This is a genomic window from Halopiger djelfimassiliensis, assembly GCF_000455365.1.
In the GTDB taxonomy this organism is placed as follows: Archaea; Halobacteriota; Halobacteria; order Halobacteriales; family Natrialbaceae; genus Halopiger_B; species Halopiger_B djelfimassiliensis.
Genome location: NZ_HG315684.1, coordinates 148,588 through 197,762, shown reverse-complemented (window position 1 = coordinate 197,762; position 49,175 = coordinate 148,588). Strand labels below are relative to the sequence as shown.

48 protein-coding genes and 1 pseudogene are annotated in these 49,175 nt (G+C 65.8%); 24 read left to right on the top strand and 25 right to left on the bottom strand.

Annotation, left to right across the window (positions count from 1 at the left end; genetic code table 11):
- Nucleotides 1-331 precede the first annotated feature (331 nt).
- The 3 genes from TX80_RS01040 to TX80_RS01030 all read left to right on the top strand — a co-directional run bounded on the left by TX80_RS01040 (nucleotide 332) and on the right by TX80_RS01030 (nucleotide 2,870).
- Nucleotides 332-709: a helix-turn-helix domain-containing protein gene (locus TX80_RS01040; protein WP_049922142.1), complete on the top strand. Its 378-nt coding sequence runs from the start codon at nucleotides 332-334 to the stop codon at nucleotides 707-709.
- A 352-nt stretch (nucleotides 710-1,061) separates the two neighbouring features.
- Nucleotides 1,062-2,141, top strand: coding sequence for a nitroreductase family protein (locus tag TX80_RS01035; protein WP_049921002.1), 1,080 nt, complete (start codon nucleotides 1,062-1,064; stop codon nucleotides 2,139-2,141).
- 30 nt (nucleotides 2,142-2,171) lie between these two features.
- Complete coding sequence (locus TX80_RS01030) at nucleotides 2,172-2,870, top strand: SDR family NAD(P)-dependent oxidoreductase (protein ID WP_049921001.1); 699 nt, start codon at nucleotides 2,172-2,174, stop codon at nucleotides 2,868-2,870.
- A gap of 25 nt (nucleotides 2,871-2,895) precedes the next feature.
- Here the strand turns inward: TX80_RS01030 and TX80_RS01025 are convergent, their stop codons facing one another.
- The 3 genes from TX80_RS01025 to TX80_RS01015 all read right to left on the bottom strand — a co-directional run bounded on the left by TX80_RS01025 (nucleotide 2,896) and on the right by TX80_RS01015 (nucleotide 6,684).
- Nucleotides 2,896-4,155 carry an MFS transporter gene (locus tag TX80_RS01025; RefSeq protein WP_049920999.1) on the bottom strand — a complete coding sequence of 420 codons (1,260 nt, stop codon included), beginning with the start codon at nucleotides 4,153-4,155 and terminating at the stop codon, nucleotides 2,896-2,898.
- Nucleotides 4,156-4,158: 3 nt separating this feature from the next.
- A complete protein-coding gene (locus TX80_RS01020) occupies nucleotides 4,159-5,262 on the bottom strand; it encodes a SagB/ThcOx family dehydrogenase (RefSeq protein ID WP_049920998.1) in 1,104 nt (367 codons plus the stop codon).
- 78 nt (nucleotides 5,263-5,340) lie between these two features.
- Nucleotides 5,341-6,684 carry a 4Fe-4S binding protein gene (locus tag TX80_RS01015; RefSeq protein WP_049920997.1) on the bottom strand — a complete coding sequence of 448 codons (1,344 nt, stop codon included), beginning with the start codon at nucleotides 6,682-6,684 and terminating at the stop codon, nucleotides 5,341-5,343.
- Nucleotides 6,685-6,791: 107 nt separating this feature from the next.
- Here TX80_RS01015 and TX80_RS01010 point away from each other — a divergent pair, with 107 nt between their 5' ends.
- Both TX80_RS01010 and TX80_RS01005 read left to right on the top strand, forming a co-directional pair.
- Nucleotides 6,792-7,970, top strand: a complete 1,179-nt coding sequence (locus TX80_RS01010; protein ID WP_049920996.1) for a thiolase domain-containing protein — start codon at nucleotides 6,792-6,794, stop codon at nucleotides 7,968-7,970.
- Entirely contained in the window at nucleotides 7,970-9,391 is a 1,422-nt protein-coding gene (locus TX80_RS01005; RefSeq protein WP_049920995.1) for a zinc ribbon domain-containing protein, read from the top strand. Before TX80_RS01010 ends, TX80_RS01005 begins: the two co-directional genes overlap by 1 nt.
- Nucleotides 9,392-9,430: 39 nt before the next feature.
- On the opposite strand, the gene TX80_RS01000 is transcribed toward TX80_RS01005, so the two are convergent.
- The 11 genes from TX80_RS01000 to ligA all read right to left on the bottom strand — a co-directional run bounded on the left by TX80_RS01000 (nucleotide 9,431) and on the right by ligA (nucleotide 18,386).
- A complete protein-coding gene (locus TX80_RS01000; protein ID WP_049920993.1) occupies nucleotides 9,431-10,429 on the bottom strand; it encodes an ornithine cyclodeaminase family protein in 999 nt (332 codons plus the stop codon).
- A gap of 48 nt (nucleotides 10,430-10,477) precedes the next feature.
- Nucleotides 10,478-10,693, bottom strand: a complete 216-nt coding sequence (locus tag TX80_RS00995; RefSeq protein WP_049920992.1) for a hypothetical protein — start codon at nucleotides 10,691-10,693, stop codon at nucleotides 10,478-10,480.
- Nucleotides 10,694-10,971: 278 nt separating this feature from the next.
- Complete coding sequence (locus TX80_RS00990) at nucleotides 10,972-11,388, bottom strand: DUF3054 domain-containing protein (protein ID WP_049920991.1); 417 nt, start codon at nucleotides 11,386-11,388, stop codon at nucleotides 10,972-10,974.
- Between the two features lie 324 nt (nucleotides 11,389-11,712).
- Nucleotides 11,713-12,324, bottom strand: coding sequence for a toll/interleukin-1 receptor domain-containing protein (locus tag TX80_RS00985; RefSeq protein ID WP_049920990.1), 612 nt, complete (start codon nucleotides 12,322-12,324; stop codon nucleotides 11,713-11,715).
- A gap of 73 nt (nucleotides 12,325-12,397) precedes the next feature.
- Entirely contained in the window at nucleotides 12,398-12,811 is a 414-nt protein-coding gene (locus tag TX80_RS00980; protein WP_049920988.1) for a hypothetical protein, read from the bottom strand.
- A 59-nt stretch (nucleotides 12,812-12,870) separates the two neighbouring features.
- On the bottom strand, nucleotides 12,871-13,515 hold the full coding sequence (gene tpiA / locus TX80_RS00975; protein WP_049920987.1) for a triose-phosphate isomerase: 645 nt from the start codon (nucleotides 13,513-13,515) through the stop codon (nucleotides 12,871-12,873).
- A gap of 135 nt (nucleotides 13,516-13,650) precedes the next feature.
- Nucleotides 13,651-14,208, bottom strand: coding sequence for a multiprotein bridging factor aMBF1 (locus TX80_RS18380; protein WP_081661371.1), 558 nt, complete (start codon nucleotides 14,206-14,208; stop codon nucleotides 13,651-13,653).
- Nucleotides 14,209-14,270: 62 nt separating this feature from the next.
- The gene (locus TX80_RS00960; protein ID WP_049920983.1) at nucleotides 14,271-14,882 is read right to left on the bottom strand and encodes a CDP-alcohol phosphatidyltransferase family protein; all 612 of its coding nucleotides are present in this window, start codon (nucleotides 14,880-14,882) and stop codon (nucleotides 14,271-14,273) included.
- Nucleotides 14,879-15,415: an adenylate kinase family protein gene (locus TX80_RS00955; RefSeq protein WP_049920982.1), complete on the bottom strand. Its 537-nt coding sequence runs from the start codon at nucleotides 15,413-15,415 to the stop codon at nucleotides 14,879-14,881. Before TX80_RS00955 ends, TX80_RS00960 begins: the two co-directional genes overlap by 4 nt.
- Nucleotides 15,412-16,563, bottom strand: coding sequence for a histidinol-phosphate transaminase (hisC, locus tag TX80_RS00950; RefSeq protein WP_049920981.1), 1,152 nt, complete (start codon nucleotides 16,561-16,563; stop codon nucleotides 15,412-15,414). Before hisC ends, TX80_RS00955 begins: the two co-directional genes overlap by 4 nt.
- Before the next feature lie 95 nt (nucleotides 16,564-16,658).
- Complete coding sequence (gene ligA / locus TX80_RS00945; protein ID WP_049920980.1) at nucleotides 16,659-18,386, bottom strand: ATP-dependent DNA ligase LigA; 1,728 nt, start codon at nucleotides 18,384-18,386, stop codon at nucleotides 16,659-16,661.
- A gap of 146 nt (nucleotides 18,387-18,532) precedes the next feature.
- Here ligA and TX80_RS00940 point away from each other — a divergent pair, with 146 nt between their 5' ends.
- The 7 genes from TX80_RS00940 to TX80_RS19910 all read left to right on the top strand — a co-directional run bounded on the left by TX80_RS00940 (nucleotide 18,533) and on the right by TX80_RS19910 (nucleotide 24,786).
- Entirely contained in the window at nucleotides 18,533-20,083 is a 1,551-nt protein-coding gene (locus TX80_RS00940) for a hypothetical protein (protein ID WP_049920978.1), read from the top strand.
- 163 nt (nucleotides 20,084-20,246) lie between these two features.
- Nucleotides 20,247-20,822 (top strand): TetR/AcrR family transcriptional regulator, encoded by a 576-nt coding sequence (locus TX80_RS00935; RefSeq protein WP_049922141.1) that lies wholly within the window; start codon nucleotides 20,247-20,249, stop codon nucleotides 20,820-20,822.
- A complete protein-coding gene (locus TX80_RS00930) occupies nucleotides 20,819-22,309 on the top strand; it encodes an MATE family efflux transporter (RefSeq protein WP_049920977.1) in 1,491 nt (496 codons plus the stop codon). Before TX80_RS00935 ends, TX80_RS00930 begins: the two co-directional genes overlap by 4 nt.
- Nucleotides 22,310-22,384: 75 nt before the next feature.
- Complete coding sequence (gene cofD, locus TX80_RS00925; protein ID WP_049920975.1) at nucleotides 22,385-23,377, top strand: 2-phospho-L-lactate transferase; 993 nt, start codon at nucleotides 22,385-22,387, stop codon at nucleotides 23,375-23,377.
- Nucleotides 23,378-23,379: 2 nt separating this feature from the next.
- Nucleotides 23,380-24,126 (top strand): tRNA-dihydrouridine synthase, encoded by a 747-nt coding sequence (locus tag TX80_RS00920; protein WP_049920974.1) that lies wholly within the window; start codon nucleotides 23,380-23,382, stop codon nucleotides 24,124-24,126.
- A 75-nt stretch (nucleotides 24,127-24,201) separates the two neighbouring features.
- Entirely contained in the window at nucleotides 24,202-24,525 is a 324-nt protein-coding gene (locus TX80_RS00915; protein WP_049920973.1) for a hypothetical protein, read from the top strand.
- A 126-nt stretch (nucleotides 24,526-24,651) separates the two neighbouring features.
- A complete protein-coding gene (locus tag TX80_RS19910; protein WP_268258126.1) occupies nucleotides 24,652-24,786 on the top strand; it encodes a hypothetical protein in 135 nt (44 codons plus the stop codon).
- A 202-nt stretch (nucleotides 24,787-24,988) separates the two neighbouring features.
- Here TX80_RS19910 and TX80_RS00910 read toward each other — a convergent pair whose 3' ends face one another.
- On the bottom strand, nucleotides 24,989-26,893 hold the full coding sequence (locus tag TX80_RS00910) for a DHH family phosphoesterase (protein WP_049920972.1): 1,905 nt from the start codon (nucleotides 26,891-26,893) through the stop codon (nucleotides 24,989-24,991).
- Nucleotides 26,894-27,126: 233 nt separating this feature from the next.
- Here TX80_RS00910 and TX80_RS00905 point away from each other — a divergent pair, with 233 nt between their 5' ends.
- Entirely contained in the window at nucleotides 27,127-27,624 is a 498-nt protein-coding gene (locus TX80_RS00905) for a Mov34/MPN/PAD-1 family protein (RefSeq protein ID WP_049920971.1), read from the top strand.
- 139 nt (nucleotides 27,625-27,763) lie between these two features.
- Complete coding sequence (locus TX80_RS00900) at nucleotides 27,764-28,195, top strand: adenylyltransferase/cytidyltransferase family protein (protein ID WP_049920970.1); 432 nt, start codon at nucleotides 27,764-27,766, stop codon at nucleotides 28,193-28,195.
- A 57-nt stretch (nucleotides 28,196-28,252) separates the two neighbouring features.
- Here the strand turns inward: TX80_RS00900 and TX80_RS19225 are convergent, their stop codons facing one another.
- Both TX80_RS19225 and ilvD read right to left on the bottom strand, forming a co-directional pair.
- The gene (locus tag TX80_RS19225) at nucleotides 28,253-28,408 is read right to left on the bottom strand and encodes a hypothetical protein (protein WP_195893008.1); all 156 of its coding nucleotides are present in this window, start codon (nucleotides 28,406-28,408) and stop codon (nucleotides 28,253-28,255) included.
- A 74-nt stretch (nucleotides 28,409-28,482) separates the two neighbouring features.
- Nucleotides 28,483-30,225 (bottom strand): dihydroxy-acid dehydratase, encoded by a 1,743-nt coding sequence (gene ilvD, locus TX80_RS00895; RefSeq protein WP_049920968.1) that lies wholly within the window; start codon nucleotides 30,223-30,225, stop codon nucleotides 28,483-28,485.
- Nucleotides 30,226-30,443: 218 nt separating this feature from the next.
- On the opposite strand from ilvD, the gene TX80_RS00890 reads away from it, so the two are divergent.
- The 4 genes from TX80_RS00890 to TX80_RS00875 all read left to right on the top strand — a co-directional run bounded on the left by TX80_RS00890 (nucleotide 30,444) and on the right by TX80_RS00875 (nucleotide 33,626).
- Entirely contained in the window at nucleotides 30,444-30,770 is a 327-nt protein-coding gene (locus TX80_RS00890; protein WP_049920967.1) for a hypothetical protein, read from the top strand.
- A gap of 160 nt (nucleotides 30,771-30,930) precedes the next feature.
- Nucleotides 30,931-31,917 carry a beta-ribofuranosylaminobenzene 5'-phosphate synthase family protein gene (locus tag TX80_RS00885; protein ID WP_049920965.1) on the top strand — a complete coding sequence of 329 codons (987 nt, stop codon included), beginning with the start codon at nucleotides 30,931-30,933 and terminating at the stop codon, nucleotides 31,915-31,917.
- Nucleotides 31,918-32,068: 151 nt separating this feature from the next.
- Nucleotides 32,069-33,223, top strand: a complete 1,155-nt coding sequence (locus tag TX80_RS00880) for an ABC transporter substrate-binding protein (RefSeq protein WP_049922140.1) — start codon at nucleotides 32,069-32,071, stop codon at nucleotides 33,221-33,223.
- Between the two features lie 73 nt (nucleotides 33,224-33,296).
- Nucleotides 33,297-33,626 (top strand): transcription factor S, encoded by a 330-nt coding sequence (locus TX80_RS00875; protein WP_049920964.1) that lies wholly within the window; start codon nucleotides 33,297-33,299, stop codon nucleotides 33,624-33,626.
- Nucleotides 33,627-33,699: 73 nt separating this feature from the next.
- Here the strand turns inward: TX80_RS00875 and TX80_RS00870 are convergent, their stop codons facing one another.
- A complete protein-coding gene (locus tag TX80_RS00870) occupies nucleotides 33,700-35,067 on the bottom strand; it encodes a hypothetical protein (RefSeq protein WP_049920962.1) in 1,368 nt (455 codons plus the stop codon).
- A gap of 169 nt (nucleotides 35,068-35,236) precedes the next feature.
- On the opposite strand from TX80_RS00870, the gene TX80_RS00865 reads away from it, so the two are divergent.
- The gene (locus TX80_RS00865) at nucleotides 35,237-36,523 is read left to right on the top strand and encodes a DNA polymerase Y family protein (RefSeq protein WP_049920961.1); all 1,287 of its coding nucleotides are present in this window, start codon (nucleotides 35,237-35,239) and stop codon (nucleotides 36,521-36,523) included.
- A 92-nt stretch (nucleotides 36,524-36,615) separates the two neighbouring features.
- Nucleotides 36,616-37,995: a J domain-containing protein gene (locus tag TX80_RS00860; RefSeq protein ID WP_049922139.1), complete on the top strand. Its 1,380-nt coding sequence runs from the start codon at nucleotides 36,616-36,618 to the stop codon at nucleotides 37,993-37,995.
- Between the two features lie 28 nt (nucleotides 37,996-38,023).
- Here TX80_RS00860 and TX80_RS00855 read toward each other — a convergent pair whose 3' ends face one another.
- From TX80_RS00855 to TX80_RS00845, 3 genes are all read right to left on the bottom strand, one after another.
- Nucleotides 38,024-38,656, bottom strand: a complete 633-nt coding sequence (locus TX80_RS00855) for a uracil-DNA glycosylase family protein (protein ID WP_049920960.1) — start codon at nucleotides 38,654-38,656, stop codon at nucleotides 38,024-38,026.
- A 60-nt stretch (nucleotides 38,657-38,716) separates the two neighbouring features.
- On the bottom strand, nucleotides 38,717-39,442 hold the full coding sequence (locus TX80_RS00850; protein ID WP_049920957.1) for a helix-turn-helix domain-containing protein: 726 nt from the start codon (nucleotides 39,440-39,442) through the stop codon (nucleotides 38,717-38,719).
- 433 nt (nucleotides 39,443-39,875) lie between these two features.
- On the bottom strand, nucleotides 39,876-40,721 hold the full coding sequence (locus TX80_RS00845) for a COX15/CtaA family protein (RefSeq protein ID WP_049922138.1): 846 nt from the start codon (nucleotides 40,719-40,721) through the stop codon (nucleotides 39,876-39,878).
- 156 nt (nucleotides 40,722-40,877) lie between these two features.
- On the opposite strand from TX80_RS00845, the gene TX80_RS00840 reads away from it, so the two are divergent.
- Nucleotides 40,878-41,987: a M24 family metallopeptidase gene (locus TX80_RS00840; protein WP_049920955.1), complete on the top strand. Its 1,110-nt coding sequence runs from the start codon at nucleotides 40,878-40,880 to the stop codon at nucleotides 41,985-41,987.
- A gap of 28 nt (nucleotides 41,988-42,015) precedes the next feature.
- On the opposite strand, the gene TX80_RS00835 is transcribed toward TX80_RS00840, so the two are convergent.
- Nucleotides 42,016-42,660, bottom strand: a complete 645-nt coding sequence (locus tag TX80_RS00835; protein ID WP_049920954.1) for a helix-turn-helix domain-containing protein — start codon at nucleotides 42,658-42,660, stop codon at nucleotides 42,016-42,018.
- A gap of 228 nt (nucleotides 42,661-42,888) precedes the next feature.
- Between TX80_RS00835 and TX80_RS00830 the strand changes: the two genes are divergently transcribed.
- Together TX80_RS00830 and TX80_RS00825 are read left to right on the top strand one after the other, a co-directional pair.
- Nucleotides 42,889-45,345, top strand: coding sequence for a DNA topoisomerase VI subunit B (locus TX80_RS00830; RefSeq protein WP_049920952.1), 2,457 nt, complete (start codon nucleotides 42,889-42,891; stop codon nucleotides 45,343-45,345).
- Nucleotides 45,342-46,433 carry a DNA topoisomerase IV subunit A gene (locus TX80_RS00825; protein WP_049920951.1) on the top strand — a complete coding sequence of 364 codons (1,092 nt, stop codon included), beginning with the start codon at nucleotides 45,342-45,344 and terminating at the stop codon, nucleotides 46,431-46,433. The genes TX80_RS00830 and TX80_RS00825 overlap by 4 nt, the downstream gene beginning before the upstream one ends.
- Nucleotides 46,434-46,503: 70 nt before the next feature.
- On the opposite strand, the pseudogene TX80_RS00820 reads toward TX80_RS00825, so the two are convergent.
- The 3 genes and pseudogenes from TX80_RS00820 to TX80_RS00810 all read right to left on the bottom strand — a co-directional run.
- Nucleotides 46,504-46,932: pseudogene (locus TX80_RS00820) on the bottom strand (zinc ribbon domain-containing protein); the annotation flags it as partial.
- 38 nt (nucleotides 46,933-46,970) lie between these two features.
- Nucleotides 46,971-47,960, bottom strand: coding sequence for a zinc-ribbon domain-containing protein (locus TX80_RS00815; RefSeq protein ID WP_049920949.1), 990 nt, complete (start codon nucleotides 47,958-47,960; stop codon nucleotides 46,971-46,973).
- Nucleotides 47,961-48,033: 73 nt separating this feature from the next.
- Nucleotides 48,034-48,741, bottom strand: coding sequence for an MBL fold metallo-hydrolase (locus tag TX80_RS00810; protein ID WP_049920947.1), 708 nt, complete (start codon nucleotides 48,739-48,741; stop codon nucleotides 48,034-48,036).
- A gap of 264 nt (nucleotides 48,742-49,005) precedes the next feature.
- Here TX80_RS00810 and TX80_RS18370 point away from each other — a divergent pair.
- On the top strand, nucleotides 49,006-49,175 hold a 170-nt coding region (locus tag TX80_RS18370; RefSeq protein WP_326544624.1), incomplete at its 3' end, for a TFIIB-type zinc ribbon-containing protein.

Sequence of the window (49,175 nt, the reverse complement as noted above, 5' to 3'; positions counted from 1 at the left end):
CCCCGTCAAGATCGTCGACCACGCACTCACACGGACGACTCGCCGGGGCGCGCTCGCCGAGATCGACGTCGAGGGAGAACCCACTCGCGACGTCTACGACGCGGACCCGTGAGCGGTTTCGGCTCGAGACCGACCCGCGTTCCGAACCGATCAGAACCATGCAAAAGGGTAAGCCGAAGCGACGAGCAGCTTTCATCGAGCGACCGCAAACTATGCACAATCCGATTCGACTGTCACGGGCGGCTGTTTCCAACCGTAATGTTCCCGGGCGGAACGCGCCAGCGGGAAACCGACCTCCCCACGTATGGCTCCGGCTATCGGGTGTCGGCCGATGACGGGGACCGATACCGATCGAATACGGGTTACGGTCACGGTTACCGACGACGAGTCGATCAGGGAGTTGATCGATTGCGTCGACGACGTCGTCGACGCGCGCGTCGTGTCCACACAGTCGCCCGATGCCGACCGTCGACCCGAATCGCTCAGGATCGACGTCCGCGACGTGACGCCCAAGCAGTGGGAAGCCCTCGAGTTGGCTTGCGAGCGCGGCTACTTCGATCGACCGCGGCGGGCAAACCTCGAGTCCCTCGCGACGGAACTCTCGATTTCGAAGTCGGCTCTGTCCCAGCGACTCCGGGCGGCCGAGGCGACGCTCGTCGGATCGGTGCTCGAGGCGACTCGCGAACGCGGCCTCAAAGAACGATCGTGAGCCGTTCCCAGTCGTCGCGATTCGATTTCCCGTGCCGTCATGAGCGACAGAACCGCCACCCCCGGACGACAGGCCGTTGATTTCTATAATTATACCATAATTTTTTACACCAAAACGTCCGATGTATTGAGTGGGTGTAACACCCATGTCAGAGTACGACATCGAAGAGGTCGACGACGACGAAGAACCGGCACTCCACCAACACCACAAGGTCGTCGAGTCCGACGACTGACGGCCCCGGACGATCCACGGCGACGCTACCGGGAGCCGGCCACCGACGGGACGGCGTCGGACCGGTAGCGCCCGTGGATTTCCGATTTATGAGTACCTGAACACGTGATATCCAACGCAAATGGACGTTAGAACGAACAACCTCGTGCAGTTCGACTGGAACGGAACGACCGAGGGTGCGATACGTGGGACCGTCGTCGTCGACGGAACGGCGACGACGTACGAACTCGACGGCGTCGATATCGTGGCGGTTCTCGAGTACGCGTTGACGGCCCGTTCGAAGGACGACATTCGAACGTTCGTCAGTGATACCCTCGAGAGCGACCCGAAGGCGGCGGACGACCTCCTCGAGACGCTGCTCGAGACCGGGTTCTTGCTGCCGAGCGATCACGAGAACTTCGTCGCGTATCGGCAGTGGATGGAAAAGGGCTGGCAGCGGGCGCTTTTCTATCACTTACGCACCCGTACGGCCGACGTCGACCGACCGACGGCGGCCGGCGAATCCGACGAACGGACGAGTCGGAGCGAAACGCGTCTCGAGCCCCCGTCCGTGACCGATCGTGATAGACCGCGTATCGACCTTCCCGATCCCGACGAACTCCCCGACGAGTCGCTTCGAACGGTTGCGCTGCGGCGACGGACCCATCGAAACTTCGGCGGGACCGAACTGGACCTGACGACGCTATCGACGGTGCTGTGGCATTCGTTCGACCCAGTACGGGAAGGCTTCGATCATCTCGAGGAAACGCCGCTTTCCGAGACCGAACCCGGAGCCATCCGGCGAGCGGGGTTGTGTGTCTATCCCGTCGTCCAGCGGTGTCGAGACGTTCCGCCGGGGGTCTACGGATACGATATTCGGGAACACACCTTGTACTTGATCCGCGAGTTCGACACCGTCGAAGCGGCGGACGAGGCCGTTACCGACGCTGCACACCGGCAGCGCCACCACGCCGATGCTGCCGTCTCGGTGTTTTTCGGTTCGGTGTTCGCCCACGATCAGCGGTGGTGTCCGAAACCCCGCGGGCTCCGGAACAGTTACGTTCACGTCTCGGAACACGCCCATCGGCTCATCCTCGTGGCGACGGCGCTGCGGTTGCGCAACTTCGTGACACCGGCGCTCAAAGACACGCGGATCGACGCGCTCCTCGGCGTCGACGGGGACGAGGAAGCGATCACGTATCTGGTCGCGATCGGTGAGTGAAATGGCGGGCTCCGATCGAGGTGAGCACCGATGAGCCGAGTCGTGGTCGTCGCCGGCGTCGGGCCGGGGCTGAGCGCTTCTATCGTCCGCGAGTTCGCCGACCACGGCTGGTCCGTCGGCTTGCTCGCCCGAACGACCGAGACGATCGACCCGCTCGCCGCGGCGCTCGAGGACGAGGGGACCGCGGCGTGTCCGGTTCAGGCAGACGTGACCGATCCCGCGGACGTAAACCGGGCGTTCGAGGAGATACGGGCGGAACTCGGCGTCGTCGACGTGCTCGTCAATCACGCGGCCACCGTCTACGCCGGCGGGGTTTCTGCCCTTTCCGCCACGCAGTTCGAGGAGATGTGGCGAGGGTGTGTCCTCGGCGCGTTCCGCTGTTCGCAGGCTGTCGTCCCCGCCATGCGCGAGCGAAACGACGGGACGATCATCTTTACCGGGGCCGACGCCGGAAAACGAGCCAGAGCGGATTCGGTCGGGTTCAGCAGTGCGAAGTTCGCCGTCCGAGGGCTCGCCCGCGGGATGGCGAAGGAGCTTGGTCCGGAGGGGATCCACGTCGCCCACGTCGTGCTCCACGGCGGAATCGACACGCCACGGACCCGTCGGGCGATGCCGGGCGTCGACCGGTCGTCGCTGCTCGACCCGGACGAGGTCGCGACGACCTACCGGCACCTCGCCCAGCAGCCGCCACGGTCGCGGACGACCGAAGTCGATTTGCGGTCGTCTTGAGCCGTGTTTCGTGGTCCTCGAGCGATCACTCGTTTACCTCGGTGCCGGTAGCGACGCCGTCGTCACAGGACCCGGCGGACGGAACTAACTCCGCCGGAACGGGCGATTCGACGGCGACGATGAGCCACAGTCCCGCGAGCATGGCGACGGTCATCATCGCAAGCATATTGATCGGCGACGTAACGTCGGCCAGCAGCCCCCCGAGGGCTCTGAAGCCGATCATGAACGTCATCGAGATCATCACGACCGTCGAGAGGATCGTCGCGCGTCCGATCGAATCGGCGTGATAGTTCAGGTACTGCTCCTGAAGCGGTTTGCTGACGTTTCGGGCGGCTCGACAGGCGACCAGAGCGAAAAGCGCGACGAGCGGATACACCGGGGCGACGACGAACAGGGAACCGATGAAAAGCGGAGCACCCAGAAACCACGACCTGATCCCGACGATCCGTTCGATCGCTCCCGAGAAGAAGGTGAGTGCCGCGGACACCAGAGAAAACCCCGCATAGAGCCAGCCGAGTTGCGCGATGGTGACGCCGACGCTCGTCGCCACCGGTTGCGTAAACGTCGCGACGAGGCTAAGATACGCCGTAAACAGCCCGCTGTAGACGACGAAGGCACGGAGACCCGGAACCGACAGGAACTCGCGGACGGCCGGGACCGCATCGAACGGGGTGAACGTCTCGGCGTCGGAACGGTCGCCGACCGACGTCGAGAGTCCCAGAACCGCCCCGATACTGAGGAGATAGAGGCCGGCGTTCCCGAGGAACGGGTACAACCAGTCGATCGTCGCCAGCCACGCTCCCAGCAGGGCCGTGATCGCACTCACCACTAGCTCGAACGCCTTCGCCCGGCCCTGGACCGCGGTGAACTGCTCGGCCTCGGAGGTCTGCGTCAGCGTATCGTACAACCACGCGGAGGCGACGCCGGATCGAAGGACGATCCCGATCGCCCACACGACGTATGCAACGAGGAAGCCGGAGAACGTCCCCGAGAGGCCGAACGAAAGCATGGCAACGATCGTCAGCAAACTCCCGGCGACGAGCATCGTTCGGCGACCCAGCCGATCGCCGAGATAGCCGGCAGGAACTTCGCCGAGTAACGTCGTGAGCGTAAAGAGCGCGGTCAGGAGGCCGACCGCCGAATAGGACAGGCCGCGATGCAGGACGTATTCGATAATGATGGGGGCGATAAACCCCTGACTCATCGTCGCCTGATAGAGGTAGTATCGCCGGACGTCGCTTCGAGCGCGGTCGACGGCCGGCGTGAACGGAGACTCGTCGAGCACGGCTTATTGATCGGTCGACAGTGTAGCGTAGGCGAGCAGCGGCTCATCGGCGTGCTCGAGACCGAAGAGTTCCTCGAGGTAGTCGTCGTCGAACTTGAAGCCGGTCATCGTCGACACCCCGTGTGCTCGAGCGGTGAGCCGGAGCGTCTCGAGGACGTGGCCGATATCGTGCAAGAGGACGCGGTACGTCCGTGGCTCTCGGTACCGCCACATGCTCCGTTCGACGACCGACGAACAGCCGATCAACGCCGCGGGATCGGCGTCGATACCCCATAGCAGGGGTTTTTCCGGAGCGGTATCCGAGAGGCGTTCAAGGGCGTGGTCTCGAACCGAGTAGTGATACACCCCGGCGGGAAGCGCCGCCCCGTCGAACACGGCCACGTAGCCCTCGGTCGGATGGCGTGCGCCGCCCGACGGCACCGGCTTCGTGAGCTTCGGCCCCTGATGTTCCGTCTGGAGGGTGCCCGTTTCCCCGAACGCGTAGAACAGGACCGCCGAGAGGGTCCGTTCGTCGAGCGTGCCGTCGGCCGGATCGGCACGCCCGAACAGCGACGTCGACAGCGCATCCGCGACGGATACCCGGTCGGCGTCCTCGGGCGACGGGAGTTCGATCCGCTCGTCGACGTCGTACTCCCTGTAGATGGCCGGCGGCTCCTCCTGTGCCCGGTATGTCTGCATGATCTCGGTTTCCATCCCCTCGATGTCTTCGTGCTCGGACTCCTCGACCGCCTCGTCGATGAACTGATAGTCGCGAACGTATTCGTGGTACTCAAGCGCTGGCTGCCACCCGTTCGCGTCCCACGCGTCGACCCGGCTCTCGCGGCGGTGTCCCGACCGGAGGAGCCCCGCCTCGACCAGTTGAGCGAAGAGATCGGCGGCCTCGTCGGCCGAGAGATCCAGCGTCTCCTGTAGCGTCGTCTCGATGCCGTCTCTGGAGCGGCCGCCGCCGAGTTCCGCGAGTCCCCGGAGGAGGTCGGCACTCGAGAGTTCGAACGTTCGGGTGGCGAACGGATCGACGGCCAACAGCGACGGCTCGTCCTTCCAGCCGGCCTGTTCGGTGGTGACGGACAGCAGTTCGTTCGGCCTGTATTCGTCACATTCTGTCATGAATCATTCATTCACGATGGGTAATATAATGGTTCTGGTGCGGATGGCGGATCGAACGGCAGGAACATGCCGTTCGAGCTAGGCGATCGGGTAGGATACCCCGGTCACGACGCCGACGACGAGGCCGAAGGTACTGGTCGTCATCAACGCGAAGTGCGGGGCAAACGCCTTCAGCGCTCGTCGTTTCGAGTCGGTCAGCACCGTCGCAACTTGCCAGGCGATCGCCCCGCTCCAGAGCACCGCGAGCCACAGCCAGCCGGTGACGAAGACCGACACCCACGCCGAGACGACCGACGGACTGGCTCCCGCGGGGAGCGACAGCGGAATCCCCAGTCCCTGCGCGAGAACGTTCACCGTATGGCCGCCGTTTTCCAGCAATCCCGCGATGACGAAATCCCCGAGTGCCCACATCAGGCCGAGCGGCGCGTAACTGAGTCCGAACTTCGTGAACGACGGTTCCCAGTCGACCCCGCTCCACGCGCTTGCCAGTTTGTTAGCGGCGGCGAACGCGACGAGCGCCGCGATCACGCTCGCGAGATAGGCCGTCGTCGAGACGAGCAGGCTCGGAAACCGCCCACTGAGGGCGGTCAGGATGGCGCTGCCCAGCACGAAGTTGATCGGAATCGAACCCCAGATGACGAGCGCGATGATCGCCTCGTCGACGAGCGGAATCCGTTCGGTGACCGCCTTGGCTCCGGGCCAGCGAAACCGTAGCTCCACGTCTTCGTCCGGCTGTTGTGACGTACACTTCATGCAGGCGGTACACCGGCGATCGGTGCTCAGGTAGTCGCTTTTGTACTCGAGCGTGGCGCACGTGACCCCGGTTTCCCTGTTCTGGGCGACCTCGAGCGGGGAGAACTTCGCGGTGACGCTCATGACGCCCGTGGCGGGACAGACGTACCGACAGAACGCCTGTCGCTGGTAGACGAGGCTCACGGCCACGGCGACCCCGACGATGGCAAGCCAGTAGTAGGGGACGCGACCGGGAGAGTACGAGACGCCGAGGTCGGCCATGCCCCACCGCGCGAGGATAAACGTAACCGCCGTCAGCGAGAGGATCGAAAGCTGCAGTCCGAAGACGGTTCGTTTCGACTGCGTGTACATCGGAAAGTGACGTCGAAGACCGAACCGCTGGGTGAACCGGACGATCGCCCCCAGCGGGCAGAAGTAACACCAGATCCGCCCGAAAAACAGGAGGCTGAGGATCATGATCGGTGCCCACCAGAACCCGAAGAACGCGACGCTCCCGAAGTTCCGACTCGGGTCCGTCGGTCCGACTGCGGCCCGGTAGATCGCGTAGAAGAACACCGCGACGGTGACCAGATTGACGGCGTGCTGTACGCGTTTGCTCGTGAACAGGAACCGAACGATCCTGTTATTCGTGATGGAAATACTCCGATCCGGGGACTGGTCCGCTGTCATCGTGCCAGCTTCCACCCGAGCAACTGTCAATCGTTTGGTGCGACGATCGAACGCTACGGGGCCGAGAGCATGTACATCTTTTATACTGGGGGATCTCACCCACGGGTATGCGAGACGCCTATCTCGTCGGCGCGGGGCAATCGGAGTACGGGGCGTTCCCGGAGGAGAGTTACCGATCGCTGTTCCGAACGGCCTTCGAGGCGGCCAGCGCCAGCGTTCCACGGGGGCTCGAGACGAGCGATATCGACGAGGCGTTCGTCGGCACGCTCGGAGTCGGCGGCCGGCAACTCGGCCTCTCGGGACCGGCCGTGACCGAACACGTCGGCCTCGACGGCGTCCCCTGTACGCGGGTCGAGAACGCCTGCGCAGCCAGCGGCTTCGCCGTCCGGCAGGCCGTGCAGGCGGTCAAGTCGGGGATGGCAGACGTCGTCCTCGCGGGCGGGTTCGAGGTCATGTCCGACACGAGTTCGGACGCGACGAAGTACTGGCTCGGCGTCTCCGGCGAGACCGAGTGGGAACGGCTCTCGGGAACCACCTTCTCCGGGGTCTACGCCCAGATGGCGTCGGTCCACATGGAGAAGTACGGCACCACGCGCGAACAGCTCTCCCGGGTCGCGGTGAAAAACCACGCCAACGGCGCGAAGAACCCGCACGCGCAACTGGGGTTCGAGTGCTCGCTCGAGGACGCCCGGTCGGCACCGGTCGTCGCGGACCCCCTGAACCTCTATCACTGCTGTCCGACCTCCGACGGGGCCGCGTGCGCGGTGATCGTCAGCGAGGACGTCGTTGCGGAGTACACCGCCGATCCGATCCGGATCGCCGGCGTTGGCGCTGGCAGCGACAGCGTCGGCCTCTTTCAGCGCGATTCCTACACCGGCGTCCCCGCGAGCCAGCGGGCGGCCGAAACGGCCTACGAGATGGCCGGTATCGGCCCCGACGACCTCGACTTCGCGGAGGTTCACGACTGCTTTGCCATCGCCGAACTGCTGGCCTACGAGGACCTCGGGTTCTGCGAGCGCGGCGAAGCCGGGCAGTTGATCGACGCCGGCACGACCGAACTCGGCGGCGACTTGCCGGTCAACACCTCGGGCGGGCTCAAATCGAAGGGCCATCCGATCGGCGCGACGGGTGCCGGACAGGTCGTCGAGGCGTTCAAACAGCTCTCGGGGACGGCGGGGGAACGACAGCTCGAATCCCCCGAACGCGGGCTCACGCACAACGTCGGCGGCAGCGGCGGTGCCGCCGTCGTCCACGTCTTCGAGAAGGACCGGGAGGTGAGCGCGTAATGACCGCCATTACCGGCGTCGGCGCGTACGCGCCGCGGTTCCGAATCAGCGCAGCGGCGTTCGAAGAAGCGTGGGGCCAGTTCCGGGCCGCCGGTATCGAGCAAAAGGCGGTCCCCGCGGCCGACGAGGACCCGCTGACGATGGGTTACGAAGCCGCAACGCGGGCGCTCGAGGCTGCCGACCGCGACGGAGCAACCGTCGACTGGCTCGCGTTCGCCGCCTCGCGCCCGCCGGTGGCCGAGACGGACCTGACGGCTCGCCTCGGCGCGATGCTCGCCGTTCCGGAGTCGGCGACCCGACACGGGTTTACCGACAGCACGCGGGCCGGAACGCGGGCGCTCCGTGCGGGGATGGACGCCCTCGGGACCGACGAGACCGCCCTCGTCGTCGCCGCCGACGCGCCGCGGGGCAGTCCGGACGACGACATCGACCACGCCGCCGGCGCGGGGGCCGCGGCGCTCGTACTCGAGGGCGACGGGCCGTCCGAAATCGTCGACACCGCCGAGTACGCGGCTCCGTACCCGGGAACCCGGTTCCGTACCACCGGGACGGAAGAGACCACGGGACTGGGCGTGACCCAGTACGATCGACACGCGTTCACCGAGACGATCGGCGGTGCCGTCGACGGCCTCGAGACCGACCCGGAACCCGACGCCGCGGCGATTCAGGCCCCCGACGGGAAACTCCCCTATCGCGCGGCGAGCGCGGCCGGCGTCGGCACCGACGAGATCCGGGCCGCCGCGACGGTCCACGAACTGGGCGACCTCGGCGCTGCGAGCGTCCCCGTCTCGCTGGCAAGCGCCCTCGCGGACGGCTCCGAATCCGTCCTCGCGGTCTCTCACGGCAGCGGCGCGGGTGCTGACGCCTTCGTCGTGGAGTCGACCGGCGACGTGCCCGCGAAAACGGCCCTCGAGGGGGACGATCCCCTCTCGTACGCCGCCTACCTGCGCCAACGCGGCGTCGTGACGACCGGACCGCCCGCAGGCGGGGGTGCGTACGTAAGCGTCCCCTCCTGGCGACGGTCGATCCCCCAGCGGTACCGCCTTGAGGCCGGCCGCTGTTCGGCGTGTGGCACGCTCTCGTTCCCGCCGGCAGGGAGTTGCGACGACTGCGGCGCGCTCGCCGAGTACGACCGCCTCGAGCTTCCGGGACGTGGCACTATCGAAGCCGTTACCACGATCTCACAAGGGGGTGCCCCGCCGGAGTTCGCCGAGCAGCAGGCCCGCTCGGGCGACTACGCGGCCGCGATCGTCGCGCTCGAGACCGGCCACGGGACGGAGACCGTCAGCGTCCCTGCGATGGGGACCGACGCCGATCCCGCGGCGTTTTCGGTCGGCGACAGAGTCGAGACGACGATTCGGCGGATCTACACGCAGGAAGGCGTCACGCGCTACGGATTCAAAGTCCGGCCCGCGGAGTAGCGCGGCGGGCCGGCGATTTCGACTACCCGTTTTTGGCGATCAGTTCCCGGTCAGCGCCTCGCTCGCCGGCGCGAACTCGATGGTCGTTCCGCGGTCCTCCTCGAGCGCGTTCTCGTAGAGCATGTACGCCGACGCGACGGTCTCGATGCCCGTTCCGCCGCTGTCGAAGACCGTGATCTCGTCGTCGCTCGTCCGGCCGGGCGCTTCGCCGGCGACGATCTCCCCGAGTTCGGCGTGGATGTCGTCCTCGCTTACCGCCCCCTCCTCGAGCGCCGTCAGGAACTCCCCCGAGTCGAACGTCGCCCGCTCCCGCAGGTCGGGGACGTACGTCGCCCGCTCGATCGTCGTCGTATCCAGTTCGCGCTTCTCGGGTGAGTACTGTCCCATCGCGGTGACGTGTGTGCCCGGCTCGAGGTCGTCGCCGTCGAAGACCGGCTCGCTGGCCTGCGTCGCCGTGATGACGACGTCCGCACCCGAGACGGCTTCCTCGCTCGAGTCGACCGCTCGGACCGTCGCTTCGAATTCGTCGTCGAAGTCGGCGGCGAAGGCCTCGCGGTTCTCGGGCGTCGGCGAGTAGACGCGAACCTCGTCGAAGTCCCGGACCGTCGCGGTTGCGTGGACCTGGCCGCGTGCCTGCGCGCCGCTGCCGATGACCGCGAGCGTGGCAGCGTCGTCGCGCGCGAGTTCGTCGACGGCGACGGCACCGGCCGCACCGGTTTTGAACGGGTTCATGCTCGCGCCGTCGAGGAGCGCGAGGGGTTCGCCGCTGTCGGCGTCGAAAAGCGGCGACATGAACCAGCCGTCAGTGGCACCGAAGCCGGCGCTATACATGTACCCACCCATCGCGCCGGTATCGGGAAGGATGGCGGCGTACGCCGTGAACATCCCCTCCGGATCGGCACGGAGGAACTTCGACCGCGGCTGGGCGGGCGCACCCTCGCCGCGCTGACGATACCCGTCTCGGACGGCGTCGACGTACTCGGCGGGCGTCGCGAGATCGCTAACGTCGCTACTCGTGAGAAACAGGGTTTCAGTCATACTCGACGGAAGGGAACGGAAAGGGGAAAAGACAGCGGTAGCAGAAAATCAGTCCGCATTAAGCGGCGGACGAGCGGACTGGGCCTCGTCGGAAACGTCTGCTGGCGTATTGACGAACATCGCATGTCCGATAATCGCCATCGCAACGAACGCCCCGATCGGCACCGCAGCCGTCAGCGACAGACCCACGAGCGTAAGCGCTGCGGTGATACCGAGCAGTGCGACTGGGATGAGGCCAAGAACAATGTCGTAATATCCAGTCATAATCTATCCAATAGTAGGACGAATAGCCATATAAGTGTTTCCCATAATCGGGCAATAGTAGATTCGTTTCTAATTCGTATTTGCAATGGTGGATTTCTATAACTTATCAGTGAATTATTTCACCAATACTTTGATCAAATATAACCCTGTTTAATTAAGGGCTGGATGGAATACGCAGGGAGATATTTCGACTGTCATGGGTGTATGTCCGACGAAAGCGGCGGAAAACAACTCGACTATTTCGTGACATCTCTCCCCTGTTACCGGGGGGATTCCGTTCAGGACGTGACGTAACTCGTGTAGCCGACCCGCCAGCCGACCAGAACGAGCAAGCCGAAGCCAGTGATCACGAGGCCGAACGGCCAGACTGCGCTCCCCTCGAAAGCCGGCGACGAGCGGAGGATGAGTCCGACGTTCGCCGCGGCGATCCAGACGACCGCCGTGGTTCGAGCCGCCTCCACTACCGACGTGAACCGTCGCGTATAGAGGCCAGAGAGCAGCGCGACGACGATCCAGCCGATCACGAAGGGTGTGATCGTCTCGAGCGACGCAAGCGGCGCACCGACCGTCTCGTAGTGGTGGCTCCGTCCGAAGAGGATCAACGCGGCGAGGATGCCAACGTCGACGAGGCCGAGCACCAGCGTTTCCCGTCCGAGAGCGCGCTCGTGACCACCGGTTCGAACTGCAGCGTCCATAGCGGATGATCCATCACGCACCCCTATTGGTGTCCCGGTTTGTCGCGGTGAACAGAGCCGGTCCGGCCGCCGAAATACGGTTGAAAGTCCGACAGTGGAGGAGGAGCCCGGCGACTGGCGTCGCCGAGCGCGCCCAACGGACGGAGCGGTTCGTGCGAGGGACGCCCTCGCACGGTCGTTCCCATATCGTCGCGACACTTCGTTATTGGCTGCTTTCAGGCGGGCGGACGACCGGCGTCGGACGACCGGGCTGCGGTACGGACGCGATAACAGCCGCTGGACTGTCGGTGGGACGCGCTACCCGTCAGTCCGGTCTCGAGCCGGTCAGCGGACGCTGTCCTCCCGGCGGACGTATCCGATGGTTCCGGGGTTGAAGTAGTAGGTCGAACCGCAGTTCTCGCAGGTGGCCGAGAGGAGTTGTCCGTGTCGGTGGAGTTTCCAGAGTTTCGTCTGGTCTCGCTCGATCGCAAGCGTGACCGGGTGGTCGCAGTTCGGGATCGTACACGGGAACCGGATGTACCAGTTCGGAACCGAAAGCGCACCAAGCGGCGCGAGTTCGCTACGAAGTCGACAGAGGAGATTGAAGATCGTCACCGAGGGGTTTTCCCGATCGATCTTCACGCCCTCGACGTCGCTGATGAAGCCGCCGCGGTGGTGCTCGTCGTCGTAGAGGGGCAACACGGGGATCCCCTTCGCCAGCGCGTAGCCGGTCTCCTGGTTAACCCACTGGCTGTTGGACGCACGATCGGTCAACACCGCGACGACGATGTCGCTGTTGGCTAGTCGTCCTTCGAGGCGCTTGCGCGAGCGTCCGGACTCGACCTCTTCGAGCGCGATGTGGACGCCGAACGGGAAGTTCTTGACCGTGGAGAACAGTTCCTGCACGAGTTCGAGGTCTCCGGGGGCATGCGAAACGAAGACCTGTTCTCCGGTCATACGATAATCTAGAGAAAAGAGGAGAGTGAATCATTATAAAGACTGCGAGGTAAATATCTCTATGTGTACGCGGCTACCCGTCGCTCGACGGGGATCGAACCGTCTCGAGAACGCGCCGTGAGAACTCCACCTCCGAGAGGCCGTCGGAAAGTCGATCGAACCACTCGCGCTCGACGTGCCAACACCCGCGTTCGTCGCCGTCGGTCGTCAGCGACGTCGCCTCGAGCCTGCCCGGTCGCCAGTCCCGTTGCTCGGCGACCGCAAGCACCGTCCGGAGCACCGCCCCGACCTCGTCGCTCGTGACGGCGGGCGTCTCGGCGACGGTCTCGTACTCGAGGGCGATTCCGGCACCGTCGACGATCGGCGACTCGTCGCAGGCGTCGGAACCGTGTGGTTCGTCGGTCAGCCGTGTAACGCTCGTCACGTAGATCCCGTGGCTCATCAGCCGATTCTCGAGCGCGACCGCCACCGGCCGCTGGTCGGTCATACGACGTCTTCGAGGGGGCGGCTGAAAAACACGCGGTCGAACCGTCCGTTCGACTTCGCTCAGAGCGGGTCGACGAGATCCTCGAGCGCGGCGCGGGGGTCGTCGGCTTTCGCGACGCCGCTTGCGAGCAACACGCCCTCGGCACCGAGGTCCCCGGCGGCGACGACGTCGTCGCCGGTGCTGATCCCGGCCCCACAGAGCACCGAGACATCGGGATCGACGTTTTCGGCCGCCCCGACGGCGTCCTCGACGATATCGGGGTCGGCCTGACTGACCGGCGTTCCCGTCCCGATCAGTTCCGGCGGCTCGACGGCGACGGCGTCGGGGCCAAGCGCCGCGGCGGCACCGATCTGGGCCGGGTTGTTCGCACAGACGACGGTCTCGAGGTCCGCCCGGTTGGCCGCCCGGACGGCACCGTCGATGGTCGCCAGTTTCAGTCGCCGTTCGGAGTGGTTGATCAGGGTTCCGACCGCACCGGCATCCGCGACGGACTCGGCGAGCGTGTGGCCGGTGTTGCTCCCGTGCTCGATGGGATCGACGTGCTGGGCCCACGTCTCGACGCCGGTCTCGGCGACGCGTTCGATGTGGGCCGCCTGTGGCGCGACGGCCAGCCGGGCGTCGGTCGTTTCGTCGACGTCGCGGACCGCCTCCGCGACCGCGATCGGATCGCACGGATACGTCTTCAGGTTAACGAGAACGAACATAGGAGAGAAGGCCGTCCCGGGATAGAAATAGCTTGCGAGTCAGTGATGTCGGTATCGGTCGAACCCGGAATTGCCTCCCGGCCCGTCCGTCGAACGGCGGGACCGACTGGACGGTGACAACGACGCCGACGCCGATCAGTCCTTGCGCTTGACGACGTCACCGAGGGTATAACTGCCCGAGGAGGAGCCGCCGGACCACTCCGAATCCTCGCCGGAGCTTCCTTCGGCGCTCAGGTCGATCTCGAGGAACCGCTCGAGTTTGGACTGGACGCGGTCGCTCGGGAGGGTGTCGCCGCGTTCGATCTTCCGGATGAGACTCGCCTTCTCATTGAGCTCGTTCGCGAGGTCGGACTGACTGAGTCCGTTCTTCTCGCGGGCCGTCCGAACGCGCTCGTCGTAGTCGGTCGCGAGCTGGTCCATGTCGTCGAACATGTCCGAGCGGTGCTGCGAACCCGACGACGAACTCGCAGTGCCGCTCGACCCCCCGGACGATCCCGACGCCGTCGACGTGCCGCTCGAACCCCCGGACGATCCCGACCCGGTCGAGTACTTGGTCGACGTGCTCGAACTCGAGGACTGCGTGACTTCGGTTCCGAAGTCGGTGCAGTTCGCACAGACGTCGAGCTGCGCACCCTCGACTTTGATGGTCTTCGGGGACGACGTCTCAGCGCCACACATCTCACACTGAACCATGCGAGAATCTATATCGCGGCGGGTGATAAACCATGCGGCGAGAGTCCGCCACGAAAGCGGTTTCAGTCGAGGGCCGACCAGGCGTAAGCGAACCGCTGGAGCGCGGTCAGGTGCCCGACGGCCGCGAGGAACACGAGCAGCCAGCCGATCAACGTGAGCCCGCCGTACTCGCCGGGAATCGGGTACGCGAGGAAGCCGACGATCCCGATGATCGCCAGCCGGTCGGCCCGCCCGACGAGACCGCCGTAGACCCGATCGAGGCCGACGGCCTGTGCCTGCGTTCCGAGATACGAGGTCAACACGACGCCGGTCACCGCGAGAAAGCCGAGCAGGTAGTCCGCGACGCCTGCGGCCAGCCCGCCGATGATGACGATGTCGGCGTACCGATCGAGAACGTGATCGAGCAGATCCCCGGCGGCCGACGCGACGTCCTGTCTGCGAGCGAGCGCGCCGTCGACGATGTCGAGCCACCCGTTGAGAAACACCAGCGTCGCCGCCGCGACGTACCAGATCGGGTCCGCTCGACCGCCGAGGAAGAACCCGACTGCGGCGAGGACGGCCATTCCGAACGCGAGGACGCTCACCCCGTTCGGAGTCAGTCCGGCGCGGTCGAACCCCTTGACGAACGGGTCGAGGAATCGGGAAACGTACGGCCGGAACTTATCGAGCGTCATCCGAGATACCCCACGAAGTCGACCGCTCCGGCGCTTGGCGCTCGCTCCCCCGTGATGACGGCCTCGAGTTCGTCCGCAACCGCGTCGGGATCGCGCTCGGTCGTCTCGATCTCGTAGACCGACTCGAGCCCGTGGGCCTCGACGGCCTCCGAGAGGATGACATCGAGCGCCTCGCTTTCGGCGTTCTCGCGGGCCTTCGCCTCTGATTCGCCGCGTTCTCGGAGGCGATCCTCGAGCGTCTCCGGATGGCACCGAAGGACGGCAACGCGGTCGGCCTCGAAGTGGTGGGCGAGGTGTGACTCGATGACGGCGTCGTCCCGCCCCTCGAGCCGTTCCGCGAGGGCGTCGAGGTCCGCGACCTTGCTCTCCCGCTCGGCGTCGACCTCGGTGTATAGCCCTTCGTCTTCGAGCACCTCGTTGAGGTGGACGACCTCGAGCGCCGGCAGCGAGTCGTCGGCCTCGAGTCGGGACGCGAGCCGTCGGGTCGCGGTCGTCTTCCCGGTGCCCGGCGTGCCCGTCACGACGAGTCTCACGTGTCGGGCACCTCCGTGTCGGCGCTTTCGTCGGCATCGACGGCCGCCGGTTCGTCGCGGTCCGCGAGAACGTCGTTTATCGTCTCGACCGCCCGTTCGGTCTCCGCCTCGGTGCCACACGTGATCCGAACACAGCCCGGCAGTCCGAAACTCGTACAGTCACGGACGATGACGCCCCGTTCCTGCATCTCCTCGGCGACGGCGGTGGCATCGCCGACGTCGACGAGCACGAAGTTCCCCTCGCTGTCCCAGACGTGGGCATCGATCTCCTCGCACATGGACGCACGGGACTCGCGGACCGTTTCGACGGTGCGTTCGACGTGTTCGTCGTCCTCGATGGCGGCGAGGCCCGCCCGGCAGGCGAGTTCGCTCGCGGCGAAGGGCGTGTTCACGCGGGCGTAGGCGTCGGCCCATTCCTCGGGGGCGACGGCGTAACCGAGCCGAACGCCGGCCAGTCCGTAGGCCTTCGAGAACGTCCGCAACACGGCGACGTCGTCGCGAGAATCGAACCCGTTCCGACCCTCGAGCAGCGAGACGGCGCTATCGCGGTCGGCGAACTCGCCGTAGGCTTCGTCGACGACCAGCAGCGTCTCATCGTCGGTCGCGTCGGCGAGTGCGGCGATCTCCTCGAGCGGAATGGTCGATCCAGTGGGGTTGTGCGGGCTCGTGAGATAGACCAGCCGATCGCCGTCGTACGCCGAGCGGACGGTTTCGGCGGTCTGGGCGAAGTCGTCCTCGCGCTCGAGCGCGTACTCGCGGACGCCACCGTGGTGGAACCGGGAACTCATTCCGTAGTACGCAAAGCCCGGCGTCGGAACCAGCGCCGTCTCGCCGGGCTCGAGCGTGGCCCGCGAGAGGTAGTCGATCGCTCCGTCCCCGCCGTTTGCCAGCCAGATCTGCTCCTCGTCGACGCCCCAGCGGTCGGCAAGCGCCGCGGTGAGGTCCGCGTGGGCGGCTTTCGGATAGGAACTGGCGCTCGAGGCGGCCTCGCGGATCGCCACGGCGGCCGCCGGCGACGGCCCGTGTGGGTTCTCGTTCGAGGCGAGTTTGACGAACTCCGAGGGATCGCGCCCGAGTTCGCGGGCGACTTCCTCGATGCCTCGACCCGCCTCGTAGGCGACGTGATCGGACAGGTCGCGCGGTTTCATACGCCAATCCTGTTGCCGGTGGCTCTTAAGGGTGCTTACCTGTCTTCGATCGTGGATCGGGACGGCGACGACGGGTCGCCTCTCAGCGCTTCGCGTTAGGACGACTGAAGTGACTCCACGCGCTCGAGCGTGTCGGCGTCGGCGGGGGCTTTGTCGTGGCGGACCCCCACAAACCGCGGGAACCGCAGGGCATAACCGGCGGAGTAGGTCGGCGAGGTCTGGATCTCCTCGTAGCCGACCTCGAAGACGACCGCCGGCTCGAGTTCGACCGCCTGTCCCTCCTCGGCGGCGATGTGGGGTTCGAGCAACTCGGTCAGTTCGGCGAGTTTCTCGTCGGTGATGCCGGTTGCAACCTTGCCGACGGTCTCAAGCTCGTCTCCGTCGCGGACTGACAGCTCGAAGGTGCCCAGATACGTCGCCCGCCGGCCTTCGCCCCACTCGGCACCGGTCACCACGCAGTCGAGGGTTTCGACGTCGGGTTTGCGCTTGCGCCAGTGTTTGCCCCGGCGGCCCGGCGAGTACGTCGACTCGGGATCTTTGAGCATGATCCCCTCGTGTCCCGCTTCGAGCGCGTCGGCGTCGATCGACTCGATCTCGTCCGGGTCGTCGGTCAGCCAGAGCAGGGACAACCCCTCGACGGGTTCCGGGTCGGCGTCCGCGGCGTCGGTCAGGACCGCCTCGAGTCGCTCGTGTCGGGACGTCAACGGCTCCCCGAGCAGATCGGCCCCGTCAGCGTGCAGACAGTCGAAGAAGACGGGGCGAACGGTGACCTCCTCGCGGGCTTTCGCGACGTCGTGTTTTCGCCGGAACCGCTTGAGGACCTCCTGAAACGGGAGCGGGTCGCCGGCCTCGTCGACGGCCACCACCTCGCCGTCGAGGATCGTCGGCACGTCGAGCGTTTCGGCGGCGAACTCGACGACCTCCGGAAGCGCGTCGGTAACCTCCTCCATGTTCCGCGAGAAGACCCGCGTCTCCGCGCCGTCGGCCGTGGGATCGTGGTGCAACTGGATCCGTGCCCCGTCGTATTTCCACTCGACGGCGGCGGCGTCCCACTCCTCGATCGCGTCGGTGACGGTGCCCGCCTGGGCGAGCATCGCCTGCACGGGGCGGCCGATCTCGAGGTCCATCGCGTCGAGTCCGTCGACGCCGGCCTCGTCGGCGATGCGGGCGACCTCGCCGTAATCGTTCGAGACCTGCAGCGCGCGCTCGACGTGCTCGACGGGGACGTCGAACGCGTCGGCGGTGGCATCCCTGACCGTTCCCTCGCCGACGCCGATGCGCATCTCCGAAAGGACGAGTCGGGCGAGGTATCTCGCTTCGGCGCTCGAGCAGCGATTGAAGAGCCCGAAGAGGAGGTCGATCTTGCGGTCCTGGCTGCCCGACCCTTCGGCCGCTGCAAGCTCCGTCAGCGTCTCGTAGACCTCGCGGACCGTGAGGGCGTCCGAGTCGCCACCGCCGGTGAACGCGCCGAGCCCCTGCTGGCCGCCGAAGTCGTAACTCGCAGCCACGTCGCCGATCTCGCCGATCTCAGCGAGGCGGTCCTCCACGTCGTCGGCGTCGACGTTCGTACCCGCCGCGCGTGCGATCGCCTCGTAACACGTCGTCGGACCGATATCCAGCGTCGTCGAGTCCCATGCCGGAAAGACCCGGCCCTGGACGAACCGGGCGACGATCTCGACGGTTCGCGGGTCCCCGTCGTCCGCGGCTCGGCCGCTCCCGTCGGCGGCCGCCTCGAGCAGGTCCCTGACGTGGGCGACGACCTCGAGATCCGCGGGCTCGGCTTCGATCGTCCCGGCGCGGTCGGCGAACGTGGCGAACTCCATCGGGGGTGTGTATCGCCGGGGTGCCTAAAACGGTTCTGAGACGCGGTGGGTGGTGGCCGCCAGCGCCGGAGTGCTCTGGTGGAGACAGCTGTTCGACGTCCACTCGAGGACGACCTTTCAAGGCAGTTGAGCGCACACACGGACGTATGCCAGAGGAGGAGCTCGCCGCACGGGTCGCGGAGGTACTTTCGGTCGACGCCGATGGGTTCCGCGAGCGGGCCGAGGCGGACGCCGAGGTGATCAAAGACGCCGTCGAGGACGGCGTGTTCGACAATCCGCAGGCGATCGTCGGCCTCGAGTACGAGTTCTACGCGGTCAAGGCCGACGACTGTGCGCTCCGGCGGGTTCCGCGTCGGCTGCTCGAGTTGATCGGCTTCGAGAAGGAACTGGGGTTGCACAACGCCGAGATGACGACGAGCCCGCAGCCGCTGAACGCCGACGGGCTGACCGCACAGGAGGCGGAGGTCAAGGCCAGGCTCCGGACGGCGCTTGACGTGACCCAGTCCGAACGGATGCGGCTGGTCAGCGACGGGCTCTGGACGATTCCGCCCGAAGGCGAGGACGCGACGACCTACCTCACCGACAGCGTCGAGCGAACGACGGTAAGCGCCGACGGTGAGGAACGGCCGATCCGGGTCGCGACGAACATGAGCGACTCGGCGCGCTACCACGCGATGGCAAACACCGATCGGGCCCGGGCCGCGGGCATGTGCATCGACGCTCCGCACGTCTCGCTGGAGGCCGACACCGTCATGCCGGAGAGTCTCATCACGTCGATCCAGCCCCACTATCAGGTGCCACACGCGCCCGATCTACCCGACTACTTCAACTACGCGGTCCGCGTGGCGGGGCCGCTTCTTGCGCTCGGTGTCAACTCCCCGTTTTTCCCGCCGGACTGTTACGACGACGCGACGCCGGAGGCAGTCCTCGCGGACGCCTGGATGGAACACCGAATCAGCGTCTTCGAGACCGTGTTGAACGATCCCTCGACCGGCGACGGCAAAGTTCGCTTTCCGAAGGACCTCGAGACCGTCGAGGAAGCGATCGATCGGATCGCCGCCGACGAGACGATCGTCCCGATGCCCGTCGAACCCGGCGAACGGTTCGACGACAGGTTCCCACACTTCCGGCGCAAACACGGGACCTACTGGCGGTGGGTTCGGCCGGTCTTCGGCGGACCGACCCGGTCCGCCGCGAACGCCCGCATCGAGTTCCGTCCGATCCCTGCCCAGCCGACGGTCCGGGACTCCGTGTCGTTTCTCGCGGCGTTTGCCGGCCTGATGGAGAGCTTGACGCGACTCGAGCATCCCGTCCTCGAGCTCGACTGGCAATTCGCCCGCCAGAACTTCTACGCCGCGATGCGTGACGGGCTCGAGGCCGAGTTGCGCTGGATCACGAACGACGGCAAGGAGACGACCGACCGCCTCGCGCTGTACGAGGACCTGCTCGCCCATGCCGAGGACGGCCTCACCAGCCGCGGGCTGACCGACGAAGAGGCCGCGAAGTACCTCTATCCGCTCCGGCGGCGCGTCCGGCAAGGAGTGACGCCGGCCCGCTGGAAACGTAGTCTCGTTCGGGACCGGATCGAGGCGGGCTCGGATCTGGCCGACGCCATCGAGACCATGCAACGCCGGTACGTGCGCCGCCAGCGGGAGACGCTGCTCGAGGGGAGTTTCGCGGACTGGATCGGCGACTGACGGCCGTCCACGGCGTTCGCCTCGTCCGCCGCGGCCGTCGGCCGCGCGAACGTGTTCGTGTGACGGGTGCCCACGCAAGATACTTACCTGACTGGCCGGTCAGTTAGAACAGGAACTGACTGGACGGTCAGTCAAAGACATGAACGAGACGACCGACGAACTCATGGATGCGACCTACGCGGCGCTTTGCAAGCACGGGTACGCGTCGCTTCGGATGCAGGATATCGCGGATGAATCATCGAAGAGTAAAGCCGCCCTTCACTACCATTACGAGAGCAAACAGGACCTCCTCTATTCGCTGCTCGACTATCTCACCGCGTCGTTCGCCGAGCGGATCGAGACGCTCGAGGGGGAGACGCCGATCGAGCAGTTGCTCTCGTTGATCGAAACCTACCTCGGTCCGGAAGAAGAGGATTCCCGGCTCGAGTTCCGAACGGCGCTGCTCGAGATCAAAGCACAGGGACCGTACGACGAGCGGTTTCGAACCGAACTCGCCGCGTTCGATCGACTGTTACACGACCGGTTTCGATCGCTGCTCGAGGCGGGTCAGGATCGCGGACTCGTCCGGGAGGGGATCGATCCGGACGAGACGGCCGATTTCCTCGTGACCGTGCTCAACGGCGCACAGGCCCGACACGTCGCGGTCGACCACTCCACGGATCGGACGCGGGCCGCCCTCGAGTCGTACGTTCACGACCACCTCCAGACGACGACCGCGCCGGAGGTCGGTCTGGAGTGAACGTTCGCGAACACCTCGAGACGATCTTCGTCTCGCCGGAGGAGCTCGATCTCACCACGGGCGGCATCGCGAAACCGCTCGTGTACCTTTCGATACCGCTTATCATCACGAACCTCCTGCAGGTCGCCTACAACCTCGCGGACACGTTCTGGCTCGGCCAGCACAGTACGACCGCGCTCGCGGCGATCAGTTTCGCGTTCCCGATGGTGTTTTTCCTCATCGCGCTCGCGCTCGGCGTCTCGGTCGCCGGGAGCGTCCTCGTCGCCCAGCACACCGGTGCCGGGAACGACCGGGAGGCCGAGTACGCCGCCTCGCAGACGGTCACGTACTCGATCATCGCGTCGGTCGTCCTCGGAGGCATCGGCTACCTGTTCATCGAGGACGTACTGGCCGTACTCGGGACGTCCGACGACGTCGCGCCGCTTGTCACTGCCTACATGGAAGTGTACTCGCTCGGACTGGTCGCCGTCTTCGGCTTCCTCGTCTTTCTCGCGCTCATGCGGGGCTACGGCGACACCGTCACGCCGATGCTCGTGATGTTCGGGTCGGTCGTGCTCAACATCGTCCTCGACCCGTTTCTCATCTTCGGGTTCGAGAACAACCCGCTGTTCGGCTATCTGGGACTTGGCGGACTGGAAGCCGAGCTGTTGGCCTCCACGGGGTACGCCGGATCCGGCGTTGCAGGGGCCGCCATCGCGACGGTCTTTTCGCGAACGCTCGCGTTCGCGGTCGGCCTCGCGATCATGTTCCGTGGCACCCACGGCGTCCGGATCCGCCTCGAGCAGCTGCGCCCGGACCTCGAGTACGCCAGACGGTTCGTCGACATCGGGACGCCGGCCTCGATAGAGGGGACCGCGCGGGCGCTTTCGATCAATCTGTTGTTGGTCATCATCGCGTCGTTTCCCGACACGGTCGTCGCGGCGTTCGGCATCGGGACCCGGGTGTTCTCGGTCATCTTCCTCCCCGCGATCGCGTTTTCACAGGGGATCGAGACGATGACCGGCCAGAACATCGGGGCCGGCAACCTCGATCGCGCCGAGCGGACGAACCACTTCGGTGCCAAGGTGTTGTTCGTGGCCCTCACGGGGCTCGGAGTGATCGTATTCGCCGTTGCGGACCCGATCGTCTCCGTGTTCACGTCCGATCCCGCTGTCGTCGCCGAAGGGGCGACGTTCCTCCGGTTTACCGCCCTCACGTTCGGGTTCATGGGCGTTGTGCGTGCCTACAGCGGCGGCTTCCGCGGGGCCGGCAAGACGCTCATCGCGGCGGCGATCTCCGTGCTCACGCTCGGCGTGATCCGGTTTCCCCTCGCGTGGGTCGGATCGTCCGTCATGGGCTCGACCGGGATCTGGCTCTCGTTTACGATCTCGACCCTCATCGGCGGCTGTATCGCCTACGCGTGGTTCCGATGGGGAACCTGGGCCGATCCGGATCTCGACGGCCGGTCCGGTGCGGTTTCGGGCGAGAGCGTCGGTGCCGACGACTGATCGGTCGCCGGGAGCCGGTCGTTGGGCCGCGGCTGGCCACAAGTGATTAAGTATCCTCGGGCGAGAGTGTCGAGTATGGTAACCTTCCTCTCCGGTGGCACCGGAACGCCGAAGCTGTTAGACGGCGCTGGGGCCGCGTTCTCGCCGGAGGAGACAACGATCGTCGCCAACACCGGCGACGACATCGAACTCGGCGGGCTGTTCGTTTCGCCGGACGTCGATACCCTGTTGTTCCAGGGCGGAGGTGTCCTCGACCGCGAGACGTGGTGGGGAATCGACGGGGATACCCACCGGACGAACGCGGCGCTTTCGGACATCGCGTCGGCCGCTGGACTCCCCGAGGGGCCGAAGTATCTCCCCGAGGAGAGACAGACCGCAGGCCGGGACCTCGCCGACTGGCGTCGGTTCTCCGGCGTCGCCGAGTTCATGACGATCGGCGACCGTGACCGGGCCGTCCACATCACGCGAACCAGCCTGCTCGATCAGGGGTACACGCTAAGCGAGGTGACCCAGCGGCTCGCCGACGCGTTCGGACTCTCCGTCGATCTCCTCCCGATGAGCGACGACCCCGTCGCCAGTCTCGTCCACACCGACGACGGAATGATGCACTTTCAGGAGTACTGGGTCGGCCACCGCGGCGAACCCGACGTCGAGAACGTCGAGTTCCGCGGCTCGTCGTCGGCCGAGCCCGCACCCGGCGTCCTCGAGGCGCTCGAGGACACCGTCGTCATCGGGCCGTCGAACCCCGTTACGAGCATCGGGCCGATGCTTGCGCTTCCGGGCGTCGCCGACGCGCTCGCCCAGACGACGGTCGTCGCGGTCTCGCCGTTTCTCGGCGACGAAGCCTTCTCCGGCCCGGCCGAAGACCTGATGGAGGCCGTCAACGCGGATCCGAGCACCGCGGGGCTGGCGACCGCCTACCCGTTCGCGGACGCCTACATCGTCGACGAGAACGACGACGTCGAGTTCGATCGACCGACCATCCAGACCGACATCAAGATCGACTCACCCGCGGATGCCAAACGGGTGATCCGCGCGATCGACGAAGCGGTCACCATCGTCAGCTGACCATGTTTACCCCTCCGCTCGCGCTCGCGAGTCTCAGCGGCGAGGCCGACGCCGACTGGGCTCGTGCCGGCTCTACGTACGCGGGCGCCGCGTTCCTCGGCGGAATCGCCATCGACGAGGACGCGCGAGCGGCCGCACGAGAACTCGTCGAACGCGAACGCACCGAGTTCCTGCCGGCCGACCCGATCGCGTTTATCGATCGCCAACTCGCCGCGCTCGCGGCCGCCCCCCTCCGGCCGGCGGTTAACGTCCGCAGCGCGACCGTCGAGCCGGTCGAAACGGCAGCGCGCGTCTGTCGCGACCACGACGCCCTGCTCGAGATCAACGCCCACTGCCGACAGGACGAACTGTGTGCGGTCGGCTGCGGCGAGACCCTCTTGCAGGACGACGACCGGCTCCGCCGGTACGTCGAGCGGGCGGCCGACACCGGAGCCACCGTCGGCGTGAAAGTTCGCGCCGAGGTTCCCGGCGTCGACCTGCCCGCCCTCGCTCGCACGCTCGAGGCCGCCGGCGCGTCGTTCGTTCACGTCGACGCGATGGACTCCGAGTCGGCGGTCGCCGATGTCGTCGACGCGACGACCCTGTTCGTGATCGCCAACAACGGCGTCCGCGACGACGAAACCGTCCGGGAGTACGTCGAGTACGGTGCCGACGCCGTCAGCGTCGGCCGCCCGAGCGATGACCCGGTCGTCCTCGAGCGCGTTCACGAGGCGGTGACGCGACGGCTCGGACACGCGGCAAACCCCTGAGCCGAACCGGCCGGTTCGGCCCGCCGGTCGAACGACCACGAAAGGACTATTCGACGGGCCTCCCTGAATCCGGGCATGAGCCTCGACGACCTCACCGACGAGATTCAGGAATCGTACGCCGACTTCGGCGACGAACTCACCGTCTCGCTCGACCGCGAGACCCGGAACGAACTCGCGTTGCTCGAGACGGCGCTCGAGCCCGAGGAGACGGACGAACTCGTCCGTCGGGCGATTCACATGCTCTTTCAGACGAGCGTGGAGACGGGGAACCTCGATTTCCACCTGCGATCCGGTTTCGACGTCACCTACGACGAGTACCTCTCGGGGATGACCTTCGAGGAGATGACCGGCGCGGACCAGTATCCGACGATGGACGACGAACGCCGCTACCAGTTCTGAGTGGACCCCGGCTCCAGCGTCGCTTTCGACGGGTGTGCGATCGCTTCTCCCATGTGTTCTAGCACCAATGGAGAACTACAGTCGCCTAATAGGTGCGCTTATCCGCGCTCGACGCTGTGAAGCGGTATGGCTATCAGTCAATCACCGGCCGACGACGAATCGGATCTCGAATACACCTGTCCCGAGTGCTCGGGAACGCTTGGGTACGAATCGTTCGCGTGCGCCGACTGCGGGTTCACGCCCGCCCACGGTGCCGACTAGCGCGCACTGAGACGGCTCCGTTGTTGGCTTCGACGATCTCTCGGTCCGTGTGTCGCTCCCGTTTCTTCCGCCGCTCGGAGTCGGTTCCCGCCTGCTATTTGCAGTTCTCCCCCGACGGGAGCGATGTGACCATCGACACGGTAGCGAAACGACTGCTTGCGGGTACCGAAGCCGACTGAAACCCGAAAAGAGTCCGTAGCGGTCAGTCGTCGATCGGTGCCGCACTCGAGAGCGCCTCGTCGATCTCGGCTTCCTCCATCTTCTCGACGAGGGCCTCGATGACGTCCTCGCGTTTGCCCTTGACGAACTTGATCGAACCGACGACGAGGTGACCGCCGCCGGAGACGCCGCCGCCGGGGACCTCATCCTCGAGTTCCGAGACCATCTGCGGGATGTCGAGTCGGACGCCATCGGAGCGCAACACGGCGAAATCGGGACCGTAGCCGACCGTGATGACCGGATCGCCGGTTTCCTCGATCTTGCGGTCGTGGATCTCGCCGGTGGTCTTGCCCGGCGCGGGATAGGTAAAGCGGTGAGCGTAGTTCTCCACGTCGATCCGGTAGAGGTGAGCGCCGTTGTCTAACTCCTCGTGCTCGAGGTGTGGCGTGGCGGCCGCCAGTTGTTCGTCGACCTCCTCGCGGGCGCGCTCGGCGAAAAAGGAGACGAGTTCGCGGTGGCGCTGCTCGTCGTCGCTGTCGATCTGGAGCAGGTCCTGAATCAGCTGGTCGCCGGGGTTGTAACGCAGCCAGAACGCGGCGTAGTCGAGCGCTTCGCTGACGTCCTGCAGGCGGGTTTCGTCGTACCCCTCGTCGGCGGCGAGTTCGAGGTAGTCGTCCATGGCGTCGGCCTTCGAGCGGTCCGAGAGACCCGCGACGGCGGGGACGTGGCGCAGTTCCTCCGTCAGGTCGGGGTAGATCATCCGCGCGAGTTCCACACAGCACATCCCTGTCGTGATACGGTAGTCCTCGTCGTGGAGGTAGGGATTGACGTGGGCGTCGAGCAGGTCCTCGACGGCGTCGGGGTCGGGATGGTGGTGATCGACGACCGCGATCGGGATGTCGTAGTGGGCAAGCGTCTCGTAGGCCGGAACGTCCTCGGCCGTCGACCCGTTGTCGAGCATGAGCAACAGCGGCAGTTGCTGGCCGTGCTTCTCGCGATCCTCGAGCGCGAAGTTGAGATCCCGGGTCGCGTCCTCCATTTCGTAGAACGGGGCCTTGGCGGGCAGTCGCTTGATGAGATGCCGCGGCGCGTCGGCATCCTCGTGGACCTCGGCGATAAACCGCTCTAAGGCGATCTGGACGGGGACGGCGGCGCACATCCCGTCGCCGTCGGCGTGGTGGCGCACGCGGATGGGCCGTCCCTCGAGGACGGTCCGACGCAGCAGTTTCGCGACCTCCCTGAGGTTGGGTCGGAGCTTCTCGAAGGCCGGCCAGTCGATCAGCGGGTCGACATCGTGGGGTTCGGCGCGGGACTCGAGGGCCGTCTCGAGGCGCTCGCGGGCGTCATCGGCGTTTTCGCCCTCGAGCGTCGAGAGACCGTCGACTTCGATCTGGAGCGTGTTCTCGCGGTACTCGGGCGTGCCGGTCACGCGGACGACGTCGCCGACCTCGATCTGTGGGTAGGCGCGGACCCCGGCCTCCTCGAATGCGGCACAGGGAACGACGCCGTACTCGTCGGTGACGTGGAAGATCGTCGGGCCGCCGGTCTGTTTGACCTGAACGACCTCGCCTTCGAGGTGGATCTGCTCGCCGACGTTCGACTCGAGCCGATCGGTGCCGGTCAGGGCGTAGTCGTGGGAGACGCTTTCGAGCGTGTAGTCCTCGATGTCGACGGGTTCGAACGCCATGTCGCCGTTGTCGCGGACGGTCTCGAGTTCGACGACGAGTTCGTCGCCGACGGCGTAGGTGCCCTCGAGGACGGATTCGTGAACGAGACCGGAGACGGAGTCGGAGAGGTCGACGAAGACGCCGTAATCGACGATACCGTTGATTTCGGCGAGGTACGGCCGGTCCTGTTCGATATCCTCTGCGGTACAATCGGGAGCGAGATCGTACACGACGGAATCCCCGTCGTCTGCGCCGGGTTCCCCGGCGGACTCACGTGTCATCTTGGTCTATCGTTTGGAGATGCCCGCGTATAACCCTTGTCAAGAAGCGATGGCCGGTTCCGTTGGCACCCCGTACGGAACGGGACCCCCGCGGGTCGATCGGGGGCGTCCCGAACGCGACGAACACCGCGGTTCCGACAAGAGTTTGCTAGTGAATACCAACCGTTGGGCGTCGAAACCGGCCGTAACCGGCCATCGGAACGTTTAGCAACCGCAAGCCCGCAGGACGTGATATGGGGCTGCTCGACGCGCTGTTTCGCTCGAACGAGATCCTCGGCATCGCCGAGGAGACACTCGAGTTCGCCCTCGAGTCCTCGGAGGCGTCCCATCCCAACGAGTATATGGGGTTTCTCCGGGGAACCGAGGCGGACCGGCTGGGACTCGACCGGGATGGGCTGGTTATCACGGACGTGCTGGTGATCCCGGGTACGGAGTCAAACAGCGTCAGCGCGACGGTCAAGACGAACCAGATTCCAAACGACGTGAAGGCGCTTGGGAGCGTCCACTCCCACCCGAACGGCGTGATCAGTCCGAGCAGCGCGGACCTAGAAACGTTCGGTCGCGGCAGCGTCCACATCATCATCGGCGCGCCGTACCGCCGGACCGACTGGAAGGCCTTCGACTCGCAGGGGGATCCGACGACCCTGAACGTCATCGACGTCGAACTCCCCGAGACCGAGGAGTTCTTCGATTTCACGCAGGCGGACATCGACGAGGAGTTGCGAGGATGACCACGACAGCGACCCACGGAACGTTCGAGACGCATCGAGACGGACTCCGGACGGTTTCGGTCGGGCGACGGCCGGACCGTTCGCCCGCGACCGGACCGGTGTTTTCGACGCCGAACGCGAGCACGGAGGAGCCGACGCCATGACACGAACCGTCATCGCACAGGGGACGTTCGACATTCTCCATCCCGGCCACGTCCACTATCTGGAAGAAGCCGCCGCGATGGGCGATACACTGTACGTCATCGTCGCCCGCCGGACGAACGTCGATCACAAGGCGGCACCCATCTGCCCGGCGACCCAGCGACGGGACGTCGTCGGCGCGCTCGAGGCCGTCGACGAGGCGATACTCGGCCACGAATCCGATATCTTCGTGCCGATCGAGGAGATCGATCCCGACGTGATCGCGCTGGGACACGACCAACACCACGACGAGGCCGAACTCGAGGCCGAACTCGAGCGCCGCGGGATCGACTGCGCCGTCGAGCGAGCGAGCGCCCGCGAACCCGAATCCGAGGACGAACTCCTGTCGACCCGGCTGATCATCGATCGCGTGCTCGAGCGCCGCGGGTGAGCGTCGGAACAGCGGCGATCCCACGGGCGACGGGCAGCGACGCGCGGGCGATGTCGGTCAGTGGTTCGCGACGACCGGCGGCGGTAGCCACACCGACTCGACGGTGTGTCCCGTCTCGACGAAGTGATCGATCGCTCGCTCCGAAACCTCGGTATCGGTGTAGCCGTCGGACGTGCTGAGCCGCCAGCCACAGTCGAGACAGTAGTGACACATTCGTTGTTCTAGCTCGGTGATACCGGCGGGAAAGACTCGTGCAGGAAATCGAAGGGGCTGTCGCGCTCGTTCGGTTAGCGTTTTCCGTCGCGTTTCACGCCGGGGTTGGTCACCGCCCCGTGTGCCGCGGAGCCGAAGTCGCGGCCGAACTTGGCCAGCACGCCGCCCTCGTAGGCCGGTTCGGGACGATCCCACTCCTCGCGTCGCGTCTCGAACTCCGCGTCGCTGACGTCGACCTCGAGGGTCCGTTCGGGAATGTCGACGGTGATCTCGTCGCCGTCCTCGAGCAGGCCGATCGGGCCACCGACGAACGCTTCCGGGGCGACGTGGCCGATCATCGGCCCGCGGGTGCCCCCGGAGAACCGCCCGTCGGTGATGAGCGCGACGTCGTCCTCGTGGCCCGCGCCGACGACGGCGGCGGTGACGCCGAGCATTTCGCGCATTCCGGGGCCACCCTTCGGTCCTTCGTTGCGGATGACGATCACGTCGCCGCTCTCGATGTGGCCCTCCTGCACGTAGGCCATGGCGTCCTCCTCGTTCTCGAAGACCCGGGCCGGTCCCTGGTGGTAGAACTCGTCGTCGCCGGTAACCTTGAGCACCGCGCCGTCTGGCGCGAGGTTGCCGGTGAGGATCTTGATCGCGCCCTCTTCCTCCTTGGGTTCGTCGACGGGATAGAGGAAGTCCGCCTCGATCTCGTCGTCGGCCGGCAGTCCCTGCTCTTCGAGCAGTGCGAGTTCCTCCTCGATCGTCCGTCCGGTCACGGTCATCGCGTCGCCGTGGAAGAGATCGGCCTCAAGCAGGCGACGGATGACGATCGGCACGCCGCCGACCTCGTGGAGGTCGTTCATCACGCGCTCGCCGCCCGGCTGGAGGTCGGCGATCTTCGGCGTCCGCTTCGAGATGTCGTCGAAGTCCTCGATCTCGAGATCGATGTCGGCTTCGCGTGCGAGCGCGAGGAGATGGAGCACGCCGTTGGTCGAGCCGCCGACGGCGGTCTGGAGCGCGATCGCGTTCTCGAAGGATTTCCGGGAGAGGATGTCCGATGGACGGCGGTCCGCCTCGACGACCTCGACGGCGAGTTCGCCGGCCCGCCGCGCGACCTCGTAGCGCTCCTCGTCCTCCGCCGGGGGCGATGCACTGCCCAGCGGAGCCATCCCGAGCGCTTCCGAGATCGACGCCATCGTGTTCGCGGTGTACATTCCGCCACACGAGCCCGCGCCGGGACAGGCGTTTCGCTCGAGGTCGTCGAGTTCGTCGGCGTCCATCTCGCCGGTGCCGTACGCGCCGACGCCCTCGAAGACCTGAACGATGGTGACGTCCCGTCCTTCGTGCTCGCCGGGCATGATCGAGCCGCCATAGAGGAAGACCGAGGGGAGGTCGGTCCGGATCGCGGCCATCATCATGCCGGGCAGGTTCTTGTCACAGCCGGCGACGGTGACGAGCCCGTCCATCCGTTCGCCGAAGCTAACGAGTTCGACGCTGTCGGCGATGACCTCACGCGAGATGAGCGAGGCCTTCATCCCCTCGGTCCCCATCGAGATGGCGTCCGAGATGGTGATCGTCCCGAACTCGATGGGCATACCGCCGGCGTCGTCGGCCCCCTCGATGGCGGCGTCGGCGACGTCGTCCAGATGAACGTTACACGGCGTGATGTCCGCCGCCGGGTTTGGCACGCCGATCATCGGCGAGGCGAGGTCCTCGTCGTCGAACCCCATCGCCCGGAACATCGCTCGGTGGGGTGCCTTCTCCGCCCCTTCGGTCACCTCGCGGCTCTGTAGCCGCTCGTCTTTGCCGTACTCGAACTCGTCGCTGCTCATGCTCGGACCTTGTGGCGGGAGACCATAAGTCACCCCTTCTCAGCCGACCGTTCCGGCTTCCGCTCGTGGACCGAACGCCTTCGGGCGGCCGGCGGGGGTAGTGGTTCGCCGACGCGTGCGAGCGAGGAATCGCGTCGTTTTGCCGGGTCTTAATTTCACAGTACCCTACTGTTCCGGAAGGAAGAAAGCTTATACCGTGGTATTCGGGTCATCGATGCATGGCACGCGATGATCCGGTACGCAGCCGAACAGACACGACAACCGACACGCTCCCGAACCTGATTACGATCGTCGGGCGAGGGGTGCCCTCACAGTTCGAAATCGCCGTCGACGGCGAGATCGAGATGGTCGCGGACGATCCCGTCGCCGAGGCGACGATCGTCTCCGAGAAGGTCGCCGAAGGAACGATCGACGTCGGCGTCCAGCGGTTCCGGTTTTCCGGCGAGATGGCGAACGTCCGTGTCGTCGACTGGAACGGCGTTCCGGCACCCGAGTCCTCGAGCACGCCGAACGTGCACGTCGACTACGACGTTCCCGAGCAGTAGCGGTCTCCCGTCTTTTCTCTCGCTGTTCCGTCCGCCGACGAGTCATCACGAAGCGACGCCCAGTCTTCGAAACCGACGGTCGCCGCGTGACGGAACTCCCGTCAGTGGTTGCCAGCGTCGAAACCCCCTTCCGCGGAGCCTGCCTACGGGAGTGACGCACATGCCGAAGGCGACCGTCACCGCGGGTGCGCGACTCCACATCGGGTTCCAGAACCTCTCGCTTGCACGGAGACGACTGTACGGAGGGATCGGCGTCGGCCTGACGGAGCCACGGCTTTCGGTCACCGCCGAACCCGCGGCCGAGGTCGACGCCGCCGATCCGCTGGTCCGGGAGTACGCGACGCGGGCCGTCGACGTCCTCGACGTTCCCGGAGTCGCGGTTCGACTCGAGCGGCGACTGCCCAGACACGTCGGCCTCGGCAGCGGGACCCAACTGGCGCTTGCGATACTCGCGGCGACCGCACGAGCCCACGGTCGGGAGCCACGCGTTCGCGAGTACGCCCCCGACATGGGACGGGGCGGTCGCAGCGGCGTCGGCGTCGCGACCTTCGAACGCGGCGGGTTCGTCGTCGACGCCGGGCATCCGACGACCCGGTTCACGACCGAGCCGCCGGCCGCCGGCGAGTGGACGGTTCCGCCGGTGGTCGCCCGCCACGAACTGCCCGACTCGTGGCGGTTTCTCGTCGTCGTTCCCGACGCCGACCCCGGTCGGAGCGGCGAGAACGAGGACGAGAGCATGCGCGAAGTCGTCGAGCGGGCCGATCCCGCGATCGCGGACGAGATCGCCGGTATCGTAACGCGCAACCTGTTACCGGCGGTCGCCGAGGATCGACTCGAGGCCTTCGGCGACGCGATCGCCGCAATCGGACGCAAGAACGGCGCGTGGTACGCCGACGCGCAGGGGGGCGTCTTTCGGCCGCCGGCCGGCGCGCTCGTGGAGTCGCTTGCGGACTGTCCGGTCCTTTCGGGCGTCGGCCAGTCGTCGTGGGGACCGGTCGTCTACGGGGTGACGGACCGCGACCACGCCGACGAGGCCGCGGCCGCGGCCGAGATAGCCCTCGAAGAACGCGGACTCGACGGAACGGTCGTCCTCGCGGGAGCAGCGACGTCGGGCGCTACCGTTCGGACCGCACCCGAACGGGAGTGAAACACCCCCTTCGACGGCGTTTCCGCCCCGGTCGGACGAACGACGGCGACCCACGACTGGGAACGGGCATTTTCGAAACGCTTTCATTAATTTAGGCTGACCTAAAAACGTGGCACTCGCTACGTACAACGGATCGACCCGACGAGTCGCGATCAAACACGGCGTCACGGTCGTCAGCGGAGGGGTACTCGCGGGCTGTTTGGATAGTGAAAGTGCAGGGCCTCCGTCGGACACGTCGACGGACGACAGGTATTCGGTGACGATGGCACCGGTAGGCGAAGTCGAGTTCGATTCGGTGCCCGAGGACGTGTTCACGATACTGCCCCACCACGCCGATATGGCGCTCGCGCTCGGGCGTGGTGACGCTCTCAACGCGTTGCACGCGCCGGAGTACTATCAGTCGCTCTGGCGCAAGTTCACGCATCACCTCGACGGCGTCTCCGTGGATTGGGAGGGACTGTACTCCTCGTGGCCTCCCGCGAAGGAGAAGCTGTACGAGCTGGATAGCGACGTCCATCTCGCCGATCCGGCCAAGGTCGCCACGGCTCAGGGAATGGACGCCGACGACATCGAAGAGATCGAACGGACCGTCGGACCGTGGTTCGGGAACACCTTCAGCGCCATCCACCAGCAGCCGCCCGCAGAGTGGGCCGACGAGTACGAATATTACACGCTCTGGGAAATCTTCGAGAACGTCGCGGCGGTTTTTCGGGAAGAAAAGCGGTACGAGGCGCTCAAAACGGTCCACAGTTCGGTATTAGCCATCATCGACGAGAACCTCCCGCCGAAGAGCGAACGGCCGACCGCGGCAATGGTGCTGTTCTCGAGTTCCGACGACAGGATGTGGGGGTACAAGATGAATCATCCGGGATATTACGCCGCCCACACCCGTCCGTTGGGGGCCACCGATGCCCTCGCCGATGCCGGATACGGAGACAGCGAGAACATCGAGCTAGATTACGAAATGCTGCTGGAAGCCGATCCGGACGTGCTGCTCGTACTCGGCCCGATGTCCGAGACTCACGCCATCGAAGCCATCAGGGAACGGTTGGAAAGCAACTCGGTCACACGGGAGATCTCAGCGGTGAAAAACGGGCGAGTGTACACGCAGGGAGCACGGGGCCAGGGGCCGCTGGCGAACCACTTCCAACTCGAGATGACCGCAAAGCAGCTCTATCCCGATCGGTTCGGCGAGTGGCCCGGATACGAAGACGGATCGCCGTATCCCGGGATTCCCGAGGGCGAACGGCTGTTCGACCGACAGCGGGTCGCGGACATCGTCGCTCCCGACCCCGGGAACTACTGACGACGATCCGGCCGAAGGAACCGAACCCGGTTCGACAGGAGCGTTTTTGCGCTCCGAGGACGTACACGCTGGCATGCAGTTTTGCGACGATTGCGGCTCGATGATGAAAGCCGACGGCGACCGCATGGTCTGTACGAACGAGACGTGTGGTGCCTCGAGCGAACGCGACCGCGACCGCGAGGACGAGTTCGTCACGACCGAGTCCCAGACCGACGACGACGTGATCGAGTCGAGCGACGAGGCGAACTTCGAGGGCAAGCCCAAGGCGACGGACGTCGTCTGTGACGAGTGTGGCACCGAAGAGGCGTGGTACACGATCAAACAGACGGCATCCGCCGACGAACCGCCGACGCGATTTTTCAAGTGCACCGAGTGTGGCTACCGCTGGCGGGAGTACAACTAACGGGTCTCGAGAGGGAGTGGTGGTTCCGGAGACGCGACGAGCGGTTGGTCCTCGAACGCGGCCGATACGGACCCTAGTCGTCTTCCTCCTCCTCTTCGGCCGCCGCTTCCGCGTACGCGTCGACATCCGGGTTCGCCAGCGGATACCTGTCCATCGCGCCGTCGTCACCGGGCAGCGTCCGCGTCTCGAGGATCCCCTCGTCGGCGGTCGAAACCTGTTCCCACTGGGCGTAGTAGTTCCCCAGTTCCCGTTCGGGATCGTACAGCGTGAGTTCGTTCGACGGGAACGAATTGAGGTCGCCAGTGTCCGTGGTAATCCGAACGTCGCCGCCGATGAACGCGTTCAGGAAGATTTCGGTCGCCGGGGCACCGTCGATGATATACCGGGTTCCCGACGGCACGTCGAACGTGTTGCGTTCGAACCGATCGATGTAGGAGCCGTCCCGGTTCGATCTGACGGTTCCGTAGATCTCGCATCCGAAAACGGTTGCCTCGTACTCGCTTCTGATGTCGATCGCGAGTCGGTCGTCCGGTTTGGACTCGATGACACAGTGTTTGGCTGCCCCGTCTCCGGTGATGTTCATCCCCTGTTCCATCTCACAGCGGAGCGCCGTCATGTGGTTCAGGTTGACGGTTCCCTCGATCGTACTATCGACCATGTAGCCGTTGGCACTCGTGACCCGTCCCTGGAACTGACAGTCCCGTGCGGCCAGCCGACCGCCGCCGACGTCGCCGCGGAACCGGCAGTTCCGTGCGCTCATTCTGTGGGAGAGTGCGTCGTTGAACGTACTGTCGTACGCGTCCGTCGGTCCACCCAAGGAACCGTTGATGCGACAGTAGTTCGCCGCAATCACGTGATCGTCCGCGTCGTCGTCGTTGAAGTTCCAGTCGCCTTCGGCTCGAGCGTAGGAGAGTTCGTCCGGGATGTCAAGCGTCACGTTCCAGAATCCCGGCGCGCCGTCGTCCGGCAGGAATCGGAGGGGTCCCTTGACGATAAACGACGTGGCTTCCGGCATCTCGAGTGCGATGGTCGTCTCCTCGGCGGATTCGCCGACGTACGTATACGTCTTGATAAGGTCCTCGCCGTTGACGTCGTCGGCGTATTCGACGGTCGGTTGGACGGTATACTCGCCCGGCTCGAGCCCGATCACGTCGCCGGAGGCAAGCGCATCGTACGCCTCCTGAAGCGTCTCGTAGTCGGCCTCGTCGCTCGGTCCGACGGTAAAGTCCGGCTCCGGTGCCGTCGTGTCGCCGGACTCGCCGTCGTCGGATTCACCGTCGTCTCCGTCACCACCGCCGTCGCCGCCGTTACTGTTTCCGCCGTTCGTTTCGTTCGTCTCCTCGTCGTTATCGAGACAGCCCGCAAACGACGAGGCGGCGATGCTCGAGCCGATCAGAAACGTCCGGCGCCGCAACCGGCTTCCCTCTCGTAACGGATCCATACGTGCTGGAAACAACGAACAGCTAATAAGTCTTGTTCGTTTACTGGCGGGATTTCGGAACGGATTGCGTTCCGGGGCCGGCGAGAGCGCGAGAAGCCGTCGCCGGTTTCGCCGAGTCACGACCGGTCGCAACGTTCACAACGGTTCGGACGAACCGACAGCTAGGCGAATGTCCGACGGACCGCGGCTGCCGGGCGTCGGCGAGCGAACGGCGGCGGATCGGATCGTCTGTCACGTCGACGCCGACTGTTTCTATGCCTCCTGTGAGCGACTGCGCGAGCCGGCCCTTCGCGGTGAGCCCGTCGTCGTCGGAATGGGGTACGAACCCGGCGAGACCGTCGGCGCGGTTGCCACTGCAAGCTACGAGGCACGCGAGTTCGGCGTCGAGAGCGCGCAGGCGATCTCGACGGCCCTCGAGCACCTTCCCAGACGCGCGGCCCTCGACGCCGACGCGGACGATCACGACCCCGATCTCGAGCGGGAATCGACCGGGTACTACCGCCCCGTCGACATGGAGTACTACGAATCGGTCGCGGCCGAGGTCAGGGGCGTTCTCCACGACTGTGCCGACGTCGTCCGCGAGGTGAGTATCGACGAGGCGTACCTCGACGTCACCGAACGAACCGCCTGGGACGTTGCCGACGGCTTCGCACGCCACATCAAAGACCGCATCCGCCGGGAGGTCGGCGTCACGGTAAGCGTCGGCGCCGCGCCGACGATGAGCGCGGCCAAGATCGCGAGTGACTTCGACAAACCGGACGGCCTCACCGTCGTCCGCCCCGAGGAACTCCGGGCGTTTCTCGCCCCGCTCGACGTCGAGTTGCTCCACGGCGTCGGTCCCGTAACCGCCCGCGAGTTGCGCGAGATGGGCCTCGAGACGGCCGGCGACATCGCCGAGACAGATCCCGAACCGCTGGTCGAGCGGTTCGGCGAGCGCGGGCGAGAGCTGTACGATCGCGCCCGCGGCGAGGACGACCGCCCCGTCGAACCGAAAGGCGATCCCAAGAGTTTCTCGCGCGAGTCGGCGTTTGCCGACCCGGTGACGGCTGCGGAGCCGAAATACGAGCGACTCGGGACGCTCGCGGCGGCGGTCGCCGATCGGACCCGGCGGGAAGGGGCGCTGTACCGGACCGTCGGCGTCAAGGCCGTTACGCCGCCGTACGACGTCAACACGCGCGAACGATCGCTTCCGGGTCCGGTCGACGACCCCGACCTCGTCGATCGGATCGCCCGGGATCTCTTCTCGGAGTTCGAGACCGATCCCGTCCGAAAGCTCGGCGTTCGGGTGGCGAATCTCGAGTTTACGTCGGGCGAACAGACCAGCCTCGACGGGTGGGACGCCGTCGGGGAGACACCCACGGATCGGAGTGGTGCCGATCGGGACCCGGAGCCGGAATCGGACCCGCCGTCCACGGATGGCCCGACGGGACAGGCGTCGTTGACTGACTTTTCGTGACTGTCGTTGCGTTCGATACCGGTCGAACGGAACACTGAAACGATACCCGTCCGTTCACCATGCACGGACCAGACTACACGTCCCCGATTCCCATGACAGAGGACTTCTACGACCTTCTCGAGATTTCTCCCGACGCCTCCCAGGACGAGATCAAGGAGGCCTACCGTGAGAAGGTCCGCGTGTACCATCCCGACCTGAACGACGACGACCGGGCGCGGGCGCAGTTCACCGCCGTCAAGAAAGCCTACGATATTCTCAGCGATCCGGTCGAGCGTCAGGCCTACGACCGACTCGGTCACGAAGACTACGTCGCGAAACGAACCAGCGGTATTCCCTCCCCCGACGTCTGGGCCAGTGCCGACGACGATGACGACGCGTCCGACGCCGACGCGGAGTCGGACACGCGAGCGGCCACAGCGGGAGCGGCAACCGCGGGAGCGAGTACGGCGTCGACGGGATCGACGACCGGGTCCCGCTCGAAGACGGGCGGAACGGCCGCCTCCTCGAGCGGACGCTCGTCGGCCGCCGGGTCCGGGACACGAACGCAAACGGGATCGACGACCCGTGACGGAGCCGCGTCGGGGACGACGGGATCGACCGCTGACGCCACCGCCGGCGCGTCGGCGACCGGAACGACAGCCAACCGCGCCGGCTCGACGGCGTCCGGCAGTCGAGGGACCGAAACGACGCACAGCCGTGACGCCGCCGGGGCGGGTCGCGAAGCGTCACAGGCGGATCCGGCCTCCGGCGCGACACAGCAAGGCGAGCCCGACACCTCGTGGCTCGCACGGGCGGCGGACAATCCGCTCGTGCGCTGGTGGCGACGCCAGAACTTCGCGCTCCCGCTGATCTGGCTGTCCGTACTCGTCTACGTCGGCGGACTCGCTCACTTCGCGCTCGAGAACGGCGCTGCCCTGTCGGCGTTTCGGACCGAACTGGCCGCCGCCGGGACGGATCCCGACGGGCTCCGATCGGTGCTTACGGACGGTCGACACGGGTTCGAGACCGCAACCGAGTTCGTCGCGGGCGTCGAGTTGCTCGCGCCGCCGGTGCCGCCGAGTCGCTGGTACGCCGCACTCGCCGGCGTCGTCGGAGCGGCGGTCCTGTTCGTGGTCCTCGTTCGCCTCACCCGGCGGGAACACACCTGGAGGCCGATCTCGATCGACGAGACCATCCTGCTTGCAGTCGCGCTGTCGGTACCGACGACCCTGATCGGCGGTCCGTTGCTCGCCGGCGCGGTGCTCATGCCGTTCCTGTTCGGCGTGATCGTCCACCATACGCGGCGCGGACCCGGCTGGAAGCCGTCGTATCTGTACGTCCTTCCCGTTCTGGCTCCCCTCTGCGGGTTCGGGGCGGCCGTCGCCGGCCACGCGACGCTGCCGGTCGATCTCCTCGCGTTCGTCGTGCTCCCGCTCGCGGGGGCCTTTGGACTTCCCCTGCGAGCGACGATCAGGAAACACTTCGGCCGATAACTGGCCGGACACACCCGTCTCGTCCCCGTTACCCGACCAGCGTCGCGACGCCTTTCGTCTGCCGATAGTCCCGTCCGAGGATCTCCGTCAGCGTCTCGACGATCGTCGCTCGATCACTGCCTTCCCAGGCGGGCGGGTTCCGGATCGGGACGACCATGAAGCCGCGACCACGGATCTCGCGGGCATGGAGGGCGTCCATCTCGAGGTCGAGCCGGCGACGCTGGGTGGTGTACGCCCGGAGGACGTGGTCGGTAGCCCGGTCCCCGACCGGCAGGAGGACGTGGGCGTTGATCGCCCGGAGTTCGGCGTCGAAGAACCGTTCCAGATCGTCGTACTCCCGCTCCGTCGGCCGATGGCCGTCGGGGAGACAGCACATGTGGACGTAGCTCGCGTAACAGTTCTCGAGGTCGGGACGCTCCCGCGGTCCGGTCGCGAAGCCGACGTCCCGGATGACGTCCTGCACCGCGAGACCGGCCTCGGTTTCGGTGAACGGCACGCCGGTTCTCTTCCCGCCGTGAACGCCGGGAAAGTCCCCGATCACGTGGAAATCGGCGTTGGCGTCACCGTACCCGAAGACGGCCGTTCGCTCGTCGGGATCGGTCCGGTCGAACGGCGGTCGCAGCCCGAACGGGTTGCTCGTCCTTTCGGTGACGTTTTTCACGGATACGGGAAGGGGACGGGACCCTATAACGCTCGCGATCCCTGACACGGGCGCGTCGAGTTACGCGCCGGTGTCGTCGTCGGCTTCGAGCGTGGCGTCCGCTTCGGCCTCGAGTCGTGGGGCGTCCGGTTCGGCGGGCTGAGAATCGGCGATCAGCGTGGTGTCGATCAGGGTCGCCAGCCCGCGACGCAGCCGCTGTGAGACGGCCGAGTCGGAAACGCCGAGTCGGTCGCCGAGTTCGACGAGCGTCGTCTTCCGCGGGACGTCGAAGTACCCCGCTTCGTAGGCTGCGACGACGAGGTCCCGCTGGGCCGGTGTCAGTCCGAACCGGCGGTTGGCATCCCCATCGACCGCCTCGTGGAGCTGGACGAGTTCGAGCGAGACGCCACGGGACGTACACGCCGTATAGAACGACGAGAGCGCCTCGTAGGAGGGGAACCGCAGTCGGAACGTCCACCGGTCGTCGGTGCCGACGGCCCCCCTGAGGATCGCATCGCTCTCCCGAATCGACGCGAGAACGCCGTTGATCCGGCCCGCCCACTCGACTCTGACGAGGGTGTTGTCGTCGACCTCGTCGATGACCGAGGCGGCCGCGATGGATGGGGTATCCGCCAGCCGGTCGACCACCGAAGCGGCGACGTCGGTCGGCACCCAGAGATACGGGATCACCGCTTCGCTCGTGGGAACCATCGTTTCGACGGACACCGTCAGGTCGCCCTCCAGATCGAAAAGCGATCCCAGCGGGAACTCCGTCGCTGGGACTGCGACCGTCGCGAGGACGCTCATCGGGTGCCCCCGAGCGAACGACGCCGGGGCAGCCACGTCTCGAGCGGTTGCGCACGACTCGACGGCGGTCGAAGGGCGTATCGATGGTAAACGCGACGATACATAGCGGTCCGTTCAATAAGACATTCACAGGCGGTTACAAGAATCGGGGGGTTGGATATCGAAGTCGTTTAAGTCGTGCCGGACGTCGCCGAGTTCGGGTGCCGATTCACGACCGCTCGAGGTCGGAGCACGACAGGGCCACCGAAACGCGGCCGACCGGTCGAACCCCGGGAACGGGGTCGCCGATCGCGATGGATTCATACGCCGGGGCCGGGTCCGTTAGCCCGGCTGTATCAGGTCGGTCATTGCGGTGCATCGTTGCTGGCGTATGCGCCGCTCGGAACCGCTGTTTTCCGCTCGGGACATGAGGGAGCCGCCGTCGTCGGTGGCCTCAATCGAGCCGAGTTTCCCGAATGCCGGCGAGAAACGTCACGAGCAGTGCGCCGGCGGCGACCAAGTACGGAAGCTCGAGCGTAGGATCGACGGCTTTCCGGCCGAAAAAGAGCACGGCGACGACCAGCGGCGGAGCCGCGAGCAGCGTCACGACCGTTCGGCGATCCGCGAACTGATTCCGTCCGACCATCGCGGCGACGATCGCCGAGCCGAGGAGCGCGAGCGTCACGCCGTACTGGACCATCTGCATCGTCGGCGAGTAGCTGGCCACGCCGGTCCCGACGACGGGACTGAGCGCGATATGGAGCGGGAGCGCGACGACCCCGACCGCGAGTGCGCCGGTAACGTGTGGCCGCGAGAGGCGCGGTTCCCAGACCAGCACCGTCGCGACGACGAACAGCGTGAAGATGAGCAGGGCCGTCCAGAAGTGCAACGAGAGGATCGGGGTCTCGTACTGGAGGACGGTTTCCCGGCCGAGCGCGACCTGAACCGGGGTCAGGACCATCCCCAGGACGACCAGCCCCGCCACGCGACGGTCGACGTCGGGAAGTCGCCAGGCCGCAAGCGCACTGCCGATGATCGCGAAGCCGGCGAACATGGCGACAAAGCGGTGGAACCACTCGTAGAAACTCGGCAGGTTCGCCGGGAACAGGTTAAACGGCCCCGCATCACACTGGGGCCAGTTCGCCTCGCAGGCCAGCCCGGATCCGGTCGCTTTCGCGGCGATACCCAGCAGGATCGTCGCCGCGACGAGGACCAGCGTCGTCGCGATCAGGTGCGGGAAGCCGAATCGATCGAGCAGCGAACGTGGTGACGAATCGGACGTGTGGCTGTCGTACGACACGGGCGTTCTGACGGGGGTTAGGGCCACCCCTATTTAGGTTATCCGAGTCGTTCCAACGGAGCGAGAATCGGTGGGCTGGCTTTTCGATAGCGATCGGAGACGGTCCGGGGACTCCCCCTTCGTCGCATTCAAGGGTTAGCCACGCCAGCACTCGACATGGACAAACGCGAGCGACTCGAGACGTACCTCGAGACGCGCGACCTCGATGCGGTCTGGTTCGCTCGACCGAACTCGTTCGCCTGGCTGACCGGCGGGAACAACGTCGTCGACCGCGAAACGGACGCCGGCGTCGCCGCAGTCGGCTACGACGGCTCCGACGTTCGGATCGTGACGAACAACATCGAAGCGGACCGGATCGCCGCCGAGGAACTCCCGGATCTCGACGCCGATTCGGTCTCGATCGAACGGTTCTCCTGGCACGCCTCGTCGCTTTCCGAAGCGATCGCCGGCCGCGTGGGGACCGACGAGCGGGCCGGGGCCGACGTCGACGTACCCGGCCTCGAGCGCATCGATCCGACGCCGTTGCGCCAGCCGCTGACCGAACGCGATCGCGAACGCTACCGGAAACTGGGTCGGGAAACCGCAGCTGCGGTCGAGTCGGTCTGTCGGGAACTCCGGGCCGAGGACACCGAACACGAGGTCGCGTCGGCGCTGCGCGTCGCGCTCTCGGCGCGTAACATCGAAGCGCCGGTCGTGCTGGTCGGCGGGTCCGAACGGGCACCGCAGTATCGCCACTACACGCCGACCCGGACCGAGCTCGGCGAGTACGCCCTCATCTCCGTGACGGCCCAGCGGGCCGGGCTTCACGCGAGTTGTACCCGTACCGTCGCCTTCGACCCGCCCGAATGGCTCGAGCAGCGCCACGAGGCGGCGGCCCGCGTCGAAGCGACGGCGCTCGCGGCGACTCGGGCGGAAGCCACAATCGGTGGCACTGCCGGGGACGTCTTCGCGGCGATTCAGGAGGCCTACGACGCCGTCGGCCACGCCGGCGAGTGGGAAAACCATCATCAGGGTGGTGCCGCCGGCTTCGCGGGTCGGGAGTGGATCGCGACGCCGGACAGCGACGCGCCGGTCGAGACGCCGATGGCCTACGCGTGGAACCCGACCGTCGAGGGCGCGAAAAGCGAGGACACCGTCCTCGTCACCGACGACGAACTGACGGTGTTGACGACGACTGACGACTGGCCGACGACGACCGTCGAGGCCGTCGGTCGAGACCTCGAGATCGAACGCCCGGCGGTTCTGGAACCGGAGACCGAAGACTGAACCGGAACGCTCGTTCGATCGACGACGGCTACCGTTCGTCGGCGTCGTCGGGGACGCGACCGTCGTCGGACTCCGCGATTCCGGCGTTCGGTTCCGTCTCGTCGCCCTCGGAATCGTCCGTCTCGGCCGCGCGGGAATCCGTTTCGTCGACCGTTATCGTAACCGGTTCGACGTCGTCCGCGAGTTCGGCGTCGGACGCTTCCTCCCGGTCGAGAATGCGATCCAGCGTGAAAATCGTGTTCAGTTCCTGCTGAACCTGATCGACGACGCCGCCGACGAGGTCGCTCGGCTGGATCGCCGTGTACTCGTAGGGGTTGTTCCCCGCTCCCTCGTTGGCTCGCTTTTCCCGCGTGACGCGTTCCTCCTCGTGGAGTTCCGCCAACGCTTCGCGAACGGTACTGGGATAGAGCCCAGTTCCGGTCGCGACTTCGTCGGAGGTGCTGCCGGGGTTGGCCAGCAGATAGACGTAGATCTTCGCCCGCGTCTCCGTATCGAGGATCCACGAAAGCAGGTCGACGATCCGCTGATCGACCTCCTCGACGGCCGCGTTCCGAACGCCGTCGTCGGTCTCGGACTCGACGGGTGCCGCGTCGTCACCGACGGCGTCGCCGCCTTCGCGTCGCTTTTCCCCACCGTCGTCACCCGGGCGTTCGTCGGGATCGTTCGGGTCCATGTGTCCTCTCGTCAGAACCGAAGTTTCGCGCGAGGTTAAACCTTTGCGAGGTTGTGGCAACTCCCGGGGCGGTTCGGTACTCTTCCGGACCGTGGGGTGCGAGACGCGTCCCTCGGACCGCTGTCGACGATGCCACAGACCGTGTCCGCCGTTCGCTCGATCAGACGGCTATCACTTTCACTGCGGTAGCGTACACCTTTTAGCCCCGCCGTTAGTACAGGGTAGGTGATGACGTCGTTCCAGTCGACACTCGGTGACGAGCCGGGGATCGCCGAGGAGCTGGCAGAGAGCCAGCAGGCGATCTCGATCGCCGAGTTCTTCGAGAAGAACAAGCACATGCTCGGCTTCGACAGCGGTGCTCGAGGCCTCGTGACGGCCGTCAAGGAAGCCGTCGACAACGCCTTGGACGCCGCTGAGGAAGCCGGTATTCTCCCGGATATCTACGTCGAAATCCAGGAGGATGGGGATTACTATCGACTGATCGTCGAGGATAACGGGCCGGGACTGACGAAAGAATCGCTGCCGAAGGTCTTCGGGAAGCTTCTCTATGGCTCTCGTTTTCACGCCCGCGAACAGTCCCGCGGTCAGCAGGGAATCGGGATCTCCGCCGCCGTCCTCTATGCCCAGCTTACCAGCGGCAAACCCGCGAAGATCACGAGCCGTACCGAGGGTGCAAGCGAGGCACAGTACTTCGAACTCATCGTCGACACCGACGAAAACGAACCCGAGATCAGCGTCGAAGAGACGACCACGTGGGACCGCCCGCACGGCACGCGCATCGAACTCGAGATGGAAGCGAACATGCGCGCCCGCCAGCAGTTACACGACTACATCAAACACACGGCGGTCGTCAACCCGCACGCGCGCCTCGAACTCCGGGAGCCACAGGAACACTTCAAGTTCGAGCGAGCGACGGATCAGCTCCCGGAGGAGACCGAGGAGATCCGCCCACACCCCCACGGCGTCGAACTCGGCACCGTGATAAAGATGCTCGCGGCGACGGACTCTCAGACGGTTTCGGGGTTCCTTCAGGAGGAGTTCACCCGCGTCGGAAAGAAAACCGCCGAGTCGATCATCGACGAGTTCCGCGACCGCCACTACGGCCGCGAGATGCGCTGGCGACCACCGCAGGAACACGAATCGATCGACCTCCGGACCGTGGTCGAGACGGCGACGGCGAACAAGGGGGCCGACGCGACGACCGCGTTCGCCGACGCCATCGCGGACGGCGTCGGCGACGACGACCGGATCTCCCACTCCGAACTGCTCGAGATCGTCGATGCGGCCGCCGAGTCCGTCGAAGCCGAACACGGGACGGCGTTCGGCGAGACGGTTCGTGAAAACGCCGTCGAGGCCGTCTGGAGCGAACTCATCGACGCTTCGGACGCGGATCCGGACGCGGACCCTGACGAGGCCGACGACTCGCGGCTCGTCGCGGATCTCTACGAACTCGTGGACGCGGCGACGAGCACCCGCAAGGACGACGAGGTGATTCAGGCCTTCGCGGTTCGACTGGCCGGAACGTTCGAGGACGAGACCGACGACGATCCGCGCCACCGGCTGACCCGTGTGACGCTGCGCGAGTACGTCGATCGGGCGGCGGAACTCACCGAGGAGTACGACGACGTCGCCTTCGGCGACACCGCCCGCGAGAACGTCACCGAAGCGATCTGGGACGTGATGGCGACCGTCCCCGACGATCCGCCGCTCGTACGCGAGCTCGAGGGCGACCGCGACGCGACCAGCGATCTCGTCGACGGGATGCGCGCGACCGACATCATGGCCCCGCCGACGCGGTGTCTCTCGCCGATCTCCGCGGAGCTCATTCAGGCCGGGCTCGAAAAGGAGTTCGACGCCGACTTTTACGCTTCGGCAACCCGGGACGCCGAAGTCCACGGCGGCGATCCGTTCATCGTCGAGGCCGGCATCGCCTACGGCGGTGATCTTCAGGCCGAGGGAAGCGCGGACGTGCTCCGGTTTGCCAACCGCGTCCCGCTCGTGTACCAGCGGGGTGCGTGTGCGACGACCGACGTTGTCAAATCGATCGGCTGGCGAAACTACGGGCTCGACCAGCCCGGCGGCTCCGGACTCCCGAACGGCCCCGCGGTGATCATGGTTCACGTCGCGTCGACGAACGTTCCCTTTACCAGCGAGTCCAAAGACGCCGTCGCGAACGTCCCCGAGATCGAAGACGAGATCGAACTCGCGATCCGGGAGGCGGCCCGCGACCTGAAAAGCTACCTCAACAAGCGTCGGTCGATGCAGAAACGCCGGAAGAAACAGAACGTGCTCGGGAAGATCCTCCCCGAGATGGCCGAGAAAGTCGCCGAGGTCACCGGCCGTGACGAACCCGACATCGACGACGCGATCGCCCGGATCATGAACAACGTCCTCGTCGAACGCCGCGTCGAGGAGAACGGCGACGGACGGGAGATTTCGGTCGTCGTCGAGAACAACTCGGGGACGAACGAGTCCCTCGAGATCACGGATATCGTCTCGACCGAACCCACGAACCTGCCCGACGATGCGACCGTCGTCGAGATGGACGGCGAGTGGTTCGTCAAGTGGGAACCCGAGGTAAAAAGCGACGACGAAGCGGCACTGGAGTACGAGGTACCCGATGGCGCGACGTTCGATCTGGACGTGAAAGGAGTCGAAAACGAGAAACTGACGGTGAAACAATGAGCGCGGACAACGACCAGCAAGCACGAGAGCAGTTGATCGATCTCGCGGCGCAGTTCTACGACCAGTTCGAACTGGGCGAGATCCCTCACATGTCCGTGCCGACGCGGACGAAGAACAACATCGAGTACGACGAGGACAAGGCGGTCTGGGTCTACGGCGACCGCGAGTCCACACGGTCGGCAAACTCGGTTCGCGGCGCACGGAAGCTGTTGAAAGCGGTCTACACCATCGAGTTTCTCGCGGATCAACTCGAGGCGGACCGGTCGTCGACCCTGCGTGAACTGTACTACCTCTCGGAGAGCTGGGACAACGAGGAGGCCCAGTTCACCAGTCAGGACGAGTCGAACCAGCTGGTCGAGGACTTGGAGATCGTTTCGGGGGTCACCCGCGAGGACTTCCACATGCGCCCGGAGGAGTCGGGTGCGACGATCATGGGGCCGTTGTACCTGCGCGAGCAGACGCGGCGCGGCGAACGCGAGATTCACTGCCAGAAGGACGTCGGCGAAGGCGGCTACCAGATCCCGAACAACCCCGATACGATCGAGTTTCTCGACTGCGACGCCGACTTCATCCTCGCCGTCGAGACCGGCGGCATGCGTGATCGGCTCGTCGAGAACGGGTTCGACGAGGAGTACAATGCCCTGATCGTCCACCTGAAGGGCCAGCCGGCCCGGGCGACCCGGCGGATCACCAGACGGCTACACGACGAACTCGAGCTTCCGGTCACCGTCTTTACCGACGGCGACCCCTGGTCGTATCGGATCTACGGCTCGGTCGCCTACGGATCGATCAAGTCGGCCCACCTCTCGGAGTATCTCGCAACGCCCGAGGCGAAGTTCATCGGCATCCAGCCCGCCGACATCGTCGAGTACGACCTGCCGACCGACCCGCTCTCGGATTCGGACGTCAACGCCCTGGAGAGCGAACTCGAGGACCCACGCTTCCAGACCGACTACTGGGAGGAACAGATCGAACTGCAACTCGAGATCGAGAAGAAATCCGAACAGCAGTCGCTCGCATCACACGGGCTGGACTTCGTGACGGACACGTACCTCCCGGAGCGACTCGACGAGATGGGCGTCCTTTGACCTCCTCCCACCCCTGAAGGGGAGGGATTCCCGAGTCAAGCGAATCGAAGATTCGCTCAGCGTTGGGATATTAGGGTTTGCAGTCTCCCCGTTCTCTCGGTGTGAACCGTCCGCTCTCGCGGTCGAACAGCAAGACTCCGGGCTGGGCCACCCAGCCGTTACTCATATCCCCGGTCGGGGGACTCTGAGTTATCTTTCGTCGGATGTTTATTGCACCGTTGACGTCTGCGTTCATCGTCGTTTTGCACGATTCGCAGACGTACAAGCCACGCTCCACGCGGTTCGCATCTCGAATCTGGCCACAACACGAACACGTCTTCGAGGTGTTCTCTTCGTCCACGCGGTCAACGAGGATACCGTGTTCCTCGGCCTTGTATTCGAGCAGACGGGCGAATCGGTCGAACTCCCAGCCGTGCAACTTCTTGTTTCCCGACTGGCCCCAGTTCCGCGAGTCGCCGTTGTCGTCTTCGCGGATGTCGCTGAGATCGCCAACTGCGATAACCGCGCCGCAGGCCGATCGTCCCCGTCGGACTCGTCTCAGGAGCGTTCCGGCTCCCGCTCTCGAGTCGGGCCCGCCTCCGAGGTCGCCGTCGTGGTCGATCGATCGGGCGACTCGTTCGACCGTGTGGCCGTTCCCGATGGGTCGACAGCGGCCGTCTCGGCGTTCGCACAGCGTCGACAGTAGTGGTTCCGTCCCTCCGAGACCGAAAGCGGAACGCCGAGCACGCAAAACTCCCTGCGATAGATCCGCTCGATCCCACGGCCGACGGAGTCGGCACACGCGGCACACGGTCGATCGTGTGCGGTGACGATCCGTTCGTCCACCGATCGCGTCCAGCCGTTCGTCGTGACGGCGTGGCGGGACGCGAGCCGTTCGCGGACCGGTGGGACAGCGCCGACGCCGATCACCGCCAAGAGAACGGACAGGACACCGAGGGTGAGCGTCAACCCGGTTGCCGGATTCGTCGCGGCCCCGATGGCGAACAGCGCGGCCGCCAGCCAACAGCCGACAGCGGGCCACAGGCCGTGCTGACGCGATCCGTCGTCGGTTTCCGTCTCGTCGGCTTCCGCGGCGTACAACACCGTTCGTTCGGCGTCGTCGAAATACCGGTACGCCCCGTAGAGCACGTTTCCAACGCCCATCGTCCACCACACGGTAAGCAATGCGACGAGGAGATGGTCGTTTACGCCGCCGACCGTCCGTCGAACCATGACGACGTGGTCGCCGAAGTCGTGTTCGAGCTCCCAGCCGGCCTGTACCGCGGCGGCGATCCGACGGTCGAGCGCGGCGCGGTCGTTCGGTCCTGTCGCGGCCGTTCGGGACCCATCGACGGTAGCATGTGACCGCGGCGGCGAACGCCGACGGATCCGTGACGTGGAACCGCGGTCGCCTCGATCGTTCGGGTGCCCGCAGCTCGGGCAGTAGTTCACCGACGGCTCGAGGCCCGAGCCGCAGTTCGAACAGTACAGCGTCCCGTGTCGGCGGTTTCGGCGTCGATCCCGCCGCCGAGGACGGTCGCCGCTCATATCCACGGCGTCGACGACGGCGACAGTAACTCTTTGGAGCTATCGGAATTCCAACCGGGTCGAACGACCGCAATTACCGCGAATCGAGGGTCACCGGGACGCCGCGTCGTGCGACGTCGACGACGAACGCCTCCTCGTCGGTCGTGATCGCGTCGAACGTATCGTAGTGGACCGGAATCACCAGATCGGGATCGATCCGTGCGGCCAGGTCCGCGGCCGCGTGTCGATCCATCGTGACCGTCCCGCCGACCGGCGGCAGGAAGAGATCGACGTCCAGTTCCTCGTGGAAGGCGAACGCGTCCGTATCGCCGGGCCAGAACGCCGACACCCCATCGATGGTAACGCCGAAGCCACAGCCGTCGCCTTTCGGATGGTACGGGTCCCCGCTCTCGTCGGTGTGTGGCCCCGCCGGATCGTTGTACGCCGGCGTGGTAAACAGATCGAGCGGGCCAAGAACGAACGATTCGTCGGCACGAACGCGCTCGACGGTATACGGAAGGGCGTCGGGACTGTCCTCGACCCGGTCGAGCCCGCCGGCATCGATCGACTCGTGAACGACGACGATCGCCTCCTCGTGAGCCACGCGGCCAATGGAGTCGGGATCGTAGTGGTGGGCGTGCGAGACGAGGATCAGGTCTCCGTCCCGCGGTTCGATGTCGTCCATGAATCCGTACGTTTCGGGACCGGGGTCTACATAGACGACCGCCCCCGTCTGGCCCTCGAGTCGGATCGTCGCAAGCCCCAGCCAGTCGACGGTCACTGCGCCGAATCGAACGGTCATAGCTGTCCCTTCACGCGGTGGGATCGAAAAGCGTTCGACACCGGGTCGGCGCGTTCGTCGACGGGTTCCACGGGGTCGTTCGCCGCACCTTACCAACATCATTAATGAATATATAACCGGAACATATATAACAGGAATACGGCCCAGTTTATAAGGAAGGCGAAACACTTATATGCGTTACGGCCTTACCCTATGTTAGCTGAGGTGACCGGGTTTCTTCTGGTTTCCCCACCCGGGAGCCCCGAGTAACCAACCCACTACACCATGACTGATACCAACATTCGAACGTATACGGACGAGCGGGAGACGGAAGAAACGGAAGAGGCGACACGCACCGACGAGCGCGAGGAGTGTCCGGAGTGTGGCGGGCGGTTAGTATCGGACACCGAGCACGCCGAGACCGTCTGTGAGGACTGTGGCCTGGTCGTCGAGGA

Bases quoted from the DNA above. Each gene is read 5' to 3' on its own strand.
- TX80_RS00825 (WP_049920951.1), top strand. From the start codon at position 45,342: ATGAGCGCGGACAACGACCAGCAAGCACGAGAGCAGTTGATCGATCTC.
- TX80_RS00980 (WP_049920988.1), bottom strand. From the start codon at position 12,811: ATGACCGACCAGCGGCCGGTGGCGGTCGCGCTCGAGAATCGGCTGATG.
- TX80_RS01035 (WP_049921002.1), top strand. From the start codon at position 1,062: ATGGACGTTAGAACGAACAACCTCGTGCAGTTCGACTGGAACGGAACG.
- TX80_RS19910 (WP_268258126.1), top strand. From the start codon at position 24,652: ATGGCTATCAGTCAATCACCGGCCGACGACGAATCGGATCTCGAATAC.
- TX80_RS00985 (WP_049920990.1), bottom strand. From the start codon at position 12,324: ATGACCGGAGAACAGGTCTTCGTTTCGCATGCCCCCGGAGACCTCGAA.
- TX80_RS01030 (WP_049921001.1), top strand. From the start codon at position 2,172: ATGAGCCGAGTCGTGGTCGTCGCCGGCGTCGGGCCGGGGCTGAGCGCT.
- TX80_RS01005 (WP_049920995.1), top strand. From the start codon at position 7,970: ATGACCGCCATTACCGGCGTCGGCGCGTACGCGCCGCGGTTCCGAATC.
- TX80_RS00900 (WP_049920970.1), top strand. From the start codon at position 27,764: ATGACACGAACCGTCATCGCACAGGGGACGTTCGACATTCTCCATCCC.
- TX80_RS00890 (WP_049920967.1), top strand. From the start codon at position 30,444: ATGGCACGCGATGATCCGGTACGCAGCCGAACAGACACGACAACCGAC.
- TX80_RS00915 (WP_049920973.1), top strand. From the start codon at position 24,202: ATGAGCCTCGACGACCTCACCGACGAGATTCAGGAATCGTACGCCGAC.
- TX80_RS00910 (WP_049920972.1), bottom strand. From the start codon at position 26,893: ATGACACGTGAGTCCGCCGGGGAACCCGGCGCAGACGACGGGGATTCC.
- TX80_RS00850 (WP_049920957.1), bottom strand. From the start codon at position 39,442: ATGAGCGTCCTCGCGACGGTCGCAGTCCCAGCGACGGAGTTCCCGCTG.
- TX80_RS00810 (WP_049920947.1), bottom strand. From the start codon at position 48,741: ATGACCGTTCGATTCGGCGCAGTGACCGTCGACTGGCTGGGGCTTGCG.
- TX80_RS00875 (WP_049920964.1), top strand. From the start codon at position 33,297: ATGCAGTTTTGCGACGATTGCGGCTCGATGATGAAAGCCGACGGCGAC.
- TX80_RS01010 (WP_049920996.1), top strand. From the start codon at position 6,792: ATGCGAGACGCCTATCTCGTCGGCGCGGGGCAATCGGAGTACGGGGCG.
- cofD (WP_049920975.1), top strand. From the start codon at position 22,385: ATGGTAACCTTCCTCTCCGGTGGCACCGGAACGCCGAAGCTGTTAGAC.
- TX80_RS01000 (WP_049920993.1), bottom strand. From the start codon at position 10,429: ATGACTGAAACCCTGTTTCTCACGAGTAGCGACGTTAGCGATCTCGCG.
- TX80_RS00920 (WP_049920974.1), top strand. From the start codon at position 23,380: ATGTTTACCCCTCCGCTCGCGCTCGCGAGTCTCAGCGGCGAGGCCGAC.
- TX80_RS18380 (WP_081661371.1), bottom strand. From the start codon at position 14,208: ATGGTTCAGTGTGAGATGTGTGGCGCTGAGACGTCGTCCCCGAAGACC.
- TX80_RS00960 (WP_049920983.1), bottom strand. From the start codon at position 14,882: ATGACGCTCGATAAGTTCCGGCCGTACGTTTCCCGATTCCTCGACCCG.
- TX80_RS00835 (WP_049920954.1), bottom strand. From the start codon at position 42,660: ATGGACCCGAACGATCCCGACGAACGCCCGGGTGACGACGGTGGGGAA.
- TX80_RS01015 (WP_049920997.1), bottom strand. From the start codon at position 6,684: ATGACAGCGGACCAGTCCCCGGATCGGAGTATTTCCATCACGAATAAC.
- TX80_RS00990 (WP_049920991.1), bottom strand. From the start codon at position 11,388: ATGGACGCTGCAGTTCGAACCGGTGGTCACGAGCGCGCTCTCGGACGG.
- TX80_RS00865 (WP_049920961.1), top strand. From the start codon at position 35,237: ATGTCCGACGGACCGCGGCTGCCGGGCGTCGGCGAGCGAACGGCGGCG.
- TX80_RS00995 (WP_049920992.1), bottom strand. From the start codon at position 10,693: ATGACTGGATATTACGACATTGTTCTTGGCCTCATCCCAGTCGCACTG.
- TX80_RS00840 (WP_049920955.1), top strand. From the start codon at position 40,878: ATGGACAAACGCGAGCGACTCGAGACGTACCTCGAGACGCGCGACCTC.
- TX80_RS00870 (WP_049920962.1), bottom strand. From the start codon at position 35,067: ATGGATCCGTTACGAGAGGGAAGCCGGTTGCGGCGCCGGACGTTTCTG.
- TX80_RS00940 (WP_049920978.1), top strand. From the start codon at position 18,533: ATGCCAGAGGAGGAGCTCGCCGCACGGGTCGCGGAGGTACTTTCGGTC.
- tpiA (WP_049920987.1), bottom strand. From the start codon at position 13,515: ATGTTCGTTCTCGTTAACCTGAAGACGTATCCGTGCGATCCGATCGCG.
- TX80_RS01020 (WP_049920998.1), bottom strand. From the start codon at position 5,262: ATGACAGAATGTGACGAATACAGGCCGAACGAACTGCTGTCCGTCACC.
- TX80_RS00885 (WP_049920965.1), top strand. From the start codon at position 30,931: ATGCCGAAGGCGACCGTCACCGCGGGTGCGCGACTCCACATCGGGTTC.
- hisC (WP_049920981.1), bottom strand. From the start codon at position 16,563: ATGAAACCGCGCGACCTGTCCGATCACGTCGCCTACGAGGCGGGTCGA.
- TX80_RS19225 (WP_195893008.1), bottom strand. From the start codon at position 28,408: ATGTGTCACTACTGTCTCGACTGTGGCTGGCGGCTCAGCACGTCCGAC.
- TX80_RS00815 (WP_049920949.1), bottom strand. From the start codon at position 47,960: ATGAGCGGCGACCGTCCTCGGCGGCGGGATCGACGCCGAAACCGCCGA.
- TX80_RS01040 (WP_049922142.1), top strand. From the start codon at position 332: ATGACGGGGACCGATACCGATCGAATACGGGTTACGGTCACGGTTACC.
- TX80_RS00935 (WP_049922141.1), top strand. From the start codon at position 20,247: ATGGATGCGACCTACGCGGCGCTTTGCAAGCACGGGTACGCGTCGCTT.
- TX80_RS00830 (WP_049920952.1), top strand. From the start codon at position 42,889: ATGACGTCGTTCCAGTCGACACTCGGTGACGAGCCGGGGATCGCCGAG.
- TX80_RS00905 (WP_049920971.1), top strand. From the start codon at position 27,127: ATGGGGCTGCTCGACGCGCTGTTTCGCTCGAACGAGATCCTCGGCATC.
- ilvD (WP_049920968.1), bottom strand. From the start codon at position 30,225: ATGAGCAGCGACGAGTTCGAGTACGGCAAAGACGAGCGGCTACAGAGC.
- ligA (WP_049920980.1), bottom strand. From the start codon at position 18,386: ATGGAGTTCGCCACGTTCGCCGACCGCGCCGGGACGATCGAAGCCGAG.
- TX80_RS00860 (WP_049922139.1), top strand. From the start codon at position 36,616: ATGACAGAGGACTTCTACGACCTTCTCGAGATTTCTCCCGACGCCTCC.